The sequence below is a fragment of the Pseudomonas sp. BN606 genome (assembly GCF_029873115.1).
Classification (GTDB): Bacteria; Pseudomonadota; Gammaproteobacteria; order Pseudomonadales; family Pseudomonadaceae; genus Metapseudomonas.
Map to the genome: position 1 here is coordinate 54,275 of NZ_SSOF01000028.1, position 57,045 is coordinate 111,319.

At 61.9% G+C, this 57,045-nt stretch carries 48 protein-coding genes, 1 tRNA gene and 1 pseudogene (1 of these 50 running past the window's edge); 26 read left to right on the forward strand and 24 right to left on the reverse strand.

Annotated elements, in window-relative coordinates; all coding sequences use genetic code 11:
- A protein-coding gene (locus tag E8E75_RS01770; RefSeq protein WP_153920898.1) for a fumarylacetoacetate hydrolase family protein crosses the window boundary here: on the reverse strand, positions 1–98 show its beginning. It extends 1,084 nt beyond the left edge of the window; 98 of the gene's 1,182 nt are visible here — the first part of the coding sequence; it begins with the start codon at positions 96–98; the stop codon falls past the left edge of the window.
- Between the two features lie 129 nt (positions 99–227).
- Here E8E75_RS01770 and E8E75_RS01775 point away from each other — a divergent pair, with 129 nt between their 5' ends.
- The 3 genes from E8E75_RS01775 (at position 228) to nadA (ending at position 4,107) form a co-directional block, all read left to right on the forward strand.
- On the forward strand, positions 228–1,178 hold the full coding sequence (locus E8E75_RS01775; RefSeq protein ID WP_120654957.1) for a LysR family transcriptional regulator: 951 nt from the start codon (positions 228–230) through the stop codon (positions 1,176–1,178).
- Positions 1,179–1,420: 242 nt separating this feature from the next.
- Positions 1,421–2,818, forward strand: coding sequence for an MFS transporter (locus E8E75_RS01780; RefSeq protein ID WP_120654958.1), 1,398 nt, complete (start codon positions 1,421–1,423; stop codon positions 2,816–2,818).
- A 230-nt stretch (positions 2,819–3,048) separates the two neighbouring features.
- Positions 3,049–4,107 carry a quinolinate synthase NadA gene (gene nadA, locus E8E75_RS01785; RefSeq protein WP_120654959.1) on the forward strand — a complete coding sequence of 353 codons (1,059 nt, stop codon included), beginning with the start codon at positions 3,049–3,051 and terminating at the stop codon, positions 4,105–4,107.
- Between the two features lie 75 nt (positions 4,108–4,182).
- On the opposite strand, the gene E8E75_RS01790 is transcribed toward nadA, so the two are convergent.
- Positions 4,183–5,616 carry a M48 family metalloprotease gene (locus E8E75_RS01790; protein ID WP_153920899.1) on the reverse strand — a complete coding sequence of 478 codons (1,434 nt, stop codon included), beginning with the start codon at positions 5,614–5,616 and terminating at the stop codon, positions 4,183–4,185.
- A 156-nt stretch (positions 5,617–5,772) separates the two neighbouring features.
- Here E8E75_RS01790 and E8E75_RS01795 point away from each other — a divergent pair, with 156 nt between their 5' ends.
- Together E8E75_RS01795 and E8E75_RS01800 are read left to right on the forward strand one after the other, a co-directional pair.
- Entirely contained in the window at positions 5,773–6,024 is a 252-nt protein-coding gene (locus E8E75_RS01795) for a sulfurtransferase TusA family protein (protein WP_120654961.1), read from the forward strand.
- Between the two features lie 36 nt (positions 6,025–6,060).
- Positions 6,061–7,131, forward strand: coding sequence for an AI-2E family transporter (locus tag E8E75_RS01800; RefSeq protein ID WP_120654962.1), 1,071 nt, complete (start codon positions 6,061–6,063; stop codon positions 7,129–7,131).
- A gap of 91 nt (positions 7,132–7,222) precedes the next feature.
- Here E8E75_RS01800 and E8E75_RS01805 read toward each other — a convergent pair whose 3' ends face one another.
- Entirely contained in the window at positions 7,223–7,696 is a 474-nt protein-coding gene (locus E8E75_RS01805) for a peroxiredoxin (protein WP_153920901.1), read from the reverse strand.
- 13 nt (positions 7,697–7,709) lie between these two features.
- A complete protein-coding gene (locus tag E8E75_RS01810) occupies positions 7,710–8,267 on the reverse strand; it encodes a glycine cleavage system protein R (protein ID WP_120654964.1) in 558 nt (185 codons plus the stop codon).
- Positions 8,268–8,445: 178 nt separating this feature from the next.
- On the opposite strand from E8E75_RS01810, the gene dapA reads away from it, so the two are divergent.
- The 5 genes from dapA to E8E75_RS01835 all read left to right on the forward strand — a co-directional run bounded on the left by dapA (position 8,446) and on the right by E8E75_RS01835 (position 12,181).
- Positions 8,446–9,324: a 4-hydroxy-tetrahydrodipicolinate synthase gene (gene dapA, locus E8E75_RS01815; protein ID WP_120654965.1), complete on the forward strand. Its 879-nt coding sequence runs from the start codon at positions 8,446–8,448 to the stop codon at positions 9,322–9,324.
- Positions 9,325–9,342: 18 nt separating this feature from the next.
- Positions 9,343–10,461: an outer membrane protein assembly factor BamC gene (bamC, locus tag E8E75_RS01820; RefSeq protein ID WP_120654966.1), complete on the forward strand. Its 1,119-nt coding sequence runs from the start codon at positions 9,343–9,345 to the stop codon at positions 10,459–10,461.
- 95 nt (positions 10,462–10,556) lie between these two features.
- Positions 10,557–11,426, forward strand: a complete 870-nt coding sequence (locus E8E75_RS01825) for a phosphoribosylaminoimidazolesuccinocarboxamide synthase (RefSeq protein ID WP_153920903.1) — start codon at positions 10,557–10,559, stop codon at positions 11,424–11,426.
- 157 nt (positions 11,427–11,583) lie between these two features.
- A tRNA-Ser gene (locus tag E8E75_RS01830) sits at positions 11,584–11,673 on the forward strand.
- A 193-nt stretch (positions 11,674–11,866) separates the two neighbouring features.
- The gene (locus E8E75_RS01835) at positions 11,867–12,181 is read left to right on the forward strand and encodes a hypothetical protein (RefSeq protein ID WP_280357827.1); all 315 of its coding nucleotides are present in this window, start codon (positions 11,867–11,869) and stop codon (positions 12,179–12,181) included.
- Between the two features lie 51 nt (positions 12,182–12,232).
- Here the strand turns inward: E8E75_RS01835 and E8E75_RS01840 are convergent, their stop codons facing one another.
- Together E8E75_RS01840 and E8E75_RS01845 are read right to left on the reverse strand one after the other, a co-directional pair.
- Positions 12,233–12,475 (reverse strand): hypothetical protein, encoded by a 243-nt coding sequence (locus E8E75_RS01840; protein ID WP_280357829.1) that lies wholly within the window; start codon positions 12,473–12,475, stop codon positions 12,233–12,235.
- Positions 12,476–13,201: 726 nt separating this feature from the next.
- Positions 13,202–13,741 (reverse strand): recombinase family protein, encoded by a 540-nt coding sequence (locus tag E8E75_RS01845; protein WP_280357830.1) that lies wholly within the window; start codon positions 13,739–13,741, stop codon positions 13,202–13,204.
- Between the two features lie 462 nt (positions 13,742–14,203).
- Here E8E75_RS01845 and E8E75_RS01850 point away from each other — a divergent pair, with 462 nt between their 5' ends.
- Positions 14,204–14,491 carry a hypothetical protein gene (locus tag E8E75_RS01850; protein WP_280357831.1) on the forward strand — a complete coding sequence of 96 codons (288 nt, stop codon included), beginning with the start codon at positions 14,204–14,206 and terminating at the stop codon, positions 14,489–14,491.
- 21 nt (positions 14,492–14,512) lie between these two features.
- Positions 14,513–15,235 (forward strand): hypothetical protein, encoded by a 723-nt coding sequence (locus tag E8E75_RS01855; RefSeq protein ID WP_280357833.1) that lies wholly within the window; start codon positions 14,513–14,515, stop codon positions 15,233–15,235.
- A gap of 235 nt (positions 15,236–15,470) precedes the next feature.
- Here the strand turns inward: E8E75_RS01855 and E8E75_RS01860 are convergent, their stop codons facing one another.
- The 5 genes from E8E75_RS01860 to E8E75_RS01880 all read right to left on the reverse strand — a co-directional run bounded on the left by E8E75_RS01860 (position 15,471) and on the right by E8E75_RS01880 (position 24,138).
- Entirely contained in the window at positions 15,471–16,592 is a 1,122-nt protein-coding gene (locus E8E75_RS01860; RefSeq protein ID WP_280357834.1) for a hypothetical protein, read from the reverse strand.
- Between the two features lie 520 nt (positions 16,593–17,112).
- Positions 17,113–18,606, reverse strand: coding sequence for a site-specific integrase (locus tag E8E75_RS01865; RefSeq protein WP_280357835.1), 1,494 nt, complete (start codon positions 18,604–18,606; stop codon positions 17,113–17,115).
- A gap of 242 nt (positions 18,607–18,848) precedes the next feature.
- Positions 18,849–22,022 (reverse strand): multidrug efflux RND transporter permease subunit, encoded by a 3,174-nt coding sequence (locus tag E8E75_RS01870; RefSeq protein WP_280357837.1) that lies wholly within the window; start codon positions 22,020–22,022, stop codon positions 18,849–18,851.
- A gap of 27 nt (positions 22,023–22,049) precedes the next feature.
- Positions 22,050–23,222 (reverse strand): efflux RND transporter periplasmic adaptor subunit, encoded by a 1,173-nt coding sequence (locus E8E75_RS01875; RefSeq protein ID WP_153920918.1) that lies wholly within the window; start codon positions 23,220–23,222, stop codon positions 22,050–22,052.
- A 475-nt stretch (positions 23,223–23,697) separates the two neighbouring features.
- Positions 23,698–24,138 (reverse strand): carboxymuconolactone decarboxylase family protein, encoded by a 441-nt coding sequence (locus E8E75_RS01880; protein WP_120654983.1) that lies wholly within the window; start codon positions 24,136–24,138, stop codon positions 23,698–23,700.
- A gap of 112 nt (positions 24,139–24,250) precedes the next feature.
- Here E8E75_RS01880 and E8E75_RS01885 point away from each other — a divergent pair, with 112 nt between their 5' ends.
- Entirely contained in the window at positions 24,251–25,165 is a 915-nt protein-coding gene (locus E8E75_RS01885; protein ID WP_153920920.1) for a LysR family transcriptional regulator, read from the forward strand.
- Between the two features lie 95 nt (positions 25,166–25,260).
- Here the strand turns inward: E8E75_RS01885 and E8E75_RS01890 are convergent, their stop codons facing one another.
- On the reverse strand, positions 25,261–25,650 hold the full coding sequence (locus tag E8E75_RS01890) for a hypothetical protein (protein WP_120654985.1): 390 nt from the start codon (positions 25,648–25,650) through the stop codon (positions 25,261–25,263).
- Positions 25,651–25,941: 291 nt separating this feature from the next.
- Between E8E75_RS01890 and E8E75_RS01895 the strand changes: the two genes are divergently transcribed.
- Positions 25,942–26,184 (forward strand): hypothetical protein, encoded by a 243-nt coding sequence (locus E8E75_RS01895; RefSeq protein ID WP_153920922.1) that lies wholly within the window; start codon positions 25,942–25,944, stop codon positions 26,182–26,184.
- Positions 26,185–26,202: 18 nt separating this feature from the next.
- On the opposite strand, the gene E8E75_RS01900 is transcribed toward E8E75_RS01895, so the two are convergent.
- Positions 26,203–26,904 carry an SOS response-associated peptidase gene (locus E8E75_RS01900; RefSeq protein ID WP_153920924.1) on the reverse strand — a complete coding sequence of 234 codons (702 nt, stop codon included), beginning with the start codon at positions 26,902–26,904 and terminating at the stop codon, positions 26,203–26,205.
- 283 nt (positions 26,905–27,187) lie between these two features.
- Between E8E75_RS01900 and E8E75_RS01905 the strand changes: the two genes are divergently transcribed.
- From E8E75_RS01905 to E8E75_RS01920, 4 genes are all read left to right on the forward strand, one after another.
- Positions 27,188–28,801: a M28 family metallopeptidase gene (locus E8E75_RS01905; protein ID WP_153920926.1), complete on the forward strand. Its 1,614-nt coding sequence runs from the start codon at positions 27,188–27,190 to the stop codon at positions 28,799–28,801.
- A 207-nt stretch (positions 28,802–29,008) separates the two neighbouring features.
- Positions 29,009–29,623, forward strand: a complete 615-nt coding sequence (gene imuA, locus E8E75_RS01910) for a translesion DNA synthesis-associated protein ImuA (RefSeq protein ID WP_120654988.1) — start codon at positions 29,009–29,011, stop codon at positions 29,621–29,623.
- A gap of 7 nt (positions 29,624–29,630) precedes the next feature.
- Complete coding sequence (locus E8E75_RS01915) at positions 29,631–31,046, forward strand: DNA polymerase Y family protein (RefSeq protein WP_120654989.1); 1,416 nt, start codon at positions 29,631–29,633, stop codon at positions 31,044–31,046.
- Positions 31,043–34,123 carry an error-prone DNA polymerase gene (locus tag E8E75_RS01920; protein ID WP_153920928.1) on the forward strand — a complete coding sequence of 1,027 codons (3,081 nt, stop codon included), beginning with the start codon at positions 31,043–31,045 and terminating at the stop codon, positions 34,121–34,123. The genes E8E75_RS01915 and E8E75_RS01920 overlap by 4 nt, the downstream gene beginning before the upstream one ends.
- 486 nt (positions 34,124–34,609) lie before the next feature.
- Here the strand turns inward: E8E75_RS01920 and E8E75_RS01925 are convergent, their stop codons facing one another.
- Together E8E75_RS01925 and E8E75_RS01930 are read right to left on the reverse strand one after the other, a co-directional pair.
- A complete protein-coding gene (locus tag E8E75_RS01925; RefSeq protein WP_120654992.1) occupies positions 34,610–35,014 on the reverse strand; it encodes a hypothetical protein in 405 nt (134 codons plus the stop codon).
- 29 nt (positions 35,015–35,043) lie between these two features.
- On the reverse strand, positions 35,044–35,526 hold the full coding sequence (locus E8E75_RS01930) for a GreA/GreB family elongation factor (RefSeq protein WP_120654993.1): 483 nt from the start codon (positions 35,524–35,526) through the stop codon (positions 35,044–35,046).
- Between the two features lie 574 nt (positions 35,527–36,100).
- Between E8E75_RS01930 and E8E75_RS01935 the strand changes: the two genes are divergently transcribed.
- Together E8E75_RS01935 and rmuC are read left to right on the forward strand one after the other, a co-directional pair.
- Entirely contained in the window at positions 36,101–36,511 is a 411-nt protein-coding gene (locus tag E8E75_RS01935; RefSeq protein WP_120654994.1) for an SEL1-like repeat protein, read from the forward strand.
- Between the two features lie 166 nt (positions 36,512–36,677).
- The gene (gene rmuC, locus E8E75_RS01940; protein WP_178123548.1) at positions 36,678–38,042 is read left to right on the forward strand and encodes a DNA recombination protein RmuC; all 1,365 of its coding nucleotides are present in this window, start codon (positions 36,678–36,680) and stop codon (positions 38,040–38,042) included.
- 220 nt (positions 38,043–38,262) lie between these two features.
- Here the strand turns inward: rmuC and E8E75_RS01945 are convergent, their stop codons facing one another.
- Entirely contained in the window at positions 38,263–39,144 is an 882-nt protein-coding gene (locus E8E75_RS01945) for a metal-dependent hydrolase (RefSeq protein WP_280357842.1), read from the reverse strand.
- Between the two features lie 10 nt (positions 39,145–39,154).
- Positions 39,155–40,090: an alpha/beta fold hydrolase gene (locus E8E75_RS01950; protein ID WP_153920934.1), complete on the reverse strand. Its 936-nt coding sequence runs from the start codon at positions 40,088–40,090 to the stop codon at positions 39,155–39,157.
- A gap of 323 nt (positions 40,091–40,413) precedes the next feature.
- On the opposite strand from E8E75_RS01950, the gene E8E75_RS01955 reads away from it, so the two are divergent.
- Entirely contained in the window at positions 40,414–41,223 is an 810-nt protein-coding gene (locus E8E75_RS01955) for a MerR family transcriptional regulator (protein ID WP_153920936.1), read from the forward strand.
- A 4-nt stretch (positions 41,224–41,227) separates the two neighbouring features.
- Here the strand turns inward: E8E75_RS01955 and E8E75_RS01960 are convergent, their stop codons facing one another.
- Positions 41,228–42,484 (reverse strand): MgtC/SapB family protein, encoded by a 1,257-nt coding sequence (locus E8E75_RS01960; RefSeq protein WP_153920938.1) that lies wholly within the window; start codon positions 42,482–42,484, stop codon positions 41,228–41,230.
- An 89-nt stretch (positions 42,485–42,573) separates the two neighbouring features.
- Between E8E75_RS01960 and E8E75_RS01965 the strand changes: the two genes are divergently transcribed.
- Positions 42,574–43,071 carry an aldehyde dehydrogenase family protein gene (locus tag E8E75_RS01965; RefSeq protein WP_280357870.1) on the forward strand — a complete coding sequence of 166 codons (498 nt, stop codon included), beginning with the start codon at positions 42,574–42,576 and terminating at the stop codon, positions 43,069–43,071.
- A 4-nt stretch (positions 43,072–43,075) separates the two neighbouring features.
- Here E8E75_RS01965 and E8E75_RS01970 read toward each other — a convergent pair whose 3' ends face one another.
- The gene (locus tag E8E75_RS01970; protein ID WP_153920940.1) at positions 43,076–44,347 is read right to left on the reverse strand and encodes an MFS transporter; all 1,272 of its coding nucleotides are present in this window, start codon (positions 44,345–44,347) and stop codon (positions 43,076–43,078) included.
- 193 nt (positions 44,348–44,540) lie between these two features.
- On the opposite strand from E8E75_RS01970, the gene E8E75_RS01975 reads away from it, so the two are divergent.
- Both E8E75_RS01975 and E8E75_RS01980 read left to right on the forward strand, forming a co-directional pair.
- Positions 44,541–45,593, forward strand: coding sequence for an aldo/keto reductase (locus tag E8E75_RS01975; protein ID WP_120655000.1), 1,053 nt, complete (start codon positions 44,541–44,543; stop codon positions 45,591–45,593).
- Positions 45,594–45,611: 18 nt separating this feature from the next.
- A complete protein-coding gene (locus E8E75_RS01980) occupies positions 45,612–46,598 on the forward strand; it encodes a quinone oxidoreductase (RefSeq protein ID WP_153920941.1) in 987 nt (328 codons plus the stop codon).
- A gap of 102 nt (positions 46,599–46,700) precedes the next feature.
- Here E8E75_RS01980 and ppnN read toward each other — a convergent pair whose 3' ends face one another.
- The 3 genes from ppnN to E8E75_RS01995 form a co-directional block, all read right to left on the reverse strand.
- Complete coding sequence (gene ppnN, locus E8E75_RS01985; RefSeq protein ID WP_120655002.1) at positions 46,701–48,098, reverse strand: nucleotide 5'-monophosphate nucleosidase PpnN; 1,398 nt, start codon at positions 48,096–48,098, stop codon at positions 46,701–46,703.
- A 253-nt stretch (positions 48,099–48,351) separates the two neighbouring features.
- Positions 48,352–49,398 (reverse strand): class I SAM-dependent methyltransferase, encoded by a 1,047-nt coding sequence (locus E8E75_RS01990; RefSeq protein WP_120655003.1) that lies wholly within the window; start codon positions 49,396–49,398, stop codon positions 48,352–48,354.
- A gap of 221 nt (positions 49,399–49,619) precedes the next feature.
- Complete coding sequence (locus E8E75_RS01995) at positions 49,620–50,123, reverse strand: hypothetical protein (RefSeq protein ID WP_120655004.1); 504 nt, start codon at positions 50,121–50,123, stop codon at positions 49,620–49,622.
- A gap of 207 nt (positions 50,124–50,330) precedes the next feature.
- Between E8E75_RS01995 and E8E75_RS02000 the strand changes: the two genes are divergently transcribed.
- On the forward strand, positions 50,331–54,728 hold the full coding sequence (locus E8E75_RS02000; protein WP_153920943.1) for a DEAD/DEAH box helicase: 4,398 nt from the start codon (positions 50,331–50,333) through the stop codon (positions 54,726–54,728).
- A gap of 227 nt (positions 54,729–54,955) precedes the next feature.
- Here the strand turns inward: E8E75_RS02000 and E8E75_RS02005 are convergent.
- Positions 54,956–55,714 (reverse strand): annotated as a pseudogene (locus tag E8E75_RS02005) (Mut7-C RNAse domain-containing protein).
- Between the two features lie 54 nt (positions 55,715–55,768).
- Positions 55,769–56,422: a peroxiredoxin gene (locus tag E8E75_RS02010; protein WP_120655007.1), complete on the reverse strand. Its 654-nt coding sequence runs from the start codon at positions 56,420–56,422 to the stop codon at positions 55,769–55,771.
- A 317-nt stretch (positions 56,423–56,739) separates the two neighbouring features.
- On the opposite strand from E8E75_RS02010, the gene E8E75_RS02015 reads away from it, so the two are divergent.
- Complete coding sequence (locus E8E75_RS02015; RefSeq protein WP_120655008.1) at positions 56,740–57,027, forward strand: GYD domain-containing protein; 288 nt, start codon at positions 56,740–56,742, stop codon at positions 57,025–57,027.
- The last annotated feature ends 18 nt before the right edge of the window (positions 57,028–57,045 follow it).

Sequence of the window (57,045 nt, forward strand, 5' to 3'; positions counted from 1 at the left end):
GGGCCTGGCACCGGACCGGGAATCCAGGCGCGGCCAACCAGGGTGGCGGACAGGCCATCGACGGGCAGGGTGTTCGCAGGCGTGAGGCGGATCGACATGGTGAAAGCTTCCTGATGCGTGAAGCCTGCACGCTAGGTGGTGGCGTAGATAAACTCCAATGGCATATTCTCAATATTCGATAACCGTTGGTTATTGGGTAGTCCCATTCATCCCATCGTGGAAGCACCATGTCGGACCTGTCGTTCTCGACCTTCTGCAGCTGGCTCAAGTTCAGGCACCTGGTGCTCATCGATACCCTGGGTCGGACCCGCAACATGCACCTGGCCGCCCAGCAGATGAGCCTCAGCCAGCCGGCCCTGAGCAAGATGCTCAAGGAAATCGAAAGCCTGCTGGGCTTCGCCGTCTTCGAGCGCCAGCCGCGCAGCATGACGCCCACCGCGCTGGGCGAGCAGGTGCTGCGCTACGCCCAGCTGGCGTTGAACGACGCTCGCAGCTTCGTCGAGCAGATCAACAACCTGAGTTCCGGCGGCCACGGCCACCTGAAGGTCGGGGCCATCTTCGCCGCCACCGCAGTGGTGCTGCCGGAGGCCATAGTGCAGATCAAACAGCGCTGGCCCCTGCTGGCGATAGAAGTGGTGGAGCAGACCAGCGATCACCTGATGGAAATGCTCGAGGAGCACACCCTGGACCTGGCCATCGGTCGGTTCACCGAGCAGGGCCAGCAGCGGCGCTACGATTTCCGCGCCCTGGCGCCGGAGCCGTTCTCCATCGTGGTCAACAGCCGCCATCCGCTCTGCGAGGCTGGGCCCATGTCCCTGCAGGAGCTGGTGGAATGGCCCTGGATTCTCTATCCCAAGGGCACGCCGATCCGTGGGCGCATGGAGGATGCCTTCGCCAAGGCCCAGGTCGCCGAGCCGCGCAACACCATCGAAACCATCTCCATGCAGACCTTCCTCCAGGTCCTGCAGAGCGGCCCGATGATCGGCATGTTGCCCCGCGTGATGGTGGAGCCGCACCTCAGGAGCGGTTCGTTGAAAACCCTGGACACTCCGCTGTACCTGGCGCCCCAGGATTACGGCATTCTCACCCGCAAGGGCGAGCCGCTGGTGGGGCGCGCCCTGGAGTTCGCCGAGATCCTGCTGGAGAACGCCCGCCGTACGCAGGTAGCCCAAGACTAAAATCAATAACCCTGCGTTATCGATTAATCCAAAAATGCCATTGGGATTGCATCGATCGGTCACCTAGATTAGCGGCCATCGCTTTCGATTGGTCAGAACGCCCGCCTGTCCACGCCGTCCGCTACACGCCACGCCTCCCGTGGGCAGGGCAGCGCCAGGGCGATCAGCGCAGGTGAAATGCGCAATCGGCGACCCTGTTAATAACAACAATCAGGCATGTCACGTGCCTAAGGGTTAGCACAATGCAAAGAGTCCCAGAACACTCGCACGCCCCCGTTGGCGCTCCTGACCTCGCCAGCGAGGACCGGCTCTATCGCAAGGTCATCCTGCGTACGCTGCCCATCCTGCTGTTGTGCTACATCGCGGCCTATCTCGATCGGGTCAATATCGGATTCGCCAAGCTCGACATGCTCGGCGACCTGCAATTCAGCAATACCGTCTATGCCCTCGGCGCCAGCGTGTTCTTCTGGGGCTATTTCATCTTCGAAGTTCCCAGCAACCTGCTGCTGCATCGCTTCGGCGCGCGCTTCTGGATCACCCGGATCATGATTACGTGGGCCGTGGTGTCGATGGCCGTGGCCTTCACAGCGCCCCTGGCGGCGTTCTTCCACGTCGAGGCCAGCACCATGTTCTATGTGCTGCGCTTCCTGCTCGGTATCTGCGAAGCCGGCTTCTTCCCCGGGGTCATCCTCTATCTCAACTACTGGTTCCCGACCCACCGGCAGAGCCGGGTGATGTCCGGCTTCCTGATCGCCCTGCCCATCAGCCTGACCCTGGGCGGCGTGCTATCGGGCTGGCTGATGACCTCCATGAATGGTGTGCACGGCCTGTCCGGTTGGCAGTGGATGCTGCTCATAGAAGGCCTGCCGTCGATCGTCATGGCCGTGGTGGTGTTCACCTTCCTCTGCGACGGTATCGATTCGGCCAAGTGGCTGTCGGCCGCCGAAAAGGCCGTGCTCAAGGCCAACCTCAAGCAGGACGACCAGGGCAAGGCCTCACGCCTGGGCGAGGTGTTCTTCAACCCGCGCGTCTGGCTGCTGGTACTGATCCTGCTGACCTTCAATACCGGCTTCTACGGCTTGGCGTTCTGGATGCCGTCGATCATCAAGAGCACCGGCGTTACCAACACCCTGCACATCGGCCTGCTTACCGCCATTCCCTATGGTGTGGCGCTGGTGGCAATGCTGCTCAACGCCCGGCACTCCAACCGCACCGGCGAGCGCCGGCTGCACGCGGCGATTCCGGCCTTCATCGGCGGCACCGGGCTGATCCTCAGCGCCGTGTTCGCCCACAGCCCGGTGCTCTCGGTGCTGTTCCTCACCGTGGCCGCCTCGGGCATCCTCAGCCTGATGCCGATCTACTGGACCTTGCCGGGCAGCGTGCTTTCCGGTGTCGCCGCAGCCGCCGGCATCGGCATGATCAACGCCTTCGGCAACCTGTCCGGCTTCACCGGCTCGATGATCACCGCCATGGCGGAATCCCTGACCGGCGACATCAACAACGGCACCTACGTCCTGGCCCTGTGCCTGTTCGTCAGCGGTGGCCTGATCCTGGCGATTCCCGCCAGCATGCTCGGCAGGTCCGCCGAACGCCGGCCCGCATGCCAGACGGAAGGGGATATGGCGGTGAGCCAAGCATGAGCCCTGGGGCTCGCCACTGACCACAAGGCCCGCCTCCAGGCGGGCCTTTGCGTTTCTCCAGGGGGGCGGCTGTCCGCCCAGGGCCGGCTACGACAGACAGACGGCGCTTGCCAGCGTTGTGCCGACGCCGCCAAATCTGCGTTATTATCCGCCGCCCTCCCGTGGCCCTTTGGCTGTAGAGGCGGATGTATAATTGTTTTCGCGCCATCGCGCTCGCAGGTTCAGCTCCCATGACACAGCTTTCCGAACGCTTTCTGGTCCAGGCCCATCTTGCCGCCAAGCAGCCCAAGCCGCTGACGGCCGAGGAGGAGGCGCACTACCGTGCCGCCATTGCTGCTGAGCTGAAGGCCAGGGACGCGGTACTGGTCGCGCACTATTACTGCGATCCGGTGATCCAGGCGCTGGCTGAGGAAACCGGTGGTTGCGTCTCCGACTCCCTGGAGATGGCCCGCTTCGGCAACCAGCATTCGGCGCAGACCGTGGTGGTTGCCGGCGTGCGCTTCATGGGCGAGACCGCGAAGATTCTCAACCCGGAAAAACGCGTGCTGATGCCGACCCTGGAGGCCACCTGCTCCCTCGACCTGGGTTGCCCGGTGGACGAGTTCTCGGCGTTCTGTGACCAGCATCCCGAGCGCACCGTGGTGGTCTACGCCAATACCTCGGCCGCGGTGAAGGCACGTGCCGATTGGGTGGTGACTTCCAGTTGTGCGCTGGAGATCGTCGAGAGCCTGATGGACAACGGCGAAACGATCATTTGGGCGCCGGACCAGCACCTGGGCCGATACATACAGCGTGAAACCGGTGCCGACATGCTGCTCTGGGATGGTGCCTGTATCGTTCACGAAGAGTTCAAGGCCAAGCAGCTACAGGATATGAAGGCGCTGTATCCGGATGCAGCGGTGCTGGTGCACCCTGAATCCCCTGAAGCGGTGATCGAGCTGGCCGACGCGGTCGGTTCCACCAGCCAACTGATCAAAGCGGCGCAGACCCTGCCGAACAAGATGTTCATCGTCGCAACCGATCGCGGCATCTTCTACAAGATGCAGCAGCTGTGCCCGGACAAGCAGTTCATCGAGGCCCCCACAGCTGGCAATGGCGCGGCCTGCCGCAGTTGCGCCCACTGCCCGTGGATGGCCATGAACACCCTGGAGCGCACCCTGCAATGCCTGCGCGAAGGCACGAACGAAATCTTCGTCGATCCGGCCTTGGTTCCGAAGGCGATCAAACCGCTCAAGCGAATGTTGGACTTCACCCAGGCTGCACGAATGAAACAGGCCGGTAACGCCTGATTCCTCTCCATGAAAAAGCCCGGACTCGTCCGGGCTTTTTTGTATCTGGGCTGAGCCTGGGGCTTGATGCGGCGATCAGCGCATCATCTGTTTAAGCATCCTCTGTTGCTCAGCCAGTTCCTGCTGGCGGGCGTCTATGCGTGCGGCAAGCGGGAAGTTGCCACTGGCGCGACGCTTGGCGAAGTCCAACTGCTCGATCGCCTGATCGTAGTCGCCCACCAGGGCGAAGAATTCGGCGCGGGCCTGGTGCAGGCCAATGGTATTGCCGGCCAGGCCACGCACTTCCGCCACCTGGTACCACACATCCGGATCGTTCGGCCGGCTCTTGAGCAGGCCGTCGAGCACCTTCTCGGCGTCCTTCGGTTTGTTCTGCTTGATCAGCAGGTCGCTACGCATCTGTTTCAGCGGGTAGTTATTGGGGTATTGCGCGAGCAGGCGGTCGACGCGCTGTTGGGCATCAGGCAATCGATTGGCGGTGATGTCGAGGTCGACCTGAGCCAGGTTGTAGACGATCTCGTTCGGCGCCTTGGCCAGGAGCGGCGCCAGGTTGTCGCGAGCCTGATTGAGCTGTCCACCCTTGATCTGGGCGATCGCCAGGCCGTAGCGGGCTGCGTCCAGCTTCGGGTCTTCGTCGAGCTGGGCGCGGAAGCGCTTGGCAGCGATGCCCGGGGTCTCCTCGAACATGAGTTGCACGCGAGCGCGCATCAGCTGGTAGCGCAGGCTGTTCTCGACGCCCCCCTGCGGCAACTGTTCGGCGCGGTTGCGCGTGTCGGCGATACGATTCTCGGTCACCGGGTGGGTGAGGAGGAATTCCGGCGGTTTGGCGTCATAGCGGTACTGACGCATCAGGCGTTCGAACATGCGTGGCATGGCGCGCGGGTCGTAGCCAGCCTTTTCCAGATTGAGCAGACCGATGCGGTCGGCCTCCTGTTCGTTCTGCCGGGAGAAGCGGCGTTGTTCCTGAATGGCAGCGGCCTGTGTGCCCATGATCGCGGCCATGCCGGCATCGCCAGCGCCGGCTGCGGCGGCAACGATGCCCGCGAGCATCGCAGCCATCACCGGAATCTGCATGCGCTGTTGGGCCTCTACGCCACGGGCGAAGTGGCGTTGCGACAAGTGCGCCAATTCGTGCGCCAGTACCGAGGCGTACTCGGCTTCGGTAGGGGCGTAGAGGAAGAGACCGCCGTTGACACCGATGATCCCGCCGGGGGCGGCGAAGGCGTTCAATTGCGGGCTATTGAGCAGGACGAACTCCAGGCGGCGGTCCTGCAACTGGCTGGTTTCGGCCAGGCGATAGACGCTGGTCTCCACGTAGTCTTTAAGCTGCGGGTCATTGAGTTGCGGCACTTGGCCACGCAGCAGACTCAGCCAGGCGCGGCCGAGTTGATGTTCCTGTTCCGGAGAGACGATCGAAGAGCTGGAGTCCCCCAGCGACGGCAGGTCGTCGGCCATGAGGGGGGGAGCGAGAAAACAGGCAAGCGTCAGCAGAGTGGGGCGCAGAAGATTCATGCACTGGGCTCGTTGGCGGCAAAGGCCTAACTGTAGCCTCCGGCGCTGCTGGCTGGCCAGCGGAGCTCTGCCTTCTGTATCCTAACCGCCCGCTCAAGTATTCCCGCCCCGCGACCTTCCCGAGCGACCCGCCAGGCGCCCTTCCGGAGACTCACCATGACTGACGCTGCCAGTCGAACCGATGATTTCGACGTCGAACTGGATGCCAGTGGCCTGAACTGCCCCTTGCCCCTGCTCAAGGCCAAGCTCGAGCTCAATCGCCTGAACAGCGGAGCGGTGCTCAAGGTGATCGCTACCGACGCTGGTTCCCAGCGCGATTTCCGCGCCTTCGCACAATTGGCCGGGCACCAGTTGCTGCGTGAAGAGGTCGAAGACGGCGTATTCCGCTACTGGTTGCGCAAGGCCTGACCACGGCTTGTCGAGTGGGTCTTTCAAGGATTTCTGATGCTCAAGGTGCTTCGCGATTGGGTCCAGCGCTACTTCTCTGATGAAGAAGCCGTGGTGCTGGCTGTGGTCCTCGTTCTCGGCTTCACGATCGTTCTGACTCTTGGCAACATGCTGGCGCCTGTGTTGGCGGGCATGGTCCTGGCGTTCCTCATGCAGGGGCTGGTCAACCTATTGGAGCGTCTGCGACTGCCGCAAACGCTGGCGGTCTGGATCGTCTTCGCGCTGTTCATCGGTGCCCTGGCCTTGATTCTCGGCGTGCTGGTGCCGTTGCTCTGGCAACAGTTGAGCAAGTTGTTCCAGGAGCTGCCAGGCATGCTTGGCGAATGGCAGTCGTTGCTGCTGCTCCTGCCCGAGCGCTATCCGCATCTGGTGACCGATGAGCAGGTACTGAAGGCCATCGAGGTGACCCGCAGTGAAGTCGCCAAGTTCGGCCAGTGGGCACTGACCTTCTCCCTGTCCAGCCTGCCGCTGCTTGTCAACATCATGATCTACCTGGTCCTGGTGCCGATCCTGGTGTTCTTCTTCCTCAAGGACAGGGTGATGATCGGGCGCTGGATCAGCGGCTACCTGCCACGCGAACGCGGATTGATGACGCAGGTCTGGGACGAAGTGAACATCCAGATCGCCAATTACATTCGAGGCAAGGTGATCGAGATCGTCATCTGCGGATCGGTGACCTATGTGGCATTCGTCTGGCTTGGCCTGAACTATGCGGCGCTGCTGGCCCTGCTGGTGGGGCTCTCGGTGGTCGTGCCCTACATCGGCGCCGTGGTGGTAACCGTGCCGGTCGCCCTGATTGCCCTGTTCCAGTGGGGCTGGAGCGACCAGTTCATCTACCTGATGGTGGTCTACACCGTGATCCAGACCCTGGACGGCAATGTCCTCGTGCCGTTGCTGTTCTCCGAAGCAGTGAACCTGCACCCGGTGGCGATCATCTGCGCCGTGCTCCTGTTCGGCGGACTCTGGGGCTTCTGGGGGGTGTTCTTCGCCATTCCCCTGGCTACCTTGTTCAAGGCTGTACTGGATGCCTGGCCGCGAGCCGACCCGAGAAATGCCATGGCGCAGTAAATGGGTCTGGAAAGCGCATTTCCATGCGCACATCCCTTGATCGGATAAACGAAAAAGGCCGCGATTGCGGCCTTTTCTCATTGGGGCAGGGTCAGCCCTTGTTTAACGCCTCGGCAGCGGCGAGCACCGCATCCACGTGACCGGGTACCTTCACGCCGCGCCACTCCTGGCGTAGTACACCGTCCTTGTCGATCAGGAAGGTGCTGCGGTCCACGCCCATGTACTCCTTGCCATAGAGCTTCTTCAGCTTGATCACGTCGAAAAGCTGGCAGAGCGATTCATCCTTGTCGGAGATCAGCTCGAAGGGGAATTCCTGCTTGCACTTGAAGTTCTCGTGAGACTTCATGCCATCGCGGGAGATGCCGAAAATGGCGGTGTTCGCAGCCAGGAAGGCGGCATGCCGGTCACGAAAACCCTGGCCTTCGGTGGTGCAGCCGGGGGTGCTGTCCTTCGGGTAGAAATAGAGCACTACCTGCTTGCCCTTGAGCGCGGACAGGCTGACCTCCAGGCCGCTGGTGGCCTGGGCGGTGAAGTCGGCGACGGGTTGGTTCAGGGAAACGGCCATGTCTGCTTGCTCCTCAGGGGTGTTGCGGGCGCCAGGGTTCGATCAGGGCGTCCAGGTTCAGTGCATCGGCGAAGTCCAGGAACTGGTCGCGCAGCCAGCTGATTTGGGTGCCGGCGGGCAGAGTCACGGTAATCGTGGCGTTGAGCATGGTGCCGCCAGTCTGCGGTGCCTGGTAGGTATCGCAGGTGAGGTTTTCCAGCTCGACACGGTGATCGATGAAAAACTGGCACAGCTCGTTGAGGATGTCCGGGCGATAGGCTGCGCTGATGTAGGCCACGTAGGGCAGTGCCTGGGGGCGAGTTTCCATGGCGCTGCTGCGGGTCATGTTGGCGGTAAAGCCATGGCGCTTGGCCAATGCCGCCACACCTGACTCCAGGCGCGCCAGGCCATCCCAACTACCGGAAACTTGCAGCACCAGGGCGCTGAACTCGCCGTGGCGGGTCAGGCGGCTGCTGACCACGGCGCAGCGGTTTTCCTGGCTGGCGCGGCACAGCACGTTGGTCAGCTCCATCGGGTTGCGGCCCAGGGCACTGATCAAAAGGAATTGTTCGCGGGGCGGGGTGGTGGACATGCAGCATTCCTAGAGCGAGGGGAGGGCGGCCGAGGCCACACTGTTCAAACGGGGAAGGTTAGCGAAAAGCGTCGCCGAGGGAAATGCTGTAACCGCCTGACGGCGCTTGCGTTCACCTTGTGCAAGGCCAGAGCCGACAGTACCATTACGGCTCACTTTTTCCGGCAGGAGCGGTTGCATGATTGCGGGCAGTATGGTGGCACTGGTTACGCCCATGGATGCGCAGGGTCAATTGGACTGGGACAGCCTTTCCAAACTCGTTGACTTCCATCTTCAAGAGGGCACCAACGCCATAGTCGCCGTCGGCACCACGGGCGAGTCCGCCACACTCGACGTCAACGAGCACGTCGAAGTGATCCGCCGCGTCGTCGACCAGGTCAATGGCCGCATCCCGGTAATCGCCGGCACCGGTGGCAATTCCACTCGTGAGTCGGTCGAACTGACCGCTGCTGCCAAGCAAGTCGGCGCCGATGCCTGCCTACTGGTGACCCCTTACTACAACAAGCCGACGCAGGAAGGCCTGTACCAGCACTTCCGCCATATCGCCGAAGCCGTGGCCATTCCGCAGATTCTCTACAACGTTCCCGGCCGTACCGTATGCGACATGCTTCCGGAAACCGTTGAGCGCCTGTCGAAGATCGGCAACATCATCGGCATCAAGGAAGCCACTGGCGACCTGCAGCGCGGCCAGGAAGTACTGAACCGGGTCAGCAAGGATTTCCTCGTTTATTCCGGTGACGACGCTACTGCCGTCGAACTGATGCTGATGGGCGGCAAGGGCAATATCTCGGTTACCGCCAACGTTGCCCCGCGCGCCATGGCTGATCTCTGCGCTGCCGCCATGCGTGGCGAAGCCGAAGCCGCTCGCGCCATCAATGACAAGCTGATGCCGCTGCACAAGGCTCTTTTCATCGAATCGAACCCGATCCCGGTGAAATTCGCCCTGCACGAAATGGGTCTGATTCCCGACGGCATTCGCCTGCCGTTGACCTGGCTCAGCCCGCGTTGCCATGAGCCTCTGCGCCAAGCCATGCGCCAGTCCGGCCTACTTGCCTAATCCAAGGAAACATTCCGCATGAAGCGACTGGCCGGACTCTCCGCTCTCGCCCTGATCATTTCCAGCACCAGCGGTTGCGGCTGGCTCTGGGGCCAAGATGGCTATTTCCGTGATCGCGGTAGCGATTACCTGGAAGCACGCCAGACGGCCCCCATGCAGCTTCCGCCGGACGTTGATTCCAAGCCGCTCGACCCGTTGCTGCCGGTACCGATGAACGTTGCCGACAGCCGCGCTGAAGGTGAATACGAGGTACCGCGCCCTCAGGCCCTGCAGGGCAAGGGTGAAGTCAGCGACTACAGCCTGCAGAAGAGCGGTGACTCCCGTTGGGTGGTTGCCCAGCGCGTACCGGCCGAAGTCTGGCCTGTAGCCCGCCAGTTCTTCGAGAACGGTGGTTTCCGCATTGCCGACGAGCGTCCGCAGACCGGCGAGTTCAGCACTGACTGGCAGCGCCTCGACCAGCTCTCCGGTCCCCTGGCCCGTCGCCTGGGTAGCCGTGTCAGCGGAGTCGAGCCGGACAGCGAAGTCCGTGCTCGCGTACGTATCGAGCCGGGTGTTCAGCGCAACACCAGCGAAATCTTCGTTACCACTGTCAGCCGTCCAGCTGGCAGCACTGCCGACACCGGTTGGCCCAGCCGTTCCGACAACGCGAGCCTGGAAGCCGCGCTGCTGGATGAAATGCTGGCCAGCATGGCCCGCAGTTCCGAACAGGGCGGATCCGTGTCGTTGCTCGCCGCCCGCGACTTCGATGCGCCGAGCCGCGTGACCCTTTCCGAAGATGGCAACGGCAACCCCATGCTCAGCCTAGGCGCCGACTTCGATCGTTCCTGGTCCAGCGTCGGTCGTGCCCTGGAAACCGGCGACGTCCGCGTCGACGACATCAACCGCAGCCTGGGTGTCTACTACATCAACCTCGCCGAAGGCGCCGAGAAGAAAGACGAGAAGCCCGGCTTCTTTAGCAGCCTTTGGGGTAGCGACGCCAGCGAGGAAGAAATCGAAGCCCGCGCCGAACGCTACCAGGTCCGCCTGACCCGCGTTGGCGATAGCGTTCAGGTAACCGTGGAGAAGGACATCAACACCGTGGCCCCCGCCGATGTGGCGCGCCGCGTGCTGACCCTGATTCAGGAAAACCTCGGCTAAGAGCAAAAGGTGCGCCGCGTAGCGGCGGATCGTGGAAACAAGAAGGCGAAACCCCCGGGTTTCGCCTGTTTCGTTTGATAAAGGCGGAAAACGACATGAGCACACCCACCACCCTCAGCCTGAAGAAGATCTACTCGGGGAAGGTTCGCGACCTCTACGAAATCGACGACAAGCGCATGCTGATGGTCGCCACTGACCGCCTTTCCGCGTTCGACGTGATCCTCGACCAGCCCATTCCGGAGAAAGGCAAGATCCTTACTGCCATCTCCAACTTCTGGTTCGACAAGCTATCCGACGTCGTTCCCAACCACTTCACCGGTGACAAGGTCGAAGACGTCGTTCCCGCCGCCGAATTGCCCCTGGTGGAAGGCCGCGCGGTAGTAGCCAAGCGCCTTAAGCCCGTTGCTGTCGAAGCCATCGTGCGCGGCTACATCGTTGGCTCCGGCTGGAAGGAGTACCAGAAGAGCGGCACCGTCTGCGGCATCCAGCTGCCGGCCGGCCTGAAGGAAGCTTCCAAGCTGCCGCAACCCATCTTCACCCCCTCGACCAAGGCTGCCGTCGGCGACCACGACGAGAACATCTCTTTCGAGCAGTGCGAAGCCATCATCGGCAAGGAACTGGCCGCCAAGGTCCGTGACACCGCCATCGCCCTGTACAGCACCGCCGTCGAGTACGCCGCCACCCGCGGCATCATCATCGCCGACACCAAGTTCGAGTTCGGCATCGACGAAGACGGTACCTTGACCCTGATGGACGAAGTGCTGACTCCCGATTCCAGCCGCTTCTGGCCGGTGGAAAGCTACGTCGAAGGCAAGAACCCGCCGAGCTTCGACAAACAGTTCGTGCGCGACTGGCTGGAGTCTACCGGCTGGAACAAGGAGCCGCCGGCACCTGCCGTACCCGCCGACGTCGCCCAGAAGACCGCTGACAAGTACCGCGAAGCGCTGACCAAGCTGACTTCCTGATCCATGCGTACCCCTCTCACTGTGGGAGAGGGGCTGCGGTGAGGGGTTGCCCGCACCTCGAATTTCCCCTCATTACCGCAACCATCTGAAACCACGCGAAAAAATCTCGCCACGGGCTTCGCCAATGGCCGATGAACTGGTATGATGCGCGCCGTTCGGGAAGATGCCGGAGTGGCCGAACGGGACGGATTCGAAATCCGTTGTGTCAGCAATGGCACCTAGGGTTCAAATCCCTATCTTCCCGCCATATTCAGAAAAGCCCCGCAAATCAATGGTTTGCGGGGCTTTTTATTTGCCCTTTGTACGTAGAAGTGTACGTAGCCAGCAGGGCAGGGCGGGCTACCACTTCCCCGTTGGTGGGCTTGTGGAGATTCACCTATCTAGGATATTGATGGCGCTGTGCCTCTACGCACACCCTCACCCGAAAAAGGAATTTTTCAATGAAGCTCGCCGCCCTGCTGTTCGCCCTCCCGCTGTTCGCCACTTCCGCCATGGCCAGCGATTTCCAGCAAATGACGCTGAAAAGCGATTCTGTCGTGTGCTTCGATAGCGATGATTGGGACGAAATGATTGCGGCATCCGTGGATCAGGATGTGGCCGCTGTAAAGCGTTTGGTAAATAGCGGCGCCTGCCGTGTGATTACCAGCCCGACACGGGTTAGCTACCTCGATCCAGCAGCGGGCGGACGTGGTGCGCTGATTCAAATGCCGAGTGGTAAAACCGGCTACACGGCGGACGAATTCCTACAGCAATAAACCTGCAAACGGACACATGCCGGGAGACGTTCTTCCCGGCTAACGCCTGCCCTACTGTCCGGCTACCAGCCGCAATCGGAATGGTTCGGGGGTAAGCCCTGACGAAGAAGCAGCGAAGGATGCGTAAATACTGAGAGCTATTCGCTCAGCAAGGATGAGGCGTGCAAACTCGGCCATCTGGTCATCCGACCACGGGACTGACGCTTCTTCCAGGAAGGCAACGATGGCGATGTGAGCAGCGGCTACGTTGAGCGAGAGCTGTCGCAGCTCTGCCCAGTAGGTGGGATCGGTCACTAATCGCTCCAAGTGCATCGCTGTTCTTGATGCACTCAATCAGGAATAGCGTACCAATTAGAGAGACGCCAGCGAGCTTTGCGAGGGAATAAGGGCCACCACGGGTGCGGGACGTGGGGTGCGCGTCCGCTGGATGGAGGAGGTAATCCGTGGTGGCCGACTGCTGTCCCTTCCGAGGACAACACCATTTTATCTAAATGCCGTTCCCACAGCCCTGTAGGTGACAGACGGACACGCACTGGATGGTAGCGAATAAATCTGCGAAACCGCCTGAATCAGCGTAGGGTGAATAATGCCCGTCGGATTGCGGGTGCCAAAAGGGCCCCATCCTCTTCCTTGGAGGGGAGACAGAAGCCTTTAGTGTTTCTCGCGGAAGGAGAGTGAGGTATTGCGGCACGAAACCTCCTTCGCACCCCCCCGCAATACCTCCCCTTTTCCCGGCAAATCCCCTGCCCCCCCCCGCCGCCAGAAATGGCCCCGTTTTTAATAGCGGGAACTTCAGACAGAAAATATATCAGGCCGTGTTTTCAGCCGATGTTCTAGGCGCATGGAGAAGCAGGCGGCCTAGGCCCGCCCGGAGTCGCGACCTTTTTCTAAAATATCCGAAGGCACTCCCAGCCAAGCGGCCTAGCAGGCGCTTACAGCGACGTTCAGTCGAAGGGCTACACAGCCCTAGAAATGACAAAGCCCCGCGTTAACGGGGCTCTGAGGGGCGGCTAGGAGGAATTACGCCTTCATTGCTCGCTGTACTGTGGACAGGCTTACACCGAGTTGTTCAGCAGCCTTACGGAATGACAGGCCACCAGCGATAGCAGCCCGGATTGCATCATCGTCCACGCTTTTAGCACGGCCCTTGTACACGCCTTTCTCCTTCGCCTTAGCAATCCCCTCCTTACGACGCTCCCCAATCATCGCCCGTTCGAACTGAGCGACGGCGCCCATCATCGAAAGCATTAGATTCTGATACTTGTCATCGGCGCCCGTGAACTCAAGCTGTTCCTTATGGAAGCGGACAGCAACACCACGCTTGTTCAGGGACTCTACCAATTGCAGTAGATCGGACAGGGAACGAGCTAAGCGGTCGATACTGTGGACGATGATAGTGTCCCCTTCCCGAACGTATTCCAGCATGGCTTGAAGCTGGGGGCGGATTACATCCTTACCGGATGCCTTGTCCGTGAATGTCTTATCAACCTGTACGCCATCCAACTGACGTTCCGTGTTCTGGTCTACCGAACTCACCCGTACATATCCGACCTGTGCCATTTCCCCGCCCTCTGTATTCATTTGATTCTAGATGTGGAGAGTATGGCTGTATTCATTATCGAAATCAACGCTATTGAATACGGAATTCCCTGACTGGCTGTATTCAACAGCCTGTAGTCGGCAGGGTTTACCCCAATGAACACGTAAACGGCTGCATGCAGCTTGCCGGGGCTGGCCGTGGCCACGGCTATATACATCAATAGACTGTAGCTATCGACCACTAGCCACCCTATAGAAACCTTAGTTTGTAGAACTTACGGCGGAATTCCACTTTTCGAAGCGTTCTGTGCAAACAAGCGACAGGGAATCCAATTTGCTAAACCATCCGCTGGCTATGGCCCGTAAACGCTGGGCTAGCGGCTACTCCGTGAACAATGGTTCACACATCCCCATGTGTTCCGCTGCCTGATAAGCTGCCTGCTACCTCCCTACGGCAACGGACCCGCCCATGAAGGAATAACTATGAAAGTTATTTACAAAATCACCTACCCGAACGGGAAAATTTACGTTGGTAAAGACCTTACCGGGACACTGAACTATTTCGGGAGTGCGAATAGCAAGCTGATTGAACAGGATTTCACTGCGGAAGAAAGGCGTGACTTTACCATCCGCAAGCAAATCCTGTGGGAGTCGGAAACGGCTACGGACAAGGAAGTGAACTTGAAAGAAGTGGAGTTAATCACTGAACTGAAATCCAACGATCCAGCCATCGGTTACAATCGTTGGCCACGGTTTAAGATGATGGCGTAATTTTGTTGGGCCGGGGGATGAATGAATAAGTTCACGAAATGGCTAATCGGGGTTGGCGTTGCCACGTCGGTAATTTTCATACTGGCATGGATATTAAAATTCTGGGACTCGCCATTTAGTGGTGATCCGGCAAACTGGGGTGTGTTTGGCGATTACATCGGCGGGACGCTGGCCACCATCCTTGCGGCAGGTAGCTTCCTTGGCCTGATGTACAGCGTAATCCAGCAAGGCCAAGCCATGCGGAAGGAATGGACGCTTCGTAATGATGAAAGCTACAACCGCCAAGCCATCGTTTGTTTGGAGCGGGCATTTTTAAAGATGAGGCCCAATTCGAACCAAAAAACTCCCACAAGGGACCGACAAGCATGGATAGACTGTGCAAGGTTACTTTTGGCTGCGGAAGGTCTTGGCAAAAGAATTAAATCAAAAGGCTTTAAAGCGGTATTCGAAAGTGAACGGGCACATTGGCAAGGTCAATTTTTCGATCTTTTCGACCCCGACAAGGATTTTTCAGTGTCGAAGGACCCAGAGTACTTCGACAATGGTGCATACGGAGAGGCCATTGAACCTAGAGCGGTTTATGTAATTTACGACTTCATAACTTGGCCCATAGATAGACCGGATGCATTGACAGATATAGGCTTTGATTGGGATTTGAGTAAGCTTGGAATATTCTGGCCAGATCAAGGCGCCAAGGCGTATTTGATTAAATGCCAAAAAGCTCTGGCTAACACAGGCTCATGAGATAAAATGCCCCGACTCAAGGTCGGGGCTTGTCTTTGACGCAGCTTGTAGCAGTAAGGCGCTGGCCAGCGCTATTAGTACAAGGAAGAGTATCGTGGGAGGAATTTGTAAGAGTTTAAAACTGCCGAGACGCAGTAATGACGCGGCCTGCGGCCCATATGACGCCTATTTTCACTCCCACATAAATCCTTCCTTAGCTCCGTGATAGTCCGCTGATGCTCAGGAATACTCGCCGTTAGAATTCGTATTTATCACAATCCCACACTCTGGCAGGGACTGGCCCAAGGTGTTTCACACAATAATCTGTGAACACGTTAGCCAGTGGGTGACGATTATTCTGTATCCAACGGCATTGCTGATGTAGTGCCGGTGCAAGGCTCTCAGGATCGAAAGCCTTCCCCATCAGTACATCGAACAGGTGTTGGGTAACTACAGCATCGAATTCAGCGGGTAGTTCAATCTGCTTTGGGCGTTGCCAATGCCCGGCCTCCCTATCCCGATGTTCGATATAGGCGCTGTACCATCCAAGGGCTTCTGTCAGTTCGGGACGGTACGCAGTATGGCGAGCCAGTTCCATTTGTATTACTTCATCAATCGCCGTAATTCCTTTGGAGATAGTGAATCCCTTCTTTCCGTTGTAGTCGTCCAGCATCATGCGTAGCTTCTGAGGACTAGCCCCTTCCAGATTCTCACCACAATATTTAGGGTGGGATTTAACTTGATGCAACAGGCTCGCTTCATTGAAAGTCGGCAGCTTATTGTCAATACGAAATCGCTGACACTCTTCCTCCCCAATGTAATCCATAATCAACGCCATAACCTCTCTTTCAGTCATGCCGTGGATTACTTCCCACTCAGGACTAAGAGAACTACGCGGGATGCTTACACCATGTCCGAATTTTTGGTTTCCGTGACGGCGGTTATGTAGTTGCGTGGCGATTACCAGATTCTCAGGGATAAGACAGCCCACTGTGATTCCGGCTGCTACAGACGCAATGTGTGAAAGTTCGTAGGTGCGGCTTCCATATCCATCGGCTTCTTTACACGCCTTCCAAAGCTCGTATAGCTCAGCCAGTGAATGGCGATTGTGCTTTGTAAGGCCATCCCCCAGGATTTGCACAGTACCGGCCCGGATGCATTCGCGGATTAAATACTTCCCGAACGTAGTGGATTGGAACTGAGCCTGTTTCTTTTCTGTACGATCTACAGGCCGACGCTTTTTAACTTCGGCGGCCTTCCTACACGTCTCGTCGCAATACCTGTCCTTCGGACCAAGCCATCGGGGCGTATCGCAAAACTTACAGCGCTTGGTTTTCTTCTTTATCTTACTGGCTGGTTTCTTGATTGGTGTTCCCATACGGGGTACTTCCTTGATCTTGTTGATTGGTGTGGTGAGATAGTCGGCAGAACTCTTTGCAGTAACTGCGGGTACGTTTTGTCGTGAATACGTGGCCGCAATGGCGGCATGTGCAAGTTTTCACTATGTTTAAACTCCAAATTAAAATTTCGAAAACGACAAATCCCACGCACAGGGAATCGCATTGCTGCGAGGCTGTGTGAGGGGAGCTTGTCGGGGAATCTGTCCGATCTGGACAGGGAGCGGACTATAGCAGCAACTTTTCCATTGTGGAATAAGCTGGCCAAATATTTCTTTTTACAATTATGAAAACGTGGATTTTATTTTAAATTATAAAAAGCAGGGGCGATAAAGGGGTGGGCTTGATTTTTTTCGCTTGGCTCTGCCGTGGAGATTGATTTTCACATAAGGATTTGGTGTTCTTATGATTATGATAAATGAATTGTCCGTTGTTATTCTGCCTGTTATTGGTCGTTTTCATCGAGAAGAGATGAGTTTTCCAAGAGGTCTGCGTTGCGATTTAAGCAGTGTCTTGGCTGGGGTGAGCGTGGGTGGCGAGTTGGAGTAGGGCGGTCGGAAGCTTCGCCAAAGCGACGGCCTTCTGTTTCATGCTCGGACCTTGTGCGTATACGTCAAATGTCACAGTTCCCGTTTCATGGCCCACGATGCTCGCGATTGTGACGCCCGGAACATCGGCACGTTGTAGGCACGTAATGACCGTGTAGCGGATGCTGTGGAAAACGTGCTGTCGTCCGTATTGCAACGCGGTCTTCAATCTGCCGAATGCCTTGGAGTAAGGATCGGAGCGAACGCCATACTTGTTCCCTCCACTGCTGGGCAACAGGTAGCCGTCTTTCGAATCTGCCGCCAGCCGCGCTACCAATTCGGCAATGTCAGCATGAATAGGAGTTTCGCGGACGCCTGCCTCTGTCTTGGAGTCCTTGATGGAGAGGGCGGGGATACCTTCCACCGTGATGATGTCCTCTACCCGCAGTTGGCATAGTTCCTCGATACGGGCTCCGGTGTAGGCACCAAGGGCGATTAAGTCGGGCAGATGAACGTTTTTCCCTTCTTTGGCAGCCGCATACAATCCGGCAAGCTGTTCAGCGGCGAACGCCTTTCGTTTGGCGTCGGCGGCAGCCTTACCCCGAAGTACAGGCATAGTGTGATCTTCGAATGGGTTCGGCTTCCCCTTGTAGTCCTCCCGCCAGCGAGCGTCGTACTTCATTGCCCATTGCCAGAACTTGCTACCAGCCCAGACATACTGCTTCTTTGTCTTCGGCTGAACTGTGAGCGTATCCAGCCACGTCGCCACGGTGTCGAAGCTGAGGGGCGAGCCTTCGGTGTTGAGGTAGGCGGACAGGACGGCCAGCTTACTCCCTTGGATGTCGAGGGATTTCTTACTCAAACCTTGTTTCTCCCCGAATACCCGGAACGCTTCCAGGCGGGCGGAAGTGAGCGGGGACTTCGGTTTGTACGATGAAGGGTTGTTTATTAACTCTGTGAGTTCGGCGGACTGATCGGCGCTGAGCGTGTGCTTCGCCTTCACCTGATGCTCCGCCAGCGTCAAGGCGATACGGGCCAAGTCATCCTGTGTCTTTAGGCGGCCTGCCACGCCAGCAGGGGCTCGGATAGCAACAAGCTTTTCCAGCATGGCGGGGACGCCATCCGCCTCCATTTTTGCGAGCACTGCCGGATCAACCGGGGGGAGAGGCGGGGCAGCTTCGCCAATGGCCTCAAGCTTGCCTTGCTGTCGAAGCTGCCCAATAGCTGTCGCGGTGGCTACTACCCCCTCCTGCCAACCTTCGGGAAGCTGGCGGGCTGCCCGGAACATTTCTATCTCCGCTTTCCATTGGGCAAGGATTGCATGACTGTCGGCGAGAGCTTGGTACTTGTCGCCAGTCTTTAAGGATTTCGAGAGGATGCGACGCCCGCCGAAATCGGCTTGAACGTCCTTTGGAATGGCCAAACGCACATGGTAGGTGCTGCCTTGCTTCTCCAAGTGTTTTGCCATTTCAGGACTCCTGGACTGTAAATTGTACGTAGAATTGTACGTAATTCCGTGGGGGAAGCCCAGAAATACGGCGTTTCAAGGGCTTGAGTGCCGTAATCTGAGAGTCCCTATCTTCCCGCCATACATAGAAAGCACAAAGCCCCTGATTTCATAGAAGAAATCAGGGGCTTTGTGTTTTAGGGCGCGGAATTTGGGCTCCTACATCCCGCTGCTACTGCTGCCTTCTCCCATGGATCACCCGGTTAGCGGTGAGCCGCAAAGATTGGCGCGTTCTCCTCTTCGGTGCGTGCGAGTGATTCTCCGGACAATTTTCGTATGACCACATAAAAAATGGGGGTCAGGAAGAGTCCGAAGAACGTAACCCCCAGCATGCCGGCGAAGACCGTTACTCCGGTTGCCAGCCGAATCTCTCCGCCTGCACCCTGGCCCAGCAGCAGAGGCACGGAGCCAGCGATGAACGCAATCGACGTCATGATGATGGGGCGCAGACGCAGGCGACATGCCTCGATGGTGGCGTCGATGGTCGCGCGCCCCTGCATTTCAAGCTCGCGTGCGAACTCCACGATCAGGATGGCGTTCTTGCAGGCGAGTCCCATCAGGACGACAAGGCCGACCTGCACGAAAATGTTGTTGTCGCCGCCGGTCATCCAGACGCCGAACAGGGCCGAGAAGATCGAGGCTGGGACGATCAGGATCACCGAGAAGGGCAATATCCAGCTTTCGTACAGCACGGCCAGCGTGACGAAGACCAGCAGGATCGCAACCGGGAAGACGATGATGGCGGAGTTGCTCTGGGTGACCTCCTGATAACTGAGGTCTGTCCATTCCAGTTCGATCCCTTGCGGCAGCACCTTCGCGGCAATCTCGGTGATCTTTTCGATTGCCTGGGATGACGACAGGATGCTCGGGTTCGTTCCTCCGATGAGGTCGGCAGCGGGGTAGCCGTTGTAGCGGATGACCGGGTCCGGTCCGAAGCTCTGTTCAACGCGCACTACCGAGGAGATGGGCACCATTGCGCCGCTGGTGTTCCTCACGCGCAGGTTCTCGATGTCGCTGATCTGCTGCCGGTGCGCGGCATCCGCCTGGACCATGACTCGGTACACGCGACCAAATTTGTTGAAGTCGTTGACATACACCGCACCGAGATAGGTCTGCAGCGTCTCGAATATCTCCTTGACCGAAACGCCCTGGACCTTGGCTTTCACGCGGTCCACGACCACTTCAAGCTGCGGGATGTTGGCCTGGTAGGACGTCACCGGATAGGACATCCCGGGCGTCGCGGCGATCGCCGCCTGAAGCTTGGTCAAGGCGTCGTTGAGGGCGGGATATCCGAGGCCCCCACGGTCTTTCAGATACAGCGAGTAGCCCGAACCGTTGCCAAGCCCCTGGATTGGTGGCGGCATCAAGGCGTAGGTGTAACCACCTTTGATCTTCGAGAATTTCTCGTTCAACTCTGCATTGATCGCTTCTGCGCTCCTGGTTCGCTCTGCGAAGGGTTTCAGCACCACGTAAGAAGCGGAGACATTGGGCGTGTTTACCGTTTGCAGTGCGTTGAAGCCAATGTAGTCGGAGACTAGTTCGACCCCTTCGGTGGAGCGGGCAGCATCGCTCATCTGCCGAGCAACCTCCGCTGTCCTGGAAAGGGATGCGCCACCTGGGAGCTGGGCGCCACTGAACAGGTAGAGCTTGTCCTGGGTAGGAATGAAGCCGCTGGGAACCTGGTTGAACAGCAGCGCCGTGCCGCCCATGAGTACGACGTAGAACGCCATGAACATGCCGCGCCGCCCCAGCGATCTGCCCACCGCGGAACCGTAGCCGTTGGAGCTTTTCAGGAAGAAGCGGTTGAAGGGGGTGAACAGCCAGCCGAAGCAGCCGGCGAGCAATCTTTCGAACCGGTCCTTGGGCGCGGAGTGGGGGACGAGCAGCTTGGCCGCCAGGGCGGGAGAAAGGGTGAGGGAGTTGATCGCGGAGATCACAGTGGAGATGGCGATGGTCACTGCGAACTGCTTGTAGAACTCGCCCGTGATCCCCGAGAGGAAGGCCATCGGCACGAAAACGGCGCACAGGACCAGTGCAATGGCGATGATCGGCCCGGAAACCTCCTGCATGGCCTTGTGCGCGGCCGCTTTAGGGGGCAGCCCTTCGGCGATGTAACGTTCCACGTTCTCCACGACCACGATGGCGTCATCGACCACGATGCCGATCGCCAGCACCAGACCGAAGAGGGTCAGGGTGTTGATGGAGTAGCCGAGCAGAAGCAGGAATACGAAGGTACCCACGACGGAAACCGGTACCGCCGCAAGCGGGATGAGCGAGGCCCGCCAGGTTTGCAGGAAAAGAATGACGACCAGTATGACCAGGACAACCGCTTCGATCAGGGTGGCCTTGACCGAGCTGATCGAATCCCGGACGAACGTCGTGGGGTCCCAGACGGCTTGATACCTGACGCCTTCGGGGAAGTCGGCGGACAGCCTGTCGAGCTTTTCATAAACCGCATCGGCCACATCCAGGGCGTTGGCTCCTGGCGAAAGGAACACACCGATGGTCGTCGCATTCTGTCCGTTCTTCTGGACGCGCATGGTGTAGTCGCCGGAGCCAAGCTCGATCCTGGCCACATCCGCAAGCGTCACGACCTGGCCCTGCTCACCGACCTTGAGCACAATCTCCTTGAATTCGTCCTCGGTTTTCAGGCGACCGCGCACGCTAATAGGGATCAGGAAATTCGTCGATTTGGGGGACGGTTCCGCACCCAGTTGACCGGCAGATGCTTGCGCGTTCTGCTCCCTGATCGCACTCACCACATCGGCGACCGCGAGCCCGCGCGAAGCCAGCTTGTCCGGATCCAGCCATACCCGCATGGCGTAATCGCCCGCACCGTACAACCCCACATCCCCGATGCCTTGGATTCTCGACAGTTCGTCTTTGACGTTCAGCGTCAGGTAGTTCCTCAGGTACAGCGAGTCGTACTTCGGGTCCTCGGAATACAGGCTCACGTACATCAATGGGGTGGGCGACTGCTTTTGCGTCGTCACGCCGTACTGACGCACTTCTTCCGGCAGACGGCTCAGTGCCTGGTTGACCCGGTTCTGCACCCGTACCGCTGCGGTGTCAGGGTCCACCGAAGGTTGAAAGGTGGCGATGATCTGCAAGGTACCGTCCGAGCCTGAAACGGACTTCATGTACATGATCCCTTCCACGCCATTGATGGCTTCCTCCAGCGGTGTTGCCACGGTCTCGGCGATTTCTTTCGGGTTGGCGCCCGAATAGACGGCACGTACGACGACGCTCGGAGGTACCACTTCCGGGTACTCGCCGACCGGCAGCAGTGGAATGGATACCAGGCCAAGTGCGAAGATCACCAGGGAAAGCACGATTGCGTATATGGGCTTTTCAATAAAAATCTTTGAGAAGTTCATCTTTCTGACCACCGTTCTTTCTGTGGTTTACATGGTGACTTCAACGGGTGTAACGACTGCACCCGGGCTGGATCTGTGCAAGCCGTTGACTACGATGCGGTCATCTTTAGAAAGCCCTTTCGCAACGATACGAAGCCCTTCTTCTGTAAGTTTTCCGAGAACGATATCTTTCCGGCTGACCGTATTGTCCGTTGCCAGCACATAGACATATTTCTTGTTCTGATCAGTCAGGATCGCCTTGTCGTCAATAAGAATGGCATCCGTCTTTTCATTGTTTGCCAATTGAACTCTTGCAAAGAGGCCTGGAGTGAACTTTCGGTGGGAGTTATCCAGCGTTGCGCGTGCGCGGATTGTGCCCGTCTGCGGATCGAGGACGTTGTCCAGGAAGTCGGCTGTGCCCGAGTGGGGAAAGCCTTCCTCGTTGGCCAGGCCAATACGCACAGGAAAACTCGTCTTGTGTGTTTCCTGACTCTTTTGTGTGTAGTTAAGGAAACTCTTTTCATCCGGGTCGAAGTAAACATAAATGGGGTTGATTGAGACGACTCTGGTCAGCACCGACTGATCTGCAATGGCAAGGTTTCCGAGTGTCAGCAATGCATTGCTTACTTTGCCATCGATCGGGGCTCGGACCTTGGTGAATTCCACATTCAGCTTCGCCACGGCAACCGCGGCCTTCGCTTCCCTTACCAAGGCTTCACTTTGAACCCGGGCAGCACGTTTGGTATCGGCGGCATCCCGGGAAATGGCGCTTGTCGGCAGCAATCGCTGAGCGCGCTTGTCCTGGGCCTGGGCCAGTGTCAGTGCCGCCTGGGCCTGTTCCAGGCGCGCCAGCGCACTGTTCAATTCAGCCTCGAAGGGACGTGGATCAATTTCAAACAGCAAGTCGCCCCGCTTGACTTCACTTCCTTCTTCAAACGCGGTCTGGCGGATATAGCCACTTACCCGAGGGCGGATTTCAACAGCGTCGGTGGCTGCGATTCGCCCGTTGAATTCATTCCATTGCTGAGTTTCCTTATGCACGACTCGCGCGACATCAACGGTGGGTGCCGCGCTTGGCACCGCTGTATCTGCTGCGCCTTCCTTGCAAGCGCCGAGCACGAGCGACATTGCTGCAATCAACGCCAAGGCCGGGGCCTTATCGCCGGTAAATGAGCGAATTGCCCGGTCCGAGATTCTTCTGTAGTGGGGGAGAGTGATCATGATAATTCTCCGCCCGCATCTTTCCTGCGGGGTCGGTAGTGGTTACAGGCAAGTTTCTGCTCATCGAACTGCGATAAAAGCGCCCAGCGAATTTTCCTGATGCTTGGAACCGTCCATGGCGTTGGCGTTTCCGAGTGATTTGACGGCCGTCGCAATCTTTGCCGATTCCGTCTAGTTGCGAGTGGCAGCAGAGTGGAGAGAGTCGATTCGTTCAATCAGTCGATCACTGCCTCCTTCTGCAAAAACAGGTGCTGAAACTCCAACTACTGCGCAAAGAAAAACAAGCTTGAGAAATTTCATGACGATCTCCAGGCAAAAGGTGGCCAAGCAGCAATCTTCCTCGGATGTTTGCCACTCGGAATGCACTTGTAGTGAGTTGAGTTCGGTTAACTTTTAACTGTTGCCGGCGAAACCTGTACTTGCTTCTCCAACTGGCCCAATAAACCTATGGCCAGAAAAGCCGGTTTCATGGCGTTCACTCCGGTTGCATGGCGAAGCCAACGCCAAACCGATTCCAGGCATTGATGGCGGCGATGACGAAGGTCAGTTCGGCCAACTCCTGGTCGCTGAACACGGCGGCCACTTTTTCGTAGATGTCGTCCGGCGCATGCGTGGCTGCAACCAGGGTCAGTGTTTCGGTCCACAGCAGGGCGGCGCGTTCGCGTTCGTCGAAGAACGGCGTTTCCTTCCATGTGCTGACCGCCATCAGGCGCCGAAGGGTTTCGCCTTCCTTGCTCGCATCAGTGGTGTGCATATCGACGCAGTAGGCGCAGCCGTTGATCTGCGAAGCTCGGATACGCACCAACTCGCGCAGGGAGCGCGGGAGGATCGATTCGGAAGCGGCTTTCTCGAGGCCAAGCATGGCTTTCATGGCTTGAGGAGCGGCTTGGTAGTAATTGAGGCGTTTCGAGCTCATTTTTCACTCTCCAGGTAACCGAAGAATTTCGGCCGTGGAGTCACTTTATTGGGTGATGGTGCATGGATAAATTGGGTAATATCGTTTTCATTGTGCGTAAAGTCGGACAGTCATGGCTTTTGATCGATTAGAGGCAATGCGCGCGTTCTGCCGCATTGTCGAAGTGGGAAGCTTCACCGGTGCAGCGGAGTCGCTGAGCGTGGCGAAGACAACGATTTCCGGGCAGATCCAGGGGCTTGAATCGCTACTGGGCGTGAAGCTGCTGCACAGAACCACCCGAAGGGTGACCCCGACCACTGATGGCGCCGCCTACTATGAGCGCGCACGTGCGGTACTGGATGACCTCGATGAACTTGAAGCCTCGGTTGCGCAAAGTCGCAGCGTGGCGCGGGGGAGGGTGAGGGTCGAGATGCCTTCGCCGGTCGGTGCATGCCTCATCATCCCGTCGCTGCCTGACTTCGCGACGCTCCATCCGCAAATCCAACTGGACATAGGTTGCAGCGAGCGCGTGGTCGACCTCGTGCAGGAAGGCATCGACTGCGCGTTCCGGGGCGGGCCGGTCGCGGATCAGGGGCTGGTGTGTCGTCCCGTTGGGCAAATGCGGTTTTGCCTTTGTGCATCGCCGGCTTATCTAAGCGACTCGGTGCCGATACTTGAGCCGGGCGATTTGCTGCAGCACCGGTATCTCGGTTTCACCTTTCCGGGCTCAGGCAAGCAGATGACCCCCGTGCTCCGGCGGGGCGATGAAAGCTTCACGGTCGACCAGTTGCCAGCGATGCGTTTCAACAATGGTGGTGCGTACATAACGGCGGGCCTGGCAGGGCTTGGCATCGTTTCAGTCCCGCTTGCCGAAGCCAGTCCGCACCTTCAGACAGGGAAGCTGGTTGAGGTGTTGTCTGGCTGGGCACTGGGCAGCATGCCGATCAGTCTCGTGTACCCATACTCACGACACCTGTCGGCCAGGGTACGGGTATTCGCCGATTGGGCGGCGGCGCTGATGGCAAGCGACCCGCTCTGGAAGTTGTAGGCCTGAACCTTCGGTCGCTATATGAAAACCCCCGCAGACCATTGGCCTGCGGGGGTTCTCCTCTTCAGCTTCTCAAGCAAGAAAGCGCATGAGTCTCAGGCGCTGGAGCACATCCGCGCGGCATTGATCAGCCTGCCTTTGTCCTGCCAGGCGTTGCGTTGATACACGGAGTACTGTGTCGGGCCCTGGCCACTGGAGAGCTCGACCAGGCCGGAGGCCTTGGCCGGGTCGGTATCGCCAACGAACAGCAGTGTCTTGCCGTTTTCTTCCGAGGTAAAGGTCCGGACATCCTGACGGATTTCGCCTTTCACGCAGTTCAGGTAATCCGGATTTGCCTGGCTGGTGACGCCGGATGTCCCGTCGCGGCTGGATCGTATGTCGGGGTTGTGAGTGCTACAGCCTGTTGCGATCAGCAGGGTGGAGAGAATCAGGATACTGCCGTTGCGAAGGGATGCTGAAGAGAGGCCAGGGTGAGTGTGGTTCATGGCTGTTGCTCCAGGCTGGGGCGGGTGGCCAGCCGGCATTTGCTGGCTGGTCGTTGAGGCAGGGCGCCTGGAGCGGAGGCCACGACAGGAGGGGGCATCCTTTGCCCAGGTGGCCACTGCCTGTCCCGGATAAGTGTATTCCCGTTTTTCCTTAGGCGACGGGGAGAAGGAGAGGCCGATTCGAAGAATGTGGTTCTCCGTCAGAATTTTGCCAGTTCCCTGGAACATTGATGTCGGGTGCGCTATCGCTAATTAGGTGCATCTGGCTATGTGATGCACCAGGAGCGATTCGTGATCGAACCGGTTTACTGGGCGGAGCTGCGTCAGCTCTCGCTCAACGTATCTGCCGCGCACATCGCCATGGTGGCCTTCCTGGAAGAAGCAGCAGTCCCATGGTCGGATGACCAGATGGCGGAATTCACGCGGCTCATTCTGTGCGAGCGCATTGCGATCAGTGCGTACGCGACTCTCTATTCGTACATCGACAGCCGACTACCGGCCCCCGTGCGATTGCGGCTGGTAGCTGGCGAATAGGCTCGGGCTGTCTCCAGCTCAGGATTCGGGTTCGGCAATCGCCTCGATCAACTGCTCATCATCGTTCTGTGCACTGTTCACACGTGTGGAAACCGCGTGCCCGGTGAAATCTCCGCGCGCCTGGCCGATGGCTTGGTGAACTTGTTCCTCCTTGGTGCCGGGGCTGAGCCACGGACTGAACTGCTCCTGGGGAAGTATTACGGGCATGCGGTTGTGAATGGCGCTGATGGAGGGCGCTGCATCCCGGGTGAGAAGGGCGCAGGAGATGACTTCCTGTCCGTCCGGGCCTGTCCAGGAGGCCCAGATGGCGGCAATCGCCAGCATCGGGTCGTTCGGGCTGTAGAGGTAGTAGGGCTGATGTACCAGGCGGCCGCGGGCATTGCGTACTTGCTCCTGGGGGTTCCATTCATACCAGCCCTGGGCGGGCATCAGGCAGCGCTGGCTGCGCAAGCCCTGGCGCCACAGCGGCTTGCTGGCGGCTTCTTCACTGCGAGCGAAGACGGCATGCAGTGGAGGCTTTTCCTCTGTCCACCAGGACGGTATCAGTCCCCAGCGTGCGGGAATCAGCTCCAGTTCGCCTTGCCGGTCAAGGCGCAATAAGGGCACTTGGGTAGTGGGCGCAACATTGAAGCTCTGGATCCAGCGTCCCGAGTCCCGGGCACCGATATGCCAGTAGTCTTCGATGGCACGCTCGGAGGGGCTGACATAGCGTCCACACATGTGCGGGGTCCTGTCGCGGGCAGTGGTTACAGCATAGAGCCTGTGCATTCCCCGAAGTTTGAGTGATGCGAGGTGGCCATCCGTTTGCTGGCTAATTGATGGCGTATCTCCTGCGATCTTCCTCGTAAAAGGCGACAAACTGCACGTTTTTTACACGCACTCGGAAGAACCGAATGACCTTGCGCCAGTCTGTTCTCCTAGGTCTGCCCCCGAGGAAGCCGTACAGGACAGTGGCGCAATGCCATGGCAGGCCACCTACAACAACTTCAAAAGGATTGAAGTCATGACCCACAAGTACAACGTCAGACGTGTTGTTGGTTCCCTGTTTCTTGCCGCTTCAACTTCCACCCTTGCTGCGCCGGCTGCCGATGGCGATGCCTTCGGCGAATTCTGGAGTCCCGGCAAACCCAACCCCGCCATTTGCAAATCGCCTTTGCTGGTCGGTACGCCCTTGGGCCTGCCGCGTTGTCTGGAGGCGGGTAATGTGATGCACCGCCTGCAGCAGTTGCAGGACATCGCCACGCTCAACGATGGCAACCGCGCGGCCGGCCTGCCGGGCTACCAGGCTTCGATCGATTACGTGAAGAAGACGCTGGAACACGCCGGCTACCAGGTGCGGGTTCAACCCTTCCCCTTCACCGCCTTCTTCCCGAAGGGACCGGGCACCCTGCAGGCACTGGTGCCGCAGCCGGCCGACTACGTCTGGGAGGAGGACTTCAACTACCTGTCGCAGACCGACCCCGGTGATGTCAGCGCGCCGGTCGTGGCGGTGGACCTGTCCCTCGGGGCCGGCAATACCTCCACCAGCGGCTGCGAGGCGGAAGATTTCGCTGGCTTTCCCAGCGGCGCCATCGCTCTGGTCCAACGCGGCAGCTGCAACTTCGAGCTGAAGGCGGAGAATGCCGCGGCTGCAGGTGCGGCGGGCGTGATCATCTTCAACCAGGGCAACACCGAGGACCGCAAGGGCCTTGAGAACGTCACCCTGGGAGACACCTACGAGGGTGGCATCCCGGTGCTGTTCGCCACCTATGACAACGGCGTGGCCTGGTCCCAGACTCCTGGCCTGCAATTGCGCATGGTCGCGGATGTGATTCGCGAGAAGACACAAACCTTCAACCTGGTGGCGGAGACCCGGCGTGGCGATCCGAAGAACGTGGTGATGGCCGGCGCGCACCTGGACTCGGTGTTCGAGGGGCCAGGTATCAACGACAACGGCTCGGGCAGCGCGGCCTTGCTGGAAATGGCCGTACTGCTGCGCAAGGCGCACCCGCAGAACAAGGTGCGTTTCGCCTGGTGGGGCGCCGAGGAGTCGGGGCTGGTGGGCTCGACGTTCTACGTCAACAGCCTGAGCGATGAGGAGCGGAAGAAGATCAAGGCCTACCTGAACTTCGACATGATCGGTTCGCCGAACTTCGGCAACTTCATCTATGACGGCGACGGTTCCTCCTTTGGCCTGCCGGGTCCGGCAGGTTCTGCTGCCATCGAGCGCTTGTTCGAGGCCTACTTCAAGCTTCGCAGCGAGCCCTTCGAAGGTACCCAGATCGATTTCCGCTCCGACTATGCACAGTTCTTCGAGGTGGGCATCCCCTTCGGTGGCCTGTTCACGGGCGCCGAAGATATCAAGAGCGAGGAGCAGGCACAGAAGTATGGCGGCGCTGCCGGCCAGCCCTTCGATCCGTGCTACCACCAGGGTTGCGACACCACCGCCAACATCGACCTGAACGCCCTGGAGATCAACGGCGACGCCATGGCGTTCGCCACCAGTTGGCTGTCACTGTCGACGAAGATCATCGACGACGAGATCGCCGCGGCCGCCGAACAGGCGAAAGGTGCCACCACCCTGCGTCAGCAGTCGGTGCGCCAGGCCGAGCGCTGGGGTAATCACTACGTGAAATGACGGGAAGGGCATCTGGCCTGCGGGAAGTTCGTGCTTTCGCAGGCCTTCTGTCTTTTCCGAATTGACCGTGGGAAGTCTCTGCGATTTACTGTATATAAATACAGTATTCGTAGGATTTCCCCCAATGGCCTTGATGATTGTTCCTGGCCCTTTCGGCAGCCCCGCCCCGGGGCTGCCGTTTTTCTCTTCTGCCAGTGAGTGGAGCTGATGGGCGCTGTCGTTGCCCTCGATGCCCTGCTCAATGAGCGGCGGGTCTGGAAAGGCCAGCCCGGCGCGTTGCTGTCCGGCAGCTGCCAGCCCACCGGCCTGGCCGCCCTGGATCGGGTCCTGCCCGGCGGTGGCTGGCCCGAAGCCGCACTCAGCGAAATCCTCACTCCAGCCACGGGCCTGGGTGAGTTGCGCCTGCTCTGGCCCACCTTGGCGCGGCTGACCGCCAGTGCCGAGCGCGTGGTGCTGGTGGCGCCACCGCATATTCCTTATCCACAGGCCTGGCAGGCGGCAGGCGTGGACCTGCGCTGGCTGGCACTGGTGGAGGCGAGCGGGCGCGATGCCCTCTGGGCGGCCGAGCAATGCCTGCGTTCCGGCAGTTGCGGTGCGGTGCTCTGCTGGCCGCAGCAGGTCGATGATCGCGCCCTGCGCCGTTTGCAGGTGGCCGCGGAAACCGGCCAGACGCTGGCCTTCGCCTATCGCCCCCTGGAGGCCGCCCTGAACCCCTCGCCGGCGGCCTTGCGCATCGCCGTCGACGGATGGCCGGCGCAATTGCGGGTGCTCAAGTGCCGGGGCGGCCTTCCATCGGCGACCCCCATCGCCCTGGCTCGATGACGCGGCCATGCGCTGGGCTTGCATATTGCTGCCGCAGTTGGCGCTGGATGGCGTGCTGCGCGGCCATCCCGACCCCGAAGCGCCCCTGGCGCTGGTGACCGGCACGCCACAGCGCCGCATGCTGCGTGCACTCAATCCGGCGGCCAGGGCACTGGGGTTGCGCCCTGGCCAGTCGCTCACCGCTGCGCATGTCCTGACCCGTGATTTCGCTCTGGTCGAGTACGACCCGACTGAGGTCGAGCGCTGGCAGCAGTTGCTCGCTGCCTGGGCCTATCGCTTCAGTTCCCAGGTCAGCCTGCGCTACCCGCGTTGCCTGCTGCTGGAGGTGGAATCCAGCTTCGCCCTGTTCGGTCCCTGGCCACGGTTCGAGGCACGGCTACGGCGGGAACTGGAGGCTCTAGGTTTTCGTCATCGCATCGTCGCTGCGCCCAATCCGGCGGCGGCGCGGATGCTTGCCAATGCCTACGATGGCCTGGCGGTAACGAGCCAGAATGATCTGCGCGAGGCGCTTGGGCGCATGCCGGTGGATCGCGCGGGGCTGACGCGGGAAACCGCCACCGCCTTCGCCCGCATGGGCCTGCGCAATCTGGAACAGGTGCTGGCGCTACCACGGGATACCGTGGCCCGACGCTTTCCTGTCGATGTGTTGCAGCACGTCGACACCCTGCTCGGCGAGCGTCCGCTGGCGTTGGAGTATTACCGGCCGCCGGATGAGTTCGACCTGCGCATCGAACTGAACTTCGAAGTGGAGTCCCATCAGGCACTGCTCTTCCCCCTGCGCCGCCTCACTGCCGACCTGGCTGCTTTCCTCGCCGGGCGCGACAGCGGCGTGCAGCGCTTCACGCTCTATCTGGAACACCGTGATCTCGCCGATACCCCGGTGCCGGTGGGGCTGCTCAGTGCCGAACGTGAGGCGGCCATGCTCTTCGAGCTGGCGCGTGGGCGCCTGGAGCAGTTGCAGGTGCCTGCACCGGTGCGCGCCTTCCGCCTGCAGGCACAGGACTTGCCGGCTTTCGTGCCGGAACGGCGTGAGCTGTTCGACGAGCGCCCGCAGCAATCCCTGCCCTGGGAGCAACTGCGCGAACGCCTGCGCGCACGCCTGGGGGACGAAGCGGTGCATAGCCTGGCGGCCCGTGCCGATCACCGTCCCGAATGCGCCTGGCAACTGGGCGCCGAAGCACTGCAGGCACCGCTCCTGCCCGGTCCACCGCGCCCCGGCTGGCTGCTGCGCGAGCCCGTGGCCTTGCGGGAGTCGTCCGTGCGCATTCTCGCCGGCCCCGAGCGGATCGAGTCCGGCTGGTGGGATGGTGGCGATATACGCCGCGACTACTACCTGGTGGAAACCCGCAACGGCCAGCGCGGCTGGGCCTTCCGCCTGGTGAACGGGGAGGGACCGCTGCTGCTGCAGGGTTGGTTCGCATGAGCGCCTACGCCGAGCTGCATTGCCTGTCCAACTTCAGTTTCCAGCGCGGGGCTTCCAGTGCCAGCGAGCTGTTCCAGCGCGCCAAGGATCATGGCTATGAGGCGTTGGCGATCACCGACGAGTGCACCCTGGCCGGCATCGTGCGTGCCTGGCAGGCATCCAGGGAAACCGGAGTGCCCCTGGTGATCGGCAGCGAAGTGCGCGTCGAAGGCGGGCCCAGGCTGGTGCTGCTGGTGGAAGACCTGACGGGCTACCAGCACCTCTGCCGTCTCATCACCCAGGCCCGGCGACGGGCGAAGAAGGGTGAGTACCAACTGCTGCGTGGTGACTTGGCTACACCCATGGACGGCCTGCTGGCCCTCTGGATACCCGAGCGGGAAAACGACGATTCCGAAGGCCTCTGGCTGCGCCAGTGCTTCCCCGGACGCCTGTGGCTGGCAGTGGAGCTGCACCAGGGCGCGGACGACGCCAGCCGCCTGACGGGCCTGTTGGCCCTGGCCGAGCGCCTTGGCATCCCACCCGTGGCAACCGGCGATGTGCATATGCATGCCCGAGGCCGCAGGGCCTTGCAGGATTGCATGACCGCCGTGCGCCATCACTGTACGGTGGCGGATGCCGGCTACCGGCTCTTTCCCAATGGCGAACGGCACCTGCGCCGCCGCGAGGTGCTGGCCAGCCTGTACCCGGCCCACCTGCTGGCCGAATCGGTACGCATCGCCCACCGCTGTGCTTTCAACCTCGGACAACTGAACTATCAGTATCCCCGCGAGCTGGTGCCGGAAGGTCACAGCCCGGGCAGTTGGCTGCGCAACGAAACGGAGAGAGGTTTACTCAAGCGCTGGCCGGACGGTGTGCCGCCGAAGGCGCGGGCGCTGGTGGAGAAGGAGCTCGCGCTGATCGGCGAGCTGGGTTACGAGAGCTACTTCCTCACGGTGTACGACATCGTCGAGTTCGCCCGCAGTCGGCACATTCTCTGCCAGGGGCGAGGCTCGGCGGCCAACTCGGTGGTGTGCTTCGCCCTGGGGATAACCGAGCTGGACCCCTGTGGTTTCACCGAACTCCTGTTCGAGCGCTTCATGTCCCGGGAACGCAACGAGCCGCCGGATATCGACGTCGACTTCGAGCACGAGCGCCGCGAAGAGGTCATCCAGTACCTGTTCCGCCGCTATGGCCGGGGCAGGGCGGCGCTCACCGCCGTGGTCAACACCTACCACGGTGCCGGTGCCGTGCGTGATGTAGCCAAGGCCCTCGGCCTGCCGCCGGACCAGGTCAATGCGCTGGCCGACTGCTGTGGCAGCTGGAGCGATAAGGCGCCCTCGGCGGAGCGTCTGCGCGAGGTGGGTTTCGACCCTGAGAGCCCGGTGTTGCGTCGGGTGCTGGCGCTGACCAGTGACCTGATCGGCTTTCCTCGCCACTTGTCGCAGCATCCCGGCGGCTTCGTGATTTCCGAAGCGCCGCTGGACTGCCTGGTCCCGGTGGAGAACGCCAGCATGGCCGAACGCACCGTGATCCAGTGGGACAAGGACGACCTCGACCTGGTCGGGCTGCTCAAGGTTGATGTGCTGGCGCTGGGCATGCTCAGTGCCCTGCGCCGTTGCTTCGGCCTGATCGAACACTACCGCGGCACCCGCTGGACCCTGGCCACCTTGCCCAAGGAAGACACCGCCACCTACGAGATGATCGGTCGCGCCGACACCATCGGCGTATTCCAGATCGAGTCGCGGGCACAGATGTCCATGCTGCCGCGCCTGAAGCCGAGGACCTTCTACGACCTGGTGATCCAGGTCGCCATCGTCCGGCCGGGCCCCATCCAGGGCAACATGGTCCATCCCTACTTGCGCAGGCGTAATGGGTTGGAGGAGGTGAAGTACCCCTCCAGGGAACTGGTTCCTGTATTCCAGCGCACCCTGGGCGTGCCGTTGTTCCAGGAACAGGTGATGCAACTGGCCATGGTCGCCGCCGACTACAGCCCAGGCGAGGCCGACGAACTGCGTCGCAACATGGCGGCCTGGAAGCGTCACGGCGGCCTGGAGCACCACCGCCAGCGCCTGACGTCGCGAATGCGTGCCAAGGGCTATGAACAGGAGTTCATCGACCAGATATTCGAGCAGATCAAAGGCTTCGGCAGCTATGGCTTCCCCGAATCCCACGCCGCCAGCTTCGCTCTGCTCACCTACGCCAGTTGCTGGCTGAAATGCCATGAGCCGGCTGCCTATGCCTGCGCCCTGATCAACAGCTGGCCCATGGGCTTCTACAGCCCCGATCAGGTGCTGCAGGATGCCCGTCGGCATGGCCTCGAAGTGCGTCCGGTGGATGTGCGGCATTCCCAATGGGACTGCTCCCTGGAACCCCTGGAGCAGGGGAGCGATCTGGCCATCCGCCTTGGGTTGCGCATGGTGCGAGGATTTCGTGAGGACGACGCACGACGTATCGAGGAGGCACGGCAGGCGAGTCCGTTCAGTAGCGTTGGCGACCTCATCCAGCGCGCCCGTCTGGATGCCCGCGCCCGCGAACTGCTGGCCGACTCCGGTGCCCTGCGTAGCCTGGCCGGGCACCGTCACCGGGCGCGCTGGGCGGTGGCCGGGGTGGAGGTGCAGGCGCCGCTCTTCGCCGACCTTCCGGAGCAGGAGGAAACACAGGTGCCCTTGCCGCTGCCCAGCGTGGGTGAGGACATGCTGACCGACTACGCCACGCTGGGCACCACCCTTGGGCCGCATCCGATGGCCATGCTACGCGGCGAACTGCGTAAGCGACGTTGCCGCAGCTCGCGGGAACTGCTGACACTGGAGCACGGACGGAACGCCAGCGTTGCCGGCCTGGTGGTCGGCCGCCAGCGCCCGCAGACAGCCAGCGGGGTGATCTTCGTGACCCTGGAAGACGAGTTCGGCATGGTCAATGTGGTGGTCTGGCACGACCTGGCCGAGCGCCAGCGCCGCGTGCTGGTCGGTTCACAGCTGCTGCAAGTGGATGGCCGTCTGGAGTCGGTGGAGGGGGTGCGTCATCTCATCGCCCGGCGCCTTGGCGACCTGACGCCACTGCTCAGCGGTCTCGATGTGAGAAGCCGGGATTTCCACTAGATCGGTGCAGATCGCGCCTATCTGTCGAGTGGATATCGCTTTTCATGTCCGCCAATGCACCAGGAAAACCTTCGATGGAGCGGCGAAGATCACCGTGCGATACACGACATTTGTGGGAGCGAATTCATTCGCGAATGAATTCGCTCCCACAAGGTTGCCGTCAGGTGATTGCGGACTTGTTGTCAGTGCGGAGTAACCGGTGCGTGCTTCGCCTTGTGCCGCCGGAACGAACGGGCGGAGTGGGGCGGCGAAGGCCGGCCGTGATGGTGGTGATGGTGGGAGATTCTGAGCATGGCCCAGAGCAACGCGACCGCTGCCAGCAGCCAACCCATGATCATCAGGGCTATGAAGATTTCGGGACCCATTGCAAACCGCCTCTGGCGCCAAAGTGGAAAGCGCACGCCCTGAGTCTAGCCGCGCCATTGTGACGACCACTTGAAGCCGGCTGCCTTTGGTCGGCTGGCACGATGGAATCTGACGAGACGCCTATCCGCACTCCTGATCCATGTTGCGCTTGGCCTTCTCGGTCGGTGCATTGCGGTACTGCTCGGTCCAGAACTGGCACTTGGCGTCGTTCAGTCGGCGTTGATCCTCCAGCCGTTCCAGGCGTTCGTTGTCCGCACGCTGGGTGGCGTTGTAGTTCTCTTCGTACTTCTGCAGACGCTCTTCGCCCGGGCCTGGCGGTACTGGCGCAGGTGCTGGTTGTGGTGGAGCAGGGGGCGGGGTGAAGACCTGGGCTGTCGGCGCCTCGTTATCGGCCATGTAGAGCCGGTAGCCGAGGTAGGTGGTCAGGCCGATGGCGATGAAACCGAGCCATACGCCCAAGGCGACACTGAGGGTCAGGACCAGGGGATTGAAGCTGATGCGCAGGATGCGACGTGGGCGATCCATGGAGCCTCCGAAGCGTTGGGCGGCAGGATTCAGTTTACCTCCAGCACCTCGAAGGTCTGCTGGCTATTGCCGATTGTGAGTGTCACCTCGGCGCCTTCGACCTTGCCAAGCAAGGCCTGGCCCAGCGGGGAACGAGGGCTGATCACGGTGATTTCCTCACCCGCGTCCACCACCTTCAGGCCAGCGGCCTCAGGACCGAGGAACAGCCGTTGCTCGCTACCGTCCTCCGCCGCCAGCAGCACAAGGGCGCTGAGCTGGATGCCGCGTGCCGGGTCGAAAGGGCGCAGGCTGAGGTTTTCGAACAGACCCAGCGCATGTTTGATCTCGGCGGCACGACGCGCCTGGCCGGTGGCCAGGTACGAGGCTTCCAGGCCAAGGGTGTCGTACTTGTTCTCGGCGATGTTTTCCTCGTGGGTCGCCGCCTCGTAGGCGGCCTGCGCCGCTCGCTGCAGCAGTTGCAGGTCGACGGCGAGCTTGTCGAGGATCAGGCGATGGATGCGGGTCTTGTCCATGGGCAGACGCGTTCGATGGGGAGGCCGAGCATTCTAAGAGCCTTCATGGGGTTGCGGGAAAGGGATCCGTACAAGACGTGGGCAAACTTGTGCACAGAGTTGGCGCAGAAGTACGTCCGTACCAGCTTCAGGAGGGGCTCCACAGACCCTTTTACTTGCCATTCGTCGCAGTCTGGAACGCCCGTGCAACACAGGTTCCAGGCGCTTTTCGGAGGTAAATGCCCTTTAACAGGGCGCGTTAGGTCTTGACAGCTTCAAGTTGTGCACAGTTGGGAAGCAGGCTCGCAAAACGCGCACGAAAAGCTCCGTAAGCGCTTGATTCTCAGTGACCTGTACGTAACTGCATGAAAAATAAGGAATTTTATAATTGGTGAAAAAATCGTCAGTTTGAGCGCAGGCCACGATCCATGAGCACTTGGTGACGTTTCGAGCATCTTCTTCACAGAGTTATCCACAGGTTCTGTGGATTGTCCCGAGCACTTGCTCTAGAACGCGACCTGCGGCAATTGCAAGACTTTACCTGTCAAAAAAAAGGAGTAGAGTTGCGCGCCTTTCCGGCTACCTGCCCCGTTTCATGAAGTATCGCGTCCCCGCCCAGTCCGTTGCCAACCCGCAAACCCTGCCGACCCGAGTCGCTCTCTGGCTGCTGGACAACCCGCGCCTGGGCCAGGCACCAAGCGTGAAGCGCATCGCCGGCAACCTGCTCAAGCAACCGGCGCGAGAAGGCGTGGTCGCGGCACAAAGCCGCCTGGGGCAAATGCTCTGCCGCGATTGCGGCAACCAGCGTGACCGCCGCATCGGCCTGGACATGCTGCGCCAGGCCGCCCGCGCCGGCGACCGTCGTGCGCAACTCGAACTGGGTCGCCTGTGCAGCCAGCCGCGCATCAACGAGCCGGAACAGGCCCGGCACTGGCTGGAACAGGCCGCCGCCCAGGGTTCCCACGAAGCCGAACGTCTGCTCAACGGACTCTCGCTGCAATCCTGATCGCGCCGCGCGCCGCTGGGTATACTCCCGGCATTCCAGCGCGGAGCCGCTCATGCCCCTAGATATCCCCAACCTGTTGATCGGCCTGCTGGCCGCCGCCGTACCCCTGCTGGGCCTGGCCTGGCAACAGCAGCGCAAACTCACCACCCTGCAAACCGAACAGACCCTGCTCGAAGAGCGCCTGGCCAATGCCCAGCTGGCCCAGGATGGCCTGGCCGTGCAACTGGACGACAGCCGCGACGAGAACCGCGAACTCAGCCAGCTCAATGCCGCCCAGCAGGCCGAGCTGGCCGCCCTGCGACGTGAGGCCGAATTGCTCGGCGTGGAACGCCAGAGTGCCCGCGAAGCCTTGCTGGCCTGGAACCAGGAACGCGAGCGCAAGGATGCCGAACTGCGTCGCCTGGACGCCGACCGTGCTGGCCTGGAAGCCGAACTGCGCGAGCAGCGCGAGGCGCACGAACAGCGCCTTGGCGACTTGCAGGCAGCCCGTGATGATCTGCGTGCGCAATTCGCGGAACTGGCCGGGAAGATCTTCGACGAGCGCGAGCAGCGTTTCGCCGAAACCAGCCAGCAGCGCCTCGGCCAGTTGCTCGACCCGCTCAAGGAGCGCATCCAGGCCTTCGAGAAGCGGGTAGAGGAAAGCTATCAACAGGAAGCGCGCGAGCGTTTCTCCCTCGGCAAGGAACTGGAGCGCCTGCAACAGCTCAACCAGCGCCTGGGCGACGAAGCCACCAACCTCACTCGTGCCCTGAAGGGCCAGAAGACCCAGGGCAACTGGGGCGAGCTTGTGCTGGAACGGGTACTGGAACACGCCGGTCTGGAAAAGGGGCGGGAATACCAGACCCAGGTCAGCCTGAAGAGCGCCGAGGGCGAACGCTTCCAGCCCGACGTGCTGATCCAGCTTCCCGGGGACAAGCAGGTGGTGGTGGACGCCAAGGTCAGCCTCACTGCCTATCAGACGCTGATCGCCGCCGATGATGAGGCCACCCGCAGCCAGGCCCTGAAGCAGCATGTACTGTCCCTGCGCAGTCACCTGAAAGGTCTGTCGGTGAAGGACTACCAGCGTCTGGAAGGGCTACACAGCCTGGATTTCGTATTGCTCTTCGTGCCCATCGAGGCTGCCTTCGCCGCGGCTCTCCAGGCCGATCCGGGCCTGTTCCAGGAAGCCTTCGAGCAGCACATCGTGATCGTCAGCCCAACCACTCTGTTGGCTACCCTGCGGGTGATCGACAGCCTGTGGCGCCAGGAACGGCAGAGCCAGAACGCCCGCGAGATCGCCGAACGCGCCGGTGCGCTCTATGACAAGTTCGTCGCCTTCGTCCAGGACCTGGACGAGATGGGCAGCCGCCTGCAACAACTCGACAAGGCCTACGCCAACGCGCGCAACAAGCTGGTGGAAGGTCGCGGCAACCTGATCAGCCGTGTGGAAAACCTCAAGCTCCTGGGCGCTCGTGCGAGCAAGAGTATTCCCAATGACCTGCTCGAGCGGGCAGCCGGTTTGCCGCTGCTGGATGAGCAGATAGAGGGTTGAGGTCCCGCAGGTTGAGCCCGATCGCTGGGCATCGCACGCTCGGCACCAACCTACGGCAGCCCTGCGGGCCGCATCGCGAATGAATTCGCTCCTACAGGATGATCACCCGGCCAGAGGCATGCGCGTGCAGCCCCCTCTCCCTCTAGGAGAGGGTTGGGGTGAGGGCGATTACTCACAGCCGCTGTGCCACTCGCATCGCGAATGAATTGGTCCCTATAGTTCAGCCCGCCTCCGCCGCCGCACGTTGTGCGGCCGGTGAACTGGCCAGGTAATCCAGCGCCACTTGCAGGTCACCTTCGGTACGGGGGTGGAAGTCCGGCCTGAAGTACCGCAATACCGCCACGCCAATGCTACCCATCGGCGGAAGCATGTCGCGCTTGCCCAGGGCATGCCACAAGCGCAGGAAGCCACGGTGGTTGCGAGTGGACGGGTCCTGGCGCATCAACGTGCGCATGGAGCGGCTGAACAGGAAGATCAGCGCGCCGCTGGCCACCAGCATGTAGAACCAGCGCATCAGCAGGCTGCCCTTGAGATGCACGTGCAGGTCGTGAGCCACGCAGCGGTGTTCCACTTCCTCGGCACCATGCCAGCGCAACAGGTCGAGCATGACCGGGTCGGCATCGTCCAGGCTCCGAGTGGTGATGATCCAGTTGCCCAGCACACAGGTGAAATGCTCCACAGCGGCGATCAGTCCGACCCTCTGGCGCAACCACCAGGGTTGCAGCCAGCGGGTGATGGCGCTTTCGCCCAATGGGTAGTCGCACAGCACTTTCTCGAACAGCCAGTAGATGCCTCGGGTGAACGGCGAGGGATCGATGCCATGGCGTTCCAGATAAGGCGCCAGCGCACTGTCATGGGCGCGGGCGTGCTGCGCTTCCTGGCGCACGAACCCGCGCACATCCTCGCGCAGGTGCTCATCGGTGATCAGTGGCAAGGCCTTGTTGTACACCCGGCAAAACCAGAACTCTCCCGCCGGCAGAATCAGGTGCAGGGTATTCATGATGTGCGAGGCCTCCGGCTCGCCCGGCACCCAGTGCAGCGGCGTGTCGGCGAAGTCGAAGCGCACCTTGCGCTGTTCGAGGCGGTGATGCTGTTGGTTCACGGGAGGTTCCTCAGACGGGCAGACCCAGCCGCACGACGCGGCTGGCGTCATCACTTTCCAGGTGGCTGACGAATTCACGGAGCCAACCCGCCAGGCGCGCGGGATCGGCCATCAGTTGCCAGTGCCCGGCGGCCACTTCGCGGCGCCACAGGCGTGGAGCCCAATGCTGCAGGTCCTGGAAAAGCTGCGGACGTACGAAACGGTCGCGTGTAGGGACGATCAGCTGTACCGGCACATCGGTGCGACGCAGGCGCGGACGGAACAGGCTGGTGATGAAGTTGGCGCGGTAGAGCTTGACCCCGTGCTGGCCATCGGATGCCTGAGTCGGGTTGGGACGCGCTTCGCGTACCCCTTCCATCCGCTGCAGCAGGGCCGGCCAGGCGCGTGCAAGTCCGGCGCGCCAGAGCAGCTCCGGCACCAGCGGAGTGTGGAAGAAACCGATGTACCAGGAACTGACCAACTGCCCGAGCACGCGGCCGAGCGCACTCACGCGCTTCTCTTTCAGGCGGGCGCGCATCCAGTGGCCCACATGGTCGAGGCAGGGGCCGGAGATCGTCGTGTAGGAGGCCAGCAGCGGCTGGATTCGGGGTTCGGTGACCGCTTCCCATGACTGGATCGAGCCCCAGTCATGTGCCACCAGATGCACCGGGCGATCCGGGCTGGCGGCCCTGACTACCGCTTCCAGGTCATTGGCCAGCCTGGCCAGGCGGTAATCGTGGGTCTTGCGAGGGATGTCCGAGGCGCCGGCGCCGCGCACGTCATAGGCGATGATCTGGTGGTCTGCAGCCAGCTCGCGGATCAGCGGCAGCCAAACGGCGTGATTGTCCGGGTAGCCATGTACCAGTAGCAGGGTCGGGCCGTTAGCGTTGCCCCAGCGGTAAGCGGCCAGTTCGACGCCATCTCCCATTACGGCAAAGCGTTGTGGCTCCAGCAGGGGGGCGTTCATGCGCTCACCTGCCTGTGCTGCTGGAAGGGCTCGGCGCGGTCTTGGGTAATGGGGGTTGGCATGTGGATCTCCGTGTCGTGACTGTTACATCACTCGATGTCACAGTCATTCTTGAACAGGAAATCCGGCCCTGGCCATATCTTCGCCGTACTCGCCGAAACGGCTGTTACCGCGTTACCTGACGCTGTAAAGCCCCGGCTCAGAGCGGTTCCGAATGGTTCCAGGCGCTACACGGTGCAGCGTGGCATGACAAGTCCAGCCAATGGTTGGGCCATTCCGGGCGCTGTTGTTGGTGGCAGAGAGGCGGCGATATGATCCGGCCCATGAAAAATATCCCCTCTTTTCTCGCCAGGCTCCTCACCCAGTCCGCCGAGGCCAATGGCGCGCCAGACGCCGAGTACACGGTGGATGAGCTGGCCGCCGAGGCCGGCACCACTGTGCGCAATCTGCGCGCCTATCAGGATCGCGGCCTGCTGCCGCCGCCGGAGCGCCGCGGTCGGGTGGGCATCTACAACGGCGAGCATCTGGCGCGGTTGAGGCTGATTGGCCAGTTGCTGGAGCGCGGCTACAGCATCGCCAGCATCCGCGAACTGCTGGACGCCTGGGAGCAGGGCCGGGATCTCGCCCACGTGCTGGGGCTGGAGCAGGCCATCGTCGGCGCCTGGAACCTGGTGGAGCCAACGCGACTGGGATTCGACGAAGTGCAGGCGCTGTTCGGTGCCGACCTCACCGACGACAACATGGACCGCGCCCGCGAATTGGGCCTGATCGAGTTCGCCGGTGACCACTTGCGGGTGCTCAACCCACGAGTATTCGGCGCTGGCGTGCAGCTCTACCGCTCTGGTATTCCGCTGGATGTACTGTTGGATCAGTTCGCCGCCATCCGCCGCCAGGTTGAGCCGGTATCGGCCGGCATCGTGCGGATGATCGTCGAGCATCTGGTCAACCCGCTGCTTTCCACCAGCCTGCCCCATGTCAGCGAACTGGACGACCTCAATCGGCAGCTGCTGGCATTGCGTCCGCTGGTGGAACAGGTGGTGGACAGCGAGCTGGCGAGAGGGCTGCAACTCTCGGCCAATCAGGAGTTGGGCGAGCGGGTCGGCGAGCTGTTGAAGGGGTTCCTGAAGCGGTGAATCCCTAGAACATCAGCAAGGCCACCGTACCCGCCAACAGGCCTCCACCGATAAAGGGAAAGGTGCGCAGCGCCAATGCCTTGCCGCCGATCACCGCAATCAATCCGGCCTTTACCAGGCTGTTGCTCAGCACGGCCAGGAAAATGCCGCGCACGGCGACCTCCGCCCCCAGCTCCCGGTTGGCGCCTCGCGCCAGGGATAGAGTGATGGCATCCACGTCAGTCAGGCCCGAGAGCAGCGAGACCAGGTAGACGCCTACATCGCCCAGGTAGCGGCGTGCCGCTTCCACCAGGAACAGGATCAGCGCCAGCAGCGCGGCGAAGCGCAGGGCAGGGCCCAGCTCGAAGGGGTTTTTCAAAGGTGGTTCGGCATTGGGGGATTCGGCATTGGCCGCCATTCTCCAGAAGAAGAAGGCGCCGGCCGCATAGACCAGCGCGGCCAGCCCCAGCGGCCAGGCCAGATGGATCAACAAGGCGGAGTTCACCACGCCGACTTCCAGCAGGACGCGGGGAAACATCAACGCTGACGTGGCCAGCAGCCCCGCGGCCAGCAACGGACGTAGGGCGCGATGCTCCTGCAGATGGGAGAGGGTAATGGTCATGGCGGTGGATGACACGGTGCCACCCAGCAGGGCGGTCAGCAGCAAACCACGCTGCGTCCCCACCAGGCGGATGGCGAAGTAGGCAGCAAAGCCCAGAGCTGCGATCAGCACCACCATCCACCAGGTGGCATAGGGGTTGAACACTTCCCAGGGACCGTAGCCCTTGTTCGGCAGGATCGGCAGCATCACCACCGAGATGAACAGCAGCTTCAGAGCTGCCGAGAGTTCCGCCTCCTGCAGACGAAAGAGCGCTTTGTGCAACTCATCCTTGAGGCTCAGCAGTAGCGCAACGACCACCGCCCCGGACGCGGATAGCGTGTGATAGCCAGCCACTGCCAGGCTGCCGAGAAGAAAGGTGATGAGCAGGGTCAATTCGCTGGAGAGTCCCAGGTCGCCCACATAGAAGAGTTCGCCGAAGTACGAGGCGATCACCAGCACCGCGAAGCAGACGAAGATCGCTACCCAGACTGCGGTGCCGAACTGTTCGCCGAGGAAGGCGGCGAACCCGCCGAGCAGACCCGTGAGACCGAAGGAGCGGATGCCCGCGACCAGCCGTAGCGCCTCCTTGTTGCGCTCACGCCAGCCGCGTTCCGCGCCTATCAACAGGCCGACGGCGAGGGCACTGGCGAAATCGAGCAGGACTTCCGTGGCGTCAGGCATGGCGCTTCCTTTCGGTGGGAATGGAAGCAGTCTAGACGGCGGAAAATCCTTGAGGAGCATCCATACCCCACGGGAACGCCGCGAGGGTCATCTCTGCCAGCCGGCGCGACCAGGTCCTGGGCATGGTGAACGGCGCGCTGGAGGAAGGCGCCCGTCTGTTGGCCGGTGGGCGGGTTCCGCAGGGCAGCGGATTCGAACAGGGTTTCTGGCTTGAGCCCACCCTGCTGGGCAACGTGCGGGCGTCCATGCGCATCGCTCGCGAGGAAATCTTCGGTCCGGTGATCACTGTGGAGCGCTTCGAGGGCGAAGCCGAGGCGCTGCACCTCGCCAATTACGCGCCCTTCGGTCTCACCGCCGGGGTCTGGACCCGCGACCTCGCCAAGGCCCATCGCGCGGCCCGTCGGCTACGGGCCGGCACGGTGTGGATCAACGATTACAACGCTGCCTTTCCCCAGGCGCCCTGGGGTGGCTACAAGTCCAGCGGGATCGGTCGCGAGCTGTCGCGGGCCGGGCTGGAGGAGTTCAGCGAGCTCAAGCATTTCTACCTGAACACCAGCCCGGCGGCGTTGAACTGGTTCGGCGTCTAAGGCCTCAGCCGGCCAGCGCTGCGCGTCGCCCGCGCTCCAGGCGAACGCTGGCCAGAAGCAACAGGCCGATCACGAAATAGCTGCCGGTAATCAACATGGCCAGCCGGTGGTCGCCGCCGGATAGCCAGTTGGCCAGGCCGTAGGTCATCGGGCCGAGGATGGCGGCAAGTTTCACCGCCTGGCCCCAGAGCCCATAGAACTCCGCCAGCCGCGTGGGTGGAGCGAGCACTCCGATGATGGCGCGCCCCGCCGACTGGCTGGCGCCCATGCACAGGCCGGCGATGTTGGCGGCGGCCCAGAACATTGCCGGGCCGCTGGCCAGCCAGATCATGCCGACCATGGCCAGCCAGCCCAGCAAGGTCAGCGCCAAGGTGGGGCGATGGCCGATGCGATCCTGCAGCCAGCCGAACAGCACCGCGCCGATCGAGGCCGTGATGTTGACGACGAAGATCAGCAGCAGGGTGTCCTGCGTGGTGAACCCCATCACCTGGTTGGCGTAGATGGCGGCCAGGCTGATCACTGCGGCGATACCCGCCTGGTAACAGACCGTGCAGGCCAGGAAACGCACCAGGTCACGGTAGCGTCCTGCCTCGCGCATCGTTCGGGCAAAGCGTGTCCATGCCCCGCCTGCCGAGGTTGGCTGCGGCCTGCTGCGTTCCTTCAGGTAAAGGAAAGTCGGCGTACTGGCGAGGGCAAAGAGCAGGGCGGTGATGATCACGCACACTGGCACGAACTGCGCCGCCGTCTGGCCTTGTCCCTGGGCCCAGCTGACGTAGCCGAGGCAGGCACCCAGGCTGACCAGTCCGCCGATGTAGCCAAGGCCCCAGCCCCAGCCGGAAACCCGGCCCAGCGCATCGTCACGGGCGAGCTCCGGGAGGAAGGCGGCGATCAGGTTTTCCCCGGTACCGAAGCAGAAGTTCGACAGGACCACGAACAACACCGCCAGGGCCAGGGCACCGGGTCCGGCGAGCGCCAACGCTGAGGTGAACACCACGCAGCCGAGGGTGCTGAACAGGAGCAGGCGCTTCTTGCGCGCAGTGGCGTCGGCGTACGCGCCGATCAGCGGTGCGGTGAGAATGACCAGGGCGTAGGAGATGGCGAGGGTGGTCGTCCAGGCCAGGGTGCCCCAGGGTTCACCTTGCGCCACCACCGCGACGAAGTAGGCGTTGAAAACGGCGGTGATGATCACCGTTGTGTAGCCGGAATTGGCGAAGTCGAACATCGCCCAGGCCCAGATTTCACGGCGTGACACGCCGTTGGCGAGGCTGGATCGCATGGCGCTTTTCCCCCTGTCGAGCGTCCCGGAGAGCCTAGCCCCGAGCGCGCCATCCCGCGACCGGGATGGATTGCCTGTGCGTTCGCGACCGATAGCCATCGTCTATCCGGTTGATCGACTAACGTGAGTTGTCAGGTTGGTTTTTTCCAATATGATGGCCATCATTCAAAACAACTCACGGCAGGAGATCGCCATGCGCTACACCACATTCGGCCGCCGCACCGGCCTTCGCGTTTCCGAACTGGCACTGGGCACCGGCAACTTCGGTACAGGTTGGGGGCATGGCGCGGAGCGGGACGAAGCGAAGAAGATCTTCGACGGCTATGTGGAGGCGGGCGGCAACTTCTTCGACACCGCCAATGGCTACCAGGCGGGGCAGGCCGAAGTGCTGCTGGGCGAGTTCATCGCCTCCCAGCGCGATGATTTCGTCGTCGCTACCAAGTACACCCTGGGCACTACTCCGGGGGACGGCATCGCCCGTACTGGCAACAACCGCAAGAACATGGTCCGCGCTGTTGAGGAAAGCCTGAAGCGCCTGAAGACCGACCATATCGACCTGCTCTGGGCACATATCACCGACGGCATGACGCCGATGGACGAAATCCTGCGCGGCTTCGATGATCTGGTCAGCGCCGGCAAGATCCACTACGCAGGCCTTTCCAACTTCCCCGCCTGGCGCATCGCCCGTGCCGACCTGCTGGCTGAAATTCGTGGCTGGGCGCCCCTGGCCGGCATCCAGCTGGAGTACAGCCTGGCCGAACGCACCGCCGACCGTGAGCTGCTGCCAATGGCAGAGGCGCTGGGCCTGGCTGTTACCCAGTGGTCGCCCCTGGGCGGTGGTTTCCTGACTGGCAAGTACCGTTCCGGCTCCGATGACTCCCGTGCCGCCAAACTGGGCATGCTGGTGCATGCCGAGAAGAGCGCCCGCGAAACCGCCATCCTCGATGCACTGTTCGCCGTGGCCACCGAGCAGGGCGCCAGCCCGACCGAGGTCGCCGTCGCCTGGCTGCTGCACAAGGCGCGCCGCGCCAGCACCGCGATGATCCCGATCCTCGGCTCGCGTACCCGTGCCCAGTTCGATGCGACCCTCGGTGCCCTCAAGGTTGAACTCAGCGAAGAGCAGTTCGCGCGCCTCAGCGCCGCCAGCACTGTCGAGCTGGGCGTTCCCCACCAGCAGGCAAGCGAGATGCTGCCTGCGCTGTCCGGCGGTCGCGATCTTCGCTTGCCCGCCCTCCCGGTCGTTTGATCCATGCAGGAACCAATCATGAAAGCCGTACGTTTCCATCAGACCGGCGGGCCGGAGCAACTGGTGTATGAGGATGTTCCCACCCCGCAACCGGGTCCGGGCGAAGTGCTGCTGCGGGTCGAGGCGGTCGGGGTGAACTACGCCGATGTAATGCGTCGACGTGGTGACAACTACCCGCAGCCAAGCCCGCTGCCGTTTACCCTCGGCTACGAGATAGTCGGTGTGGTCGAGGCCCATGGCGAAGGCGTCAGCAGTCCCGAAGTGGGCGCTCTGGTGTTCGCCGCCTCCGGGGGCGGCGGTTATGCGCAGTACGCGGCGGTACCGGCTGCAGGGCTGGTGCCGGTGCCACCCGGCCTGTCGCCGGAGCAGATGACTGCAATGTTCGTCCAGGGCATCACCGCCTTGCGCAGTCTGAAGGATGCCGCTCGACTGCAGCCCGGCGAAACAATCCTGGTCGAAGGTGCGGCCGGTGGCGTTGGTTCGCTGATCGTGCAGCTGGCAAAGATCATGGGCGCCGGCAAGGTGATCGCCGCCGCCAGTATGCCGGAGAAGCGCCAACTGGCGCTGGACCTGGGGGCCGATGCCGCGGTCGACTACACCGCGCCGAACTGGGAAGAAGAGGTACGCGCGCTCACCGGTGGGCGGGGCGTGGATATCGTGATGGAGATGGTGGGAGGAGATGTCCTGGCTTCAGCGCTGAAGAGCCTCGCGCCGTTCGGCCGCATGGTGGTATTCGGCGGTGCCGGTAGCCATCTCAGTCAGTTGGATACCGGTGACCTGGTCTTCTCCAACCGCAGCATCCAGGGCTTCACAATCACCCAGTACTTCGAGCGTCCGGACATCCTTGCCGAGACGGTGGGCGAACTGATCGGTCTGGTACTTGGCAATCGCCTGCAACTGCAGATCGGCCAGGTGCTGCCGCTGTCGCAGGCTGCCGAAGCGCATCGCCTGCTGGAGTCACGCAAGACCTCCGGCAAGGTCGTGCTCAAGCCCTGGGTGGAGTGATCTTCGGAAGCGGAACCTGCGGGAGCGATTTCAATCGCGAATTCGGAGCGGGCTGCTGCCCGCTCTCGCGAATGATTTCACTCCCACAGTAATTGCCGGCCTTCAGCCCGCCAGTTCTTCCATGCGGCTCTGCACCACCCGGTAGCAGGGCACATAGGCCGCGCCGCCGGGGAGTTTCATCCGGTGCTGGCGGACGAAGGCGTTGAGCAACTCGTCCAGCGGTCGCATCACCGCGGCGTCGCCGTGGATCTCATAGGGGCCGTACTGCTCGATCAGGCGAATGCCCTTGTCTTTCACGTTGCCGGCGACGATGCCGGAGAATGCCCGACGCAAGTTGGCGGCCAGCTCGTGGGGCGGCAGGTCGCGGCGCAGCTCGAGGCTGGCCATATTCTCGTGGGTGGGTTCGAACGGGTGCTGGAAGCGTTCGTCAATCTTCAGCAACCAGTTGTAGTGGAAGGCATCGTTGCGCTCGCGGCGGAACTGCTTGACCGCCTTCAGGCCTTGGGCCATCTCGATGGAGACCGCAGTCGGGTCGTCGATGATGATCTTGTAGCGGCTCTGCGCCGCTTCGCCCAGGGTGGCCCCGACGAAGGCGTTTAGCTGCTCCAGGTAGGCGGCGGCGCTCCTCGGCCCGGTGAGCACGAGCGGGAAAGGCAGATCCCGGTTGTCCGGGTGCATCAGGATGCCCAGCAGGTAAAGGAATTCTTCCGCCGTACCGGCGCCGCCCGGGAAGATGATGATGCCGTGGCCGACGCGAACGAAGGCTTCCAGACGCTTCTCGATGTCCGGCAGGATCACCAGTTCGTTGACGATGGGGTTGGGCGCTTCGGCGGCGATGATGCCGGGCTCGGTCAGTCCCAGGTAGCGACCGCCGTGGGTGCGCTGCTTGGCGTGTCCGATGGTGGCGCCCTTCATCGGACCCTTCATCACGCCCGGGCCGCAGCCGGTGCAGACGTCAAGGTGGCGCAGGCCCAGCTCGTGGCCGACTTTCTTGGTGTACTTGTACTCCTCGGTGCTGATGGAGTGGCCGCCCCAGCACACGACGATCTTCGGCTCCACGCCGGCGCGCAGGGTGCGTGCGTTGCGCAGCAGATGGAAAACGTAGTCGGTAATGCCTTCGGAGCTGTCCAGGTCGAAGCGGCGGCTCTTCAGTTCGTTCTCGGTATGGACGATGTCGCGCAGGGCGCTGAACAGCATCTCGCGGGTGTTGGTGATCATCTCGCCATCGACGAAGGCGTCGGCCGGGGCGTTGATCAGCTCCAGGCGTACGCCGCGGTCCTGCTGGTGGATGCGTACTTCGAAGTCCTTGTAGGCGTCGAGGATGGTCTTGGCGTTGTCGCTATGCGCACCGGTATTGAGGATGGCCAGGGCGCATTGGCGGAAGAGCTGGTACATGCGGCCGGAACCGGCTTCGCTGAGCTGATGCACTTCCAGTTGGGAGAGGGTGTCAAGGGCGCCCTTGGGGCTGACCTGAGCATTGATGACTTGTCTTCTGGGCATTCGGAATTTCCTTGCAACGATGCCGGAAGGCCGGTCGGCCGACGCGGCGGAATGCGGGGCGCCGTGATCCATGGCGCAGGTTGAGGCGGTGTTTCTTATCTGGGCACTACGACGTTACGGATTTATTGCGGGACAGATTCGGCAGTCATGATTCAGCGTAATAGCGAGATTACTGTCTGTCTGACAAGGACTTTCTTGGAGATGTTCCGGTTTGGCCGGCGGTGGACGGCTGGAGCGCCGTCCACCGCGTGCCTCATTTGCGGGCTTCCAGGATCAGGTTAAAGGGCGTTTCCGTGGCCCGACGGAACTGGGTGAAGCCGGCTTCTTCGAACACCTTGCGCAGGCGTGCCTCGCCGGCCTGGGCACCAAGGCCGAGGCCCACTTCCTGGGACAGCGAATTGGGCGTGCAGATGAAGGTGGAGGCCGAGTAGAACAGCCGGCCCACCGGGGTCGCGTTGTCGTCGAGCTGGTCGTTCGCATAGGGCTCGACCAGCAGCACGGTGCCGTCGGGCTTCAATGTCTGCCAGGCGTGCCTGGCCGCGCCCACCGGGTCGCCCATGTCGTGCAGGCAGTCGAAATAGCAGATCAGGTCGAAGCCATCGCCCGGATAGTCCTTGGCGCTGGCCTGGACGAAGGTGGCACGGTCGGCAACGCCCCCGTCCCTGGCACGCTGGGTAGCGGTTTCGATGGACGGGCCGTGGTAGTCGTAGCCGACGAAGCGCGAGGCTGGAAATGCCTGCGCCAGGATCACGGTGGAGGCACCGTGGCCGCAGCCGACGTCGGCCACCTTGGCACCGGCCTTGAGTTTGTCGACGACGCCGTCCAGCGCCGGCAGCCATTCGGCCACCAGATGCGCACGGTAGCCAGGCCGGAAGAAACGCTCGGTGCCGCTGAACATGCAGGGATGGTGATCGCCCCAGGGCAGTCCGCCATCGCCGCGCATGGCTTTTACCACCTTGTCCTTGTCGTGGAAGAGGGCTGCGATGACCGAAGCGCCGCCGGCCACGTACACCGGCGAGTCCTCCACCGCCAGGGCCAGTGCCTGTTCCTCGGGAAGGCGGAAGCGCCCGCTGTCATGTTCCATGTAGCCGGACGCGGCATGGGCGCTCAGCCATTCGCGCAGCAGGCGGGCGTTACAGCCGGTTCTGGCGGCAAGTTCTTCCGGGCTGACCGGCTGGCTGTCGGCCATGGCGCGATAGAGGCCGAGTTCGTCGCCGAGGATGATGTTGGCGAGCATCGCCGCGCCACCCATGTCGGCTACCAGCTTACCCATGAAGTCGTTGAGTCTGGATTCGTCCATCACCTGTCCTCCTCTGGCAAGTGGGCAACCATCTGGCCGGAGCGACAGCGATATGCGGCGACGGGAGCCGTGATAGCAATGGAAGGAGCCGCGGCAGCCGGGTCATTATTGACTGGAGAGGCCCCTTCCGTGTCCCGCAATCGCAGGACAATTTGAGTCTAGTGGCCAGCCGATGGTCCATTGCCGACTGAGGGGGTGCAGCCGATAAGCGGCGTGCCCGCTCAGACGTAGATGCTGACCCCGCCCTTGGCCTGCAACCAGTCGCGGTAGGTGGTCAGGGATGTGGTCTGCTTGTCGCCGTCGTAACCGATGAAGCCGATGCCGCTGTCTTTTTCGTCGAAGCCGGCATCGATCAGTTTCTGCACCTTGTCTTTGAGTTTCAGCGCATCGTCGCGGTCCAGTTCCGACACGTCGGGAAGCTGGATCCTGTTGGCGTCGGCGTTCGGCTGCGTCGTGTCCGCAGGACGGGTACTGCCGGTCTGGCTGCCGCTGATGGCGCTGCCGCCGCCACTCATGGCGCGGAACAGGCCGCCGCGGCTCTGGGCAATCAGGGTGTTGGCATAGCGACGAAGCTCAGCGATATGGTCCTGGGGCGTCGTCGACTTTTCCTCGGTCTTGCCGGTGCTGGTGCCGGTGGTAGCGGTGTTGGCCGTATTGCTGGCATTGCTCCTGGAGGCGAGACCCAGATAGTTGGCCAGGGCCGAGTTATTGGAAATGGTGGTCATGGCAGTTCCTCTGCGCGATCTGACCGCCTGTTCAGCATTATTCGGGCCAGTTCGCGGGAAGGCCCGTCGTTTCTGGGCTTTAGAGTACTGGTGTACCAATCCTGCGGCAGGGGCTTGCCGCCGGCAGGCAATGGCCTGCCGGACCTGGCGGCGACCATCGGTCCGGCGTCCTTGAGCCACTGACGGGCGCCGACCATAGTGGGTGCCATGACCTCGACTCGCCAATCCACATCGGCCGCGCTGGAGGGATTCCACCCCGCCGTCGCCGCCTGGTTCCGCGCCAGCTTCCCCGCTCCTACGGCGGCCCAGGCCCTCGCCTGGCCAGCCATCCAGGCAGGGGCAAGCACCCTGGTGGCGGCGCCTACCGGCTCGGGCAAGACCCTCACCGCGTTCCTCTCGGCCATTGACGAACTGGTTCACGAAGGACTGGAACAGGGCGGCCTGCCGGATCGCTGCACGGTGGTCTACGTCTCGCCGTTGAAGGCGTTGTCCAACGACATCCGCATCAACCTGGAGGAACCCCTGGCCGGTATCCGTGCCGAACTGGCATGTCAGGGCCTGGCAGATGTGGATATCCGCACCGCCGTGCGCACCGGCGATACGCCCCAGGCCGAGCGCGACGCCATGCGCAAGCGCCCGCCGCATATCCTGGTCACCACACCGGAGTCGCTCTACATCCTCCTGGGCTCGGAATCTGGCCGCGCCATGCTGACCGGGTGTCGCAGCCTGATCATCGACGAAATCCACGCCATCGCCGGAAGCAAGCGCGGCAGCCATCTGATGCTCAGCGCCGAGCGCCTGGAGTCGCTGTGCGGGCGCAGCTTGCAGCGCATCGGCCTGTCGGCCACGCAGAAACCCATCGAGCGGGTGGCGGCCTTTCTCATGGGCCTTGGACGCGACGCCTGCACCCTGGTGGATGTGGGCTACAGCCGCGAGCGCGACCTCGCCATCGAAGTACCTCCCGTACCGCTGGAAGCGGTGCTGAGCAATGAAGTCTGGGAGAAGGTCTACGACCGGCTGGCCGAACTGGTGGCCGAGCACCGCACCACCCTGGTGTTCGTCAACACCCGACGGCTGGCCGAGCGCGCCAGCCGCCACCTCTCCGAGCGCCTCGGTAATGCCGCGGTCGCCGCCCACCACGGGAGCCTGGCGCGGGAGCTCAGGCTGGACGCCGAACAGCGCCTCAAGCGCGGCGATCTCAAGGTGCTGGTGGCAACGGCGTCGCTGGAACTGGGCATCGATATCGGCGATGTGGAACTGGTCTGCCAGCTCGGCTCGCCACGCAGCATCGCCGCCTTCCTGCAGCGCGTCGGCCGCTCCGGCCACAGCGTCGGCGGCACGCCCAAGGGGCGGTTGTTCCCGCAGTCACGGGACGACCTGATCGAGTGTGCGGCGCTGCTGGATTGCGTTCGCCGTGATGAACTGGATGCCCTGGTGATTCCCCATGCTCCGCTGGATGTGCTGGCGCAGCAGATGGTGGCTGAAGTGGCGAGTCAGGAATGGGGCGAGGACGAACTGTATCGGCTGATGACCCGCGCCATGCCCTACGCAGGCCTGGCGCGGAGGCAGTTCGACGCTTTGGTGAAGATGCTTTCCGAGGGCTACAACGGCCGACAGGGCGTGCGGGGCGCCTATCTGCACCGCGATGCGGTGAATCGCCGTCTGCGGGGTCGCCGTTCAGCACGCCTGACCGCCATCACCTCCGGGGGCGCCATTCCCGAAACCGCCGACTACGCCGTGGTGCTGGAGCCCCAGGGCGTGCCGGTCGGCAGCGTGCATGAAGATTTCGCCGTGGAAAGCCTGGCGGGTGATGTCTTCCAGCTGGGCAACCAGGCCTACCGCATCCTCCGGGTAGAGCCCGGCCGGGTAAGGGTGGAGGACGCCCAGGGCCAGCCGCCGAACATCCCCTTCTGGCTGGGAGAGGCGCCGGGACGCACGGATGAGCTGTCGGCAGGGGTGGCGCGGCTGCGGGGGATGGTGGAGGACTTGTTGGTGGCGTCCGAGCCGGATCAGGACACCCTCACCCCCGACCCCTCTTCCCAAGGGAGAGGGGAGAAAAGCGCGGTCGAGCACGCGGTGGTGGCCTTGTGCGAGAGCATCGATCTCAGCGAGGCGGCGGCGCGGCAGATTGTCGAGTACCTGGCGCGGGCACGGGCTGCGCTGGGGGCCTTGCCGACTCAGCAGCGGCTGGTGATGGAGCGCTTCTTCGACGAATCCGGTGGCATGCAACTGATCATCCATTCACCCTTTGGCAGCCGGCTCAACCGTGCCTGGGGGTTGGCGTTGCGCAAGCGCTTCTGCCGCAGTTTCAACTTCGAACTACAGGCGGCGGCCACGGAGGATGCGCTGATCCTTTCGCTCGCCACCAGCCACAGCTTTCCGCTGGAAGAAGTCTGGCGCTATCTGCATTCCAACAGCGCCGAACACATCCTGGTCCAGGCCATTCTCGATGCGCCGTTGTTCGGCGTGCGCTGGCGCTGGAACGCTTCTGCGGCCCTGGCCCTGCCGCGCTACTCAGGCGGCCGCAAGGTGGCACCACAGATCCAGCGCATGCGCAGTGAAGACCTGCTGGCCAGCGTTTTTCCCGATCAGGTGGCCTGCCAGGAAAACCTCGTGGGCGAGCGCGAGATTCCCGACCATCCGCTGGTGGCCCAGACCCTCGATGACTGCCTGCACGAGGCAATGGATGCCGATGGCTGGCTGGCCCTGCTGCGACGCATGGAGCGAGGCGAGGTCCAACTGGTTTCCCGCGACCTGCCGGCACCTTCATCCCTGGCGGCAGAAATCCTTGGGGCGCGGCCCTACGCCTTCCTCGATGACGCGCCGCTGGAAGAGCGTCGAACCCAGGCCGTGCAGCAACGACGCTGGAGCGATCCGGAGTCCGCCGACGATCTGGGCGCACTGGACATGGAGGCCATTGCGGCCGTGGCCGAAGAAGCCTGGCCGCAGGTGCGCGATGCCGATGAGATGCATGAAGCGCTGCTCGCCCTGGCCTGTATCACCCAGGCTGAGGTGCAAGCCAACGACGGTTGGGCTGGCTGGCTGGCACAACTGGCCAAGGCCCGCCGGGCTGCCTGCCTGCAACTGGATGGCAAGGCTTCCCTGTGGTTGGCGGCCGAGCGTGTGGAACAGTTCCGCGCCCTCTATCCCGAGGCCGTACTCAAGCCAGCCATTGTCGCGCCAGAGGGATTCACATCGGTGTGGGAAACCGAGGCGGCGCTGGTGGAAGTCGTGCGCGCGCGCATGGGTGGTTTCGGCCCGTTGTCGCTAGGTCGGCTGACCAGGGACCTGCTCCAGGCGCCGGCAGCGCTCAGCATTGCCCTGGCAAGCCTGGAGCGCGAAGGGCAGTTGCTGCGCGGTCGTTTCACGCCAGGCACGGTGGAAGAGGAGTGGTGCGAGCGCCATCTGCTGGCGCGCATTCATCGCTACACGGTCAAGCGCCTGCGCCGCGAGATCGAGCCGGTGGAGCGGGCCGATTTCATGCGTTTCCTGTTCGACTGGCAGCGTGTTGCCCCGGCCTCCCAAGTGCGTGGTGCCGAAGCCCTGGCGACTGTGCTTGGACAACTGGAAGGATTCGAGGCAGCGGCCGCGGCCTGGGAAAGCGAGATTCTTCCCAGCCGCGTGGCTGACTACGGGATCAACTGGCTCGACGACCTCTGTCGCGCCGGCCGGGTGGTCTGGTGCCGCCTGGGTGGGCGCGGCAAAGCTGCAGGGCCAGTGCGTGGCACGCCCATCCTGTTGCTGCCGCGCAAGAACCTGGCGCTCTGGCGCGCGTGCCTGCAGGACACGCCGACGCCCGAACCGTCCCCGCGTGCAGAGCGGGTGCGCCAGGTGCTGGCTGGCCAGGGTGCGCTGTTCTTCGATGAACTGATGGATGAGGCCCATCTGCTGCGCAGTGAGCTGGAGGACTGCCTTGGTGAACTGGTGGCCCTGGGCCTGGCCAATGCCGACAGCTTCGCCGGTCTGCGCTCACTGTTGCTGCCGGCGGCACGGCGCAGCCGGCATGACCGCCGGGCACGCCTGGCCTTGGCCAATATGCAGGACGCCGGACGCTGGGCGTTGCTGCGCGGCAAGGCCGAGGAAGGTAATGGCAAGGTTCCTGTCGACGCCTTGGAGCATGTGGCCCGCACGCTGCTGCGCCGCTATGGCGTGGTGGGCTGGCGCCTGCTGGAGCGCGAGGCTGCCTGGATGCCGCCCTGGCGAGATCTGCTGCGGGTCTATCACCGACTGGAGGCACGCGGCGAGATTCGCGGCGGGCGATTCGTGGCGGGAGTCTCCGGCGAACAGTTCGCCCTGCCTGAGGCGGTGGGGCTGCTCCGCGAAGTACGCAAGCGTCCACTGGACGGACAGCTGATCAGCCTTGCCGCCTGCGATCCGCTGAACCTGCTGGGGACCTTGCTCAACGGCACCAAGGTGCCGGCGGTGTCGGGCAATCGCCTGTTGCTGCGCGATGGCGTGCCCGTCGCGACGCTGGTGGCGGGCAAAGTGGCGCTACTGCAAGAGGTGGACGTGGCGACCGCCAATGAGTGGCGCGCGGCGCTGATTCGCCAGCCGGCGGCAACCCCCATTGGGCAACAGTCGAGACGGGCGCGAATGCCGGGGTAAGGGGGGGACACACGGCGACAAGCCCGTGGCACAAATAGCCCCCTCTGCGTCTGTGAGAGGGTCGGGGGGAGGGCAGCATCAGCCTGCTGGGACATGATCATGGTCTAACCGCTTGTAATAGCTCAGAAATTGACCCAACCCAAGGGGCCCCCGCCAGATCTGGCGCCTGGCCATCTCCCGACAGCTTATCCACAGTTTCATCCACCGTTTTTGTGGGTATGCGTCGATCAGTCTTCGCTGGACTTATCCACCGTCAGCAAGGGCGCGAGCAGGGTGCACATGCTGCGCCAATGGGAACCTTCCCAGTACAGACGGTCGCAGGCATTGCAACTTAGAAAGCGCGAATAGAGGGCGCCAACCCTTGGCGGCAGGCGAGGGCGGGCCATTTCCGGGGCGATTTCCTAGAGCGGATGGTTGCAGTGCAGGCAGAGGCTGAAGGGATTGGCGCTGCGGGCCAGGTCCAGCCGCTCGAACAGCTCGCGCAATTGCAACGAGGGTTTCAGCGCATGTACGTAGCAGCCGTGGGTGATGATGCGGCGCTTGAGCAGCTCGCGGTCGCGGGTGAGCACGATGCGCCCTTCATGGGCGGATATCTCGGCGATCTGGCCGTCCTCGAAGCCGTTGTCGTAGAGGGTATCGAAGCCGCACATGCGAAGCAGGCTGGCGAGCCCGCCCAGATGGGCATCGGCGACGAAGCGCAGCACCCGCAATGGGCGCGAGCGGACCTTGAGCAGGGGGCTGATGTCCAGCGCCTCGAACTTGGGATAGACCGCCACCCGGTCGCCATCGAGTATCACTCGTTCGAATCCGACCGACTCGCCATTGAGCAGGACCAGTTCCACCTCGGTGTGCGGCACGCCCAGCGCCTCGATCATGTGCTTGACCGTGGCCGCCCGCGCGCAGGCACAGGTGAAGGCCTGCCGGCGCCGCTCGGCGGGCAGGAAGTCATTGAGCTCTTCGTAGAATCGAAACGTTGCCCTGACCATGCAGGAGAGTATGGCAGCCCGTGGCGCGCCCTCCGTGGGAGGGCGCGCGACCGGTCATTTCGGCTGGGCGACTACGCGCAGGTACGGCTTCAGTGTCTTGTAGCCGTCCGGGTACTTCTTCTTCGCGTCTTCGTCGGAGACCGAGGTGGGGATGATCACGTCTTCACCGGGGCGCCAGTTCACCGGCGTCGCCACCGTGTGCTTGGCGTTGAGTTGCAGCGAATCCAGCAGGCGCAGCACTTCGTCGAAGTTCCGGCCGGCGCTCATCGGGTAGATCAGCATCGCCTTGACCTTCTTGTCCGGGCCGATGATGAACACCGAACGCACCGTGGCGTTGTCCACCGCTGTGCGCGGGCCAGCGCTGGCATTTGGGTGGATCATGTCGTAGAGCTTGGCCACCACCAGGTTCTCGTCGCCGATCATTGGGTAGTTGACCGCGTGGCCCTGGGTTTCCTCGATATCACCGACCCACTTGCGGTGGTCGCTGACCGGGTCCACGGACAGGCCGATCACCTTGGTATTGCGCTTGTCGAATTCGGGCTTGAGCTTGGCCATGTAGCCCAGCTCGGTGGTGCAGACCGGCGTGAAGTCCTTCGGGTGGGAGAACAGGATGGCCCACTGGTCACCGATCCACTGGTGGAAATTGATAGTGCCTTCTGTGCTGTCCACGGTGAAGTCGGGCGCTTCGTCACCAATGCGGATTGCCATGTAGGTCCTCCTTTCTGTCTGGCTGGAAGGGGCCACCAACGCTTGGCGGCTATCGCGGCAGGCCCACGGGCTTGCCGGGTGTGAAAGTATAGGTCGGCCTCCCGAGCCTGCCCGGCGGGCAGTGGATCAGTGGTCATGCACCCCGGCCCGGGGGTGCTATTCCTACCTTGTGGAGGTCGTCGGAAACTCGCTGTCGACAGGGCCCGTGGCGCATTGCGCCGAATGGGCATGCATGGCGGGAAGAGTGGCGGCCTTCTTCCGGTGCACTGATCTCCGCAATCCTGACCGTCGCCCTGCAATCCAACAGGAGCGAAAGCATGGCTACGTTCATCACGCTGGCGAGCTTCACCGATCAAGGTATTCGCAGCGTCAAGGATTCCCCGGATCGGTTCGTCGCCTTCAAAGGGCTGGCCGAGCAGCTTGGCCTTTCGGTCAAGACCGTCTACTGGACGGTAGGCAGCTATGACCTGGTGCTGATAGTCGAGGGGGACGAGGAAGCGGCGACCACCCTGCTGCTCAAGACGGGTCAGTTGGGCAATGTCAGGACACAGACATTACGCGGTTACTCCGAGCAAGAGTTCCGGCGCCTGCTCAGCGGCCTGTAGCACGTCCTGCCCACGAAT

Coding starts and splice junctions, on each gene's coding strand:
- E8E75_RS01825 (WP_153920903.1), top strand. CDS start 10,557: ATGAGCACACCCACCACCCTCAGCCTGAAGAAGATCTACTCGGGGAAG.
- E8E75_RS02015 (WP_120655008.1), top strand. CDS start 56,740: ATGGCTACGTTCATCACGCTGGCGAGCTTCACCGATCAAGGTATTCGC.
- E8E75_RS01795 (WP_120654961.1), top strand. CDS start 5,773: ATGACTGACGCTGCCAGTCGAACCGATGATTTCGACGTCGAACTGGAT.
- E8E75_RS01990 (WP_120655003.1), bottom strand. CDS start 49,398: ATGGACGAATCCAGACTCAACGACTTCATGGGTAAGCTGGTAGCCGAC.
- E8E75_RS01855 (WP_280357833.1), top strand. CDS start 14,513: ATGAATAAGTTCACGAAATGGCTAATCGGGGTTGGCGTTGCCACGTCG.
- E8E75_RS01790 (WP_153920899.1), bottom strand. CDS start 5,616: ATGAATCTTCTGCGCCCCACTCTGCTGACGCTTGCCTGTTTTCTCGCT.
- imuA (WP_120654988.1), top strand. CDS start 29,009: ATGGGCGCTGTCGTTGCCCTCGATGCCCTGCTCAATGAGCGGCGGGTC.
- E8E75_RS01865 (WP_280357835.1), bottom strand. CDS start 18,606: ATGGCAAAACACTTGGAGAAGCAAGGCAGCACCTACCATGTGCGTTTG.
- E8E75_RS01980 (WP_153920941.1), top strand. CDS start 45,612: ATGAAAGCCGTACGTTTCCATCAGACCGGCGGGCCGGAGCAACTGGTG.
- E8E75_RS01810 (WP_120654964.1), bottom strand. CDS start 8,267: ATGTCCACCACCCCGCCCCGCGAACAATTCCTTTTGATCAGTGCCCTG.
- E8E75_RS01930 (WP_120654993.1), bottom strand. CDS start 35,526: ATGGACAAGACCCGCATCCATCGCCTGATCCTCGACAAGCTCGCCGTC.
- ppnN (WP_120655002.1), bottom strand. CDS start 48,098: ATGCCCAGAAGACAAGTCATCAATGCTCAGGTCAGCCCCAAGGGCGCC.
- E8E75_RS01915 (WP_120654989.1), top strand. CDS start 29,631: ATGCGCTGGGCTTGCATATTGCTGCCGCAGTTGGCGCTGGATGGCGTG.
- E8E75_RS01835 (WP_280357827.1), top strand. CDS start 11,867: ATGAAGCTCGCCGCCCTGCTGTTCGCCCTCCCGCTGTTCGCCACTTCC.
- E8E75_RS01780 (WP_120654958.1), top strand. CDS start 1,421: ATGCAAAGAGTCCCAGAACACTCGCACGCCCCCGTTGGCGCTCCTGAC.
- E8E75_RS01970 (WP_153920940.1), bottom strand. CDS start 44,347: ATGCGATCCAGCCTCGCCAACGGCGTGTCACGCCGTGAAATCTGGGCC.
- E8E75_RS01920 (WP_153920928.1), top strand. CDS start 31,043: ATGAGCGCCTACGCCGAGCTGCATTGCCTGTCCAACTTCAGTTTCCAG.
- E8E75_RS01845 (WP_280357830.1), bottom strand. CDS start 13,741: ATGGCACAGGTCGGATATGTACGGGTGAGTTCGGTAGACCAGAACACG.
- E8E75_RS01975 (WP_120655000.1), top strand. CDS start 44,541: ATGCGCTACACCACATTCGGCCGCCGCACCGGCCTTCGCGTTTCCGAA.
- dapA (WP_120654965.1), top strand. CDS start 8,446: ATGATTGCGGGCAGTATGGTGGCACTGGTTACGCCCATGGATGCGCAG.
- E8E75_RS01995 (WP_120655004.1), bottom strand. CDS start 50,123: ATGACCACCATTTCCAATAACTCGGCCCTGGCCAACTATCTGGGTCTC.
- E8E75_RS01805 (WP_153920901.1), bottom strand. CDS start 7,696: ATGGCCGTTTCCCTGAACCAACCCGTCGCCGACTTCACCGCCCAGGCC.
- E8E75_RS01955 (WP_153920936.1), top strand. CDS start 40,414: ATGAAAAATATCCCCTCTTTTCTCGCCAGGCTCCTCACCCAGTCCGCC.
- nadA (WP_120654959.1), top strand. CDS start 3,049: ATGACACAGCTTTCCGAACGCTTTCTGGTCCAGGCCCATCTTGCCGCC.
- E8E75_RS01890 (WP_120654985.1), bottom strand. CDS start 25,650: ATGAACCACACTCACCCTGGCCTCTCTTCAGCATCCCTTCGCAACGGC.
- E8E75_RS01850 (WP_280357831.1), top strand. CDS start 14,204: ATGAAAGTTATTTACAAAATCACCTACCCGAACGGGAAAATTTACGTT.
- E8E75_RS01800 (WP_120654962.1), top strand. CDS start 6,061: ATGCTCAAGGTGCTTCGCGATTGGGTCCAGCGCTACTTCTCTGATGAA.
- E8E75_RS01900 (WP_153920924.1), bottom strand. CDS start 26,904: ATGTGTGGACGCTATGTCAGCCCCTCCGAGCGTGCCATCGAAGACTAC.
- E8E75_RS01885 (WP_153920920.1), top strand. CDS start 24,251: ATGGCTTTTGATCGATTAGAGGCAATGCGCGCGTTCTGCCGCATTGTC.
- E8E75_RS01905 (WP_153920926.1), top strand. CDS start 27,188: ATGACCCACAAGTACAACGTCAGACGTGTTGTTGGTTCCCTGTTTCTT.
- E8E75_RS01960 (WP_153920938.1), bottom strand. CDS start 42,484: ATGCCTGACGCCACGGAAGTCCTGCTCGATTTCGCCAGTGCCCTCGCC.
- E8E75_RS01925 (WP_120654992.1), bottom strand. CDS start 35,014: ATGGATCGCCCACGTCGCATCCTGCGCATCAGCTTCAATCCCCTGGTC.
- bamC (WP_120654966.1), top strand. CDS start 9,343: ATGAAGCGACTGGCCGGACTCTCCGCTCTCGCCCTGATCATTTCCAGC.
- E8E75_RS01860 (WP_280357834.1), bottom strand. CDS start 16,592: ATGGGAACACCAATCAAGAAACCAGCCAGTAAGATAAAGAAGAAAACC.
- E8E75_RS01880 (WP_120654983.1), bottom strand. CDS start 24,138: ATGAGCTCGAAACGCCTCAATTACTACCAAGCCGCTCCTCAAGCCATG.
- E8E75_RS02010 (WP_120655007.1), bottom strand. CDS start 56,422: ATGGCAATCCGCATTGGTGACGAAGCGCCCGACTTCACCGTGGACAGC.
- E8E75_RS01870 (WP_280357837.1), bottom strand. CDS start 22,022: ATGAACTTCTCAAAGATTTTTATTGAAAAGCCCATATACGCAATCGTG.
- E8E75_RS02000 (WP_153920943.1), top strand. CDS start 50,331: ATGACCTCGACTCGCCAATCCACATCGGCCGCGCTGGAGGGATTCCAC.
- E8E75_RS01950 (WP_153920934.1), bottom strand. CDS start 40,090: ATGAACGCCCCCCTGCTGGAGCCACAACGCTTTGCCGTAATGGGAGAT.
- E8E75_RS01775 (WP_120654957.1), top strand. CDS start 228: ATGTCGGACCTGTCGTTCTCGACCTTCTGCAGCTGGCTCAAGTTCAGG.
- E8E75_RS01875 (WP_153920918.1), bottom strand. CDS start 23,222: ATGATCACTCTCCCCCACTACAGAAGAATCTCGGACCGGGCAATTCGC.
- E8E75_RS01935 (WP_120654994.1), top strand. CDS start 36,101: ATGAAGTATCGCGTCCCCGCCCAGTCCGTTGCCAACCCGCAAACCCTG.